The 44,176-nt window shown below is 46.6% G+C and carries 36 protein-coding genes and 1 pseudogene; 8 read left to right on the top strand and 29 right to left on the bottom strand.

The genetic code is table 11. The features are described from left to right. The 7 genes from AZ66_RS03655 to AZ66_RS03685 all read right to left on the bottom strand — a co-directional run. A partial coding sequence (locus AZ66_RS03655; RefSeq protein WP_044353627.1) for a PP2C family protein-serine/threonine phosphatase occupies positions 1–1,350 on the bottom strand: 1,350 nt, incomplete at its 3' end. 155 nt (positions 1,351–1,505) lie between these two features. Further along, positions 1,506–2,357 carry a PP2C family protein-serine/threonine phosphatase gene (locus AZ66_RS03660; protein WP_197081648.1) on the bottom strand — a complete coding sequence of 284 codons (852 nt, stop codon included), beginning with the start codon at positions 2,355–2,357 and terminating at the stop codon, positions 1,506–1,508. 14 nt (positions 2,358–2,371) lie between these two features. Next, complete coding sequence (locus AZ66_RS03665; RefSeq protein ID WP_036620547.1) at positions 2,372–2,893, bottom strand: FHA domain-containing protein; 522 nt, start codon at positions 2,891–2,893, stop codon at positions 2,372–2,374. 64 nt (positions 2,894–2,957) lie between these two features. Next, positions 2,958–3,536, bottom strand: a complete 579-nt coding sequence (locus tag AZ66_RS03670; RefSeq protein WP_044353629.1) for an FHA domain-containing protein — start codon at positions 3,534–3,536, stop codon at positions 2,958–2,960. 212 nt (positions 3,537–3,748) lie between these two features. Then, positions 3,749–4,204, bottom strand: a complete 456-nt coding sequence (locus tag AZ66_RS03675; protein ID WP_044353630.1) for a J domain-containing protein — start codon at positions 4,202–4,204, stop codon at positions 3,749–3,751. Positions 4,205–4,355: 151 nt separating this feature from the next. Beyond that, positions 4,356–4,781, bottom strand: coding sequence for a hypothetical protein (locus AZ66_RS03680; RefSeq protein ID WP_021255435.1), 426 nt, complete (start codon positions 4,779–4,781; stop codon positions 4,356–4,358). Between the two features lie 131 nt (positions 4,782–4,912). Further along, positions 4,913–7,081, bottom strand: coding sequence for a hypothetical protein (locus tag AZ66_RS03685; protein ID WP_044353631.1), 2,169 nt, complete (start codon positions 7,079–7,081; stop codon positions 4,913–4,915). Positions 7,082–7,549: 468 nt separating this feature from the next. Here AZ66_RS03685 and AZ66_RS03690 point away from each other — a divergent pair, with 468 nt between their 5' ends. Next, complete coding sequence (locus AZ66_RS03690; protein WP_044353632.1) at positions 7,550–9,607, top strand: VWA domain-containing protein; 2,058 nt, start codon at positions 7,550–7,552, stop codon at positions 9,605–9,607. Between the two features lie 257 nt (positions 9,608–9,864). Here the strand turns inward: AZ66_RS03690 and AZ66_RS03695 are convergent, their stop codons facing one another. Then, positions 9,865–10,812, bottom strand: a complete 948-nt coding sequence (locus AZ66_RS03695; protein WP_044353633.1) for a serine/threonine protein kinase — start codon at positions 10,810–10,812, stop codon at positions 9,865–9,867. A gap of 438 nt (positions 10,813–11,250) precedes the next feature. Between AZ66_RS03695 and AZ66_RS03700 the strand changes: the two genes are divergently transcribed. Continuing rightward, positions 11,251–12,003: a class I SAM-dependent methyltransferase gene (locus AZ66_RS03700; RefSeq protein ID WP_044353635.1), complete on the top strand. Its 753-nt coding sequence runs from the start codon at positions 11,251–11,253 to the stop codon at positions 12,001–12,003. A 213-nt stretch (positions 12,004–12,216) separates the two neighbouring features. Here AZ66_RS03700 and AZ66_RS03705 read toward each other — a convergent pair whose 3' ends face one another. The 10 genes from AZ66_RS03705 to AZ66_RS03750 all read right to left on the bottom strand — a co-directional run bounded on the left by AZ66_RS03705 (position 12,217) and on the right by AZ66_RS03750 (position 25,803). After that, positions 12,217–13,167, bottom strand: coding sequence for a VanZ family protein (locus AZ66_RS03705; protein WP_044353636.1), 951 nt, complete (start codon positions 13,165–13,167; stop codon positions 12,217–12,219). A gap of 226 nt (positions 13,168–13,393) precedes the next feature. Further along, positions 13,394–14,098, bottom strand: a complete 705-nt coding sequence (locus AZ66_RS03710) for a hypothetical protein (RefSeq protein ID WP_044353637.1) — start codon at positions 14,096–14,098, stop codon at positions 13,394–13,396. 361 nt (positions 14,099–14,459) lie between these two features. Then, positions 14,460–16,196 carry a response regulator transcription factor gene (locus AZ66_RS03715; RefSeq protein ID WP_044353638.1) on the bottom strand — a complete coding sequence of 579 codons (1,737 nt, stop codon included), beginning with the start codon at positions 16,194–16,196 and terminating at the stop codon, positions 14,460–14,462. A 14-nt stretch (positions 16,197–16,210) separates the two neighbouring features. After that, positions 16,211–17,941 (bottom strand): sensor histidine kinase, encoded by a 1,731-nt coding sequence (locus AZ66_RS03720; protein ID WP_044353639.1) that lies wholly within the window; start codon positions 17,939–17,941, stop codon positions 16,211–16,213. A 37-nt stretch (positions 17,942–17,978) separates the two neighbouring features. Continuing rightward, positions 17,979–18,857: a carbohydrate ABC transporter permease gene (locus AZ66_RS03725; RefSeq protein WP_021261094.1), complete on the bottom strand. Its 879-nt coding sequence runs from the start codon at positions 18,855–18,857 to the stop codon at positions 17,979–17,981. Positions 18,858–18,878: 21 nt separating this feature from the next. After that, complete coding sequence (locus AZ66_RS03730) at positions 18,879–19,784, bottom strand: ABC transporter permease (RefSeq protein WP_021261095.1); 906 nt, start codon at positions 19,782–19,784, stop codon at positions 18,879–18,881. 263 nt (positions 19,785–20,047) lie between these two features. After that, the gene (locus AZ66_RS03735) at positions 20,048–21,718 is read right to left on the bottom strand and encodes an extracellular solute-binding protein (protein WP_442950269.1); all 1,671 of its coding nucleotides are present in this window, start codon (positions 21,716–21,718) and stop codon (positions 20,048–20,050) included. 161 nt (positions 21,719–21,879) lie between these two features. Further along, positions 21,880–22,341 (bottom strand): GNAT family N-acetyltransferase, encoded by a 462-nt coding sequence (locus AZ66_RS03740; protein WP_231586716.1) that lies wholly within the window; start codon positions 22,339–22,341, stop codon positions 21,880–21,882. Positions 22,342–22,526: 185 nt separating this feature from the next. Beyond that, complete coding sequence (locus AZ66_RS03745) at positions 22,527–23,909, bottom strand: S41 family peptidase (protein WP_044353641.1); 1,383 nt, start codon at positions 23,907–23,909, stop codon at positions 22,527–22,529. Between the two features lie 250 nt (positions 23,910–24,159). Continuing rightward, positions 24,160–25,803, bottom strand: a complete 1,644-nt coding sequence (locus AZ66_RS03750) for a glycoside hydrolase family 19 protein (protein ID WP_044353643.1) — start codon at positions 25,801–25,803, stop codon at positions 24,160–24,162. Between the two features lie 221 nt (positions 25,804–26,024). On the opposite strand from AZ66_RS03750, the gene AZ66_RS03755 reads away from it, so the two are divergent. Together AZ66_RS03755 and AZ66_RS03760 are read left to right on the top strand one after the other, a co-directional pair. Continuing rightward, positions 26,025–27,299, top strand: coding sequence for a hypothetical protein (locus AZ66_RS03755; RefSeq protein ID WP_044353644.1), 1,275 nt, complete (start codon positions 26,025–26,027; stop codon positions 27,297–27,299). Positions 27,300–27,455: 156 nt separating this feature from the next. Further along, a complete protein-coding gene (locus AZ66_RS03760; RefSeq protein ID WP_044353645.1) occupies positions 27,456–28,850 on the top strand; it encodes a tryptophanase in 1,395 nt (464 codons plus the stop codon). Between the two features lie 213 nt (positions 28,851–29,063). Here AZ66_RS03760 and AZ66_RS03765 read toward each other — a convergent pair whose 3' ends face one another. The 6 genes and pseudogenes from AZ66_RS03765 to AZ66_RS30385 all read right to left on the bottom strand — a co-directional run bounded on the left by AZ66_RS03765 (position 29,064) and on the right by AZ66_RS30385 (position 37,694). Next, entirely contained in the window at positions 29,064–30,446 is a 1,383-nt protein-coding gene (locus tag AZ66_RS03765) for an amino acid permease (RefSeq protein WP_044353647.1), read from the bottom strand. A gap of 480 nt (positions 30,447–30,926) precedes the next feature. Then, positions 30,927–31,085: an S-layer homology domain-containing protein gene (locus AZ66_RS33695; RefSeq protein WP_442950270.1), complete on the bottom strand. Its 159-nt coding sequence runs from the start codon at positions 31,083–31,085 to the stop codon at positions 30,927–30,929. A 1-nt stretch (position 31,086) separates the two neighbouring features. Then, positions 31,087–35,649, bottom strand: a pseudogene (locus tag AZ66_RS33700) (alpha-1,3-galactosidase-related protein). Between the two features lie 291 nt (positions 35,650–35,940). Beyond that, a complete protein-coding gene (locus AZ66_RS03785; protein ID WP_044353659.1) occupies positions 35,941–36,519 on the bottom strand; it encodes a GNAT family N-acetyltransferase in 579 nt (192 codons plus the stop codon). 92 nt (positions 36,520–36,611) lie between these two features. After that, complete coding sequence (locus AZ66_RS03790) at positions 36,612–37,505, bottom strand: aminoglycoside phosphotransferase family protein (protein WP_231586717.1); 894 nt, start codon at positions 37,503–37,505, stop codon at positions 36,612–36,614. Positions 37,506–37,535: 30 nt separating this feature from the next. Further along, complete coding sequence (locus AZ66_RS30385; protein WP_269433053.1) at positions 37,536–37,694, bottom strand: GyrI-like domain-containing protein; 159 nt, start codon at positions 37,692–37,694, stop codon at positions 37,536–37,538. A gap of 322 nt (positions 37,695–38,016) precedes the next feature. Between AZ66_RS30385 and AZ66_RS03795 the strand changes: the two genes are divergently transcribed. Both AZ66_RS03795 and AZ66_RS03800 read left to right on the top strand, forming a co-directional pair. Further along, entirely contained in the window at positions 38,017–38,760 is a 744-nt protein-coding gene (locus AZ66_RS03795; protein WP_044353649.1) for a hypothetical protein, read from the top strand. Between the two features lie 54 nt (positions 38,761–38,814). Then, a complete protein-coding gene (locus AZ66_RS03800; protein ID WP_044353650.1) occupies positions 38,815–39,306 on the top strand; it encodes a hypothetical protein in 492 nt (163 codons plus the stop codon). A gap of 51 nt (positions 39,307–39,357) precedes the next feature. On the opposite strand, the gene AZ66_RS03805 is transcribed toward AZ66_RS03800, so the two are convergent. Together AZ66_RS03805 and AZ66_RS03810 are read right to left on the bottom strand one after the other, a co-directional pair. Continuing rightward, positions 39,358–40,296: an AraC family transcriptional regulator gene (locus tag AZ66_RS03805; RefSeq protein ID WP_044353651.1), complete on the bottom strand. Its 939-nt coding sequence runs from the start codon at positions 40,294–40,296 to the stop codon at positions 39,358–39,360. Positions 40,297–40,608: 312 nt separating this feature from the next. After that, complete coding sequence (locus tag AZ66_RS03810) at positions 40,609–40,884, bottom strand: hypothetical protein (protein WP_044353652.1); 276 nt, start codon at positions 40,882–40,884, stop codon at positions 40,609–40,611. A gap of 258 nt (positions 40,885–41,142) precedes the next feature. Between AZ66_RS03810 and AZ66_RS03815 the strand changes: the two genes are divergently transcribed. Together AZ66_RS03815 and AZ66_RS29605 are read left to right on the top strand one after the other, a co-directional pair. Beyond that, positions 41,143–42,399, top strand: coding sequence for a helix-turn-helix domain-containing protein (locus AZ66_RS03815; protein WP_052648369.1), 1,257 nt, complete (start codon positions 41,143–41,145; stop codon positions 42,397–42,399). 15 nt (positions 42,400–42,414) lie between these two features. Then, the gene (locus tag AZ66_RS29605) at positions 42,415–42,639 is read left to right on the top strand and encodes a hypothetical protein (protein ID WP_052648370.1); all 225 of its coding nucleotides are present in this window, start codon (positions 42,415–42,417) and stop codon (positions 42,637–42,639) included. A gap of 189 nt (positions 42,640–42,828) precedes the next feature. Here the strand turns inward: AZ66_RS29605 and AZ66_RS03820 are convergent, their stop codons facing one another. From AZ66_RS03820 to AZ66_RS03830, 3 genes are all read right to left on the bottom strand, one after another. Then, on the bottom strand, positions 42,829–43,437 hold the full coding sequence (locus tag AZ66_RS03820) for a CPBP family intramembrane glutamic endopeptidase (protein ID WP_044353653.1): 609 nt from the start codon (positions 43,435–43,437) through the stop codon (positions 42,829–42,831). 6 nt (positions 43,438–43,443) lie between these two features. After that, positions 43,444–43,653 carry a helix-turn-helix domain-containing protein gene (locus AZ66_RS03825; RefSeq protein WP_044353654.1) on the bottom strand — a complete coding sequence of 70 codons (210 nt, stop codon included), beginning with the start codon at positions 43,651–43,653 and terminating at the stop codon, positions 43,444–43,446. A 13-nt stretch (positions 43,654–43,666) separates the two neighbouring features. Beyond that, positions 43,667–44,176, bottom strand: a 510-nt coding sequence (locus AZ66_RS03830) for a DUF2975 domain-containing protein (protein WP_156159888.1), incomplete at its 5' end; no start/stop codon positions are given.

A 44,176-nucleotide genomic window follows, 5' to 3' on the forward strand; every position in this document is an offset into this window, starting at 1 on the left:
CTTCCGCAAACCAGTAAGCTTCTCCTCCGCTGAATCGAGCTTGGCTCGGATATCCTTCTCACCGTCGGTGTACCCTTCCTCAAGCGCGGATTTCCGTGCCTTCTGGTAAGAGCTGCGCGCCCCAACATAATCCTGGGCCTCGAACTTCTTGTCCCCTTCCTGCACCCAGCTCATAATCTGCATGTACGTGCGTGAACGGTCTATTTTCTCCTCCAGCTGCTTATGATTGAACTCTTTGTATGGCTTTGCTTCCTCCTGCGCCTTCCCGTATTTGTCCAGCGCCTTCGCGAAGTCCTGTCCCTTGAAAGCTTCATCTCCATCCACCATAAGCTGCATCACGCGCTGCTTCTTCGCGAAAAAGTCCCGGTGGAACTTGTCCTTCAACCGAATCGCCATATTGCGCGCCTCACTGTAATCCTTAATGGCCTTCGGATAATCGCTATCCTTCATATACATGTCTGCACTTTTCTGATATTCGAGCATGTTCTCCAGATTCTCCGCTTTGATCGCCGCCTGCTTTACGAAGTAGAAAGTCGCGCCTCCGCCAACCAGCAGCAGCACGATCAGGGCCAACAGCCACTTCTTCAGCAAACGCCATTTACGCTTCGGATCCTCCTTGAACACCTTGTTCGCATATACAGCAACAGCCGTGTAATTGCTCACGGTTTGCCGCTGCTTGCTGAGCAGCACGTCTTCAAGCGTATCCGTGAAATCCTCTGGCTCCTTCGCATCCGTTAATCCGTCGACCATTTCCGTTGCGTTGACATCCTCCCACAAGCCAGGGGTGCACAGCAGCAGAACATCTCCTTCAGACAAAGGAACCTTTTTCGACACGTACGGCTCCAAACGCTCCGGCTGCCCCATATACTGAAGAAGATTGTGGCGTTCTTCATGAACCTCCATCGCTTCTTCCGAGATTTCTCCGGCATCCTTCATGGACTGTGCCAAGCTCTGATCCCTGCTGCGACCGAATAAGCGTCCGCCGCGAAAATGATACAGGCGGGCATTCCCCGCTGCCACCCAGCGAATCTTCGCATAATCTGTCACGACCAGAATCAGGCTTGCCTTAAGGCGCACGCGCTTGCTCTCCGTTCGCAGCCATTCATGCGCTTCCTGCATGTAATGCTTCAACCGCAGCGAAGACATCGTCGGCTTCTCCGTAAATCGACCAAGAATGCTCTTGACGACCATCTCGGCACTGTCCACTTCCATGTCCGAATCCAAGCCGTCCGCGATGACCCAGCAGGCCATATCATCCAGCTCCACATAGGCGAAATAGTCTTTATTATGTAGAAAAGAACCGGCCTCCGTCACGAAGCTGGTCTTAAAGTCGCTGTTCTCCTTTCTCATCCTTACCCCCGCTTCTCCTGTCCCATGATTCGCATACCTATCACGGAGCTCGTGTTCAAAAAGGAAATTCTCGCCTTCACACAATCAAAAGCGAGTAAAGTGGTCGATTCGATCTGTCTCTCTCAGAAATCTACCGAAGCCAGGAACAGCAGGCTTCATGCGTTATCCACGATGACAATGGTCGCATTGTCTTGATTGATCAATCTCTTCTGTTCGATCGCTTCGATGATCTCCTCGGCTGCATCGTGAGGTGAAATCGGCTTAGACAGAATCTGCTCCAATTCCACTTCCGTCATCGTGTTGTACACCCCATCGCTGCAGAGAAGGATCCGGTCTCCCGGCTGCAGCTTGAACGGCTCGCTGCCAATCTCGATGCTCTTGAAATTCTCATACCCCAAGTAATTGATGAGCCGCCTCTTCATCGGGTGCTCCATTGCTTCTTCCCTAGTGATCTGCCCCGTTAAGAAGCGTTCCTGCAGCACCGACTCCAAAATATGACGTTCATTCATGCGGATGAAATTGTCTTCCCGGAACACCATGATCATACTGTCACCCACAGCCCCCCAGTACAGGAGATCATCCGCAATGACGGCAGCTACCAGCGTCGTTCCTCCAGGAGCGCCCTTCAAATTCCGCAAAATTTCCGTATTGCTTATCTTGGCCGCCTTCGCGAAAAAGCTCTGGACTTCCCGAATATGCTCTAACTTGAGAAACTCTCGAATAAATACGGTCACCGCGAGCGTGCTCGCCATTCTGCCGTGCGCCAGGCCGCTTATGCCGTCCGCAAGTACGGCGGCCGTACCGTGTGCGGTCGTGACGCTGGCGAAATAATCGTCCTGCTCCTCACGGGCGCCAATCGTCTGCCCATTGCCGATCGGCATGCCGGACGCTGCTGGCTCAAGGTTCACTGTATCCAGCAGCAGCCGGCGCCGCACACCCAGCAGAAGCAGAATTGCAGCTGTACAAGTCAACACGATCAGATACGGTACCCAATTCTGTACATCCATTGTGGTCATCATCCCTAACCCATATTGTGATTCCACTCGAAATGTATGCCGCAGAGCGGAATGAAGATAAATTTGCTGCGACCAAGCTGAATAACGTCATACGCTGCCAACTCCACCGGCGAATAAACGGCTTCTTCGTTGTGATAAGCAAGTCCTGAGGCATCTCCTGGCAACAGGTAGAAATTGCGCTTCTTCGGATCATATACGATTACCGCATGATTTCTGCGCGAGATGGCATTGTCGCCCAAGATGCGAATATGCATCTCCTCTGCGCGCCCGATAAAATTCTTCTCCGCCATAATCCGATAGTCCTGACCAAGCTGAGGGCCCTCAATGCATACGAGCCAGCCGGTAACCGGCTCGATGCCGGTCGTTTCCCCTAGGTATGGCATCGTCTTCTCATTGTCCTCCACGCGCGGCGGCCTCTTCGCGTCCGCGTTTTGCGGCTGTTCCACCGATATGCTGCAATAAGGGCATATGCTTCCATGCTTCCTCGTACTGAACATGTGTCCGTTAGCGCATCTTGTCAGACTCATCTTTCTTCATTCCCCCGTCAATTTGAATAGTTCTCTTATGATCATGAAGTCAATATATCGTTCGTTATTTCGCCAGTAACCGCGTGTTGGCAATGCTGATGACATCTCCGGAATGAATCCGACATGGTTCCTCCGGCTCCAGTTGATTTGCCCTTTTTCCCCCAGCCGTTCGAATGCCAACCCCGCTGCGGGAATCAAGATCCTCGATGAACCATTGGCCCGAGGCATAATTGAGCACCGCATGATGCTTGCTAATAAGCGACGCATATTCCGAATCCGACAGATCTATGTCAACCTCGCCTTCTGCACCGGTTTTGCCGATAAGCAAGGATGTTTCGCCATGGATGTACCATTCCTTTACGCTCTCTCCCTCATCATTCAGGAGTACAAGCTTGGCAATGGTGTCGACTTCGTCCTGCCGGCCTGCTTCACGACTACCGGAACGTCGCGCCGCATACACGATTATCGAGATCGCCAGAAGGACTCCGACCGCCGCCTTCAGGACGGGATCGATGTTCCATATGTACACATATAACAGAGCAGCAACCACAATGGCTGCAACCCCTATATCAATGAGCGCGATCCACCCGCTCTTTCGATTGGCATGACGGTGAACTTGATCGCTGCTATTTTGCTTACTCACATCTCATTCCTCCGTTGCTTCGCTCAACTCATGTGCATCCCTTTTATCAAAAAAAAGCACCGTACCTAAAGCAAAACGATGGCTTTGCTAGCTTGTTCGGAGCTGTTCTCACATGTCACTCTGCCTCGTCATATTCGTCCGAAAATACCATACCGCGTGCGTATAGTCGCCGAAGCCGTACCCGAATTGCATAGGCAATCGGCAGAGCCACTCTATTTTTTCTTGTTCATACCGAAAAAGCGTTGGAACATCTCGGACGTATCTATCGGATTCCCCGCGTCCTTGCCGCCGTTCTGCATTGGCTTCTTCGTTTTCGGATCAAAGCCGAAAAATCGCGCGAAATTGGCTTCCACGTTCCGTGGATCAAAATCCGCCCGTTCTCCTGCCGCTTCTCCAGAAGCTGCATTTCTCCCTTTTGAATGGGTAGATTGATGATTTCGTCCGGAGTCTCGCTCCATGCCACCCAGCTTATCATCATAAGCCTTCCGTGCAGCCTCATCCTGAAGCACCGCGTAGGCTTCATGAATCTGCTTGAACCGTTGTTCCGCCTCGCTGCTTCCCCCATTCACGTCGGGATGATACTGCTTGGCGAGCCGCCGATATGCCTTCTTCAATTCTTCAGGCGATGCATGCCGCTGTACGCCCAGAAGTTCATAATAGTTCGTCATTCGCCTCGCCCCTGCCTTTCTAACGGTTTTCAACAAAATATTGCAATGGCTCTCACGAATTTCCCAGTGTACCGGATAAAAATATTAAGAGGCTGTAAGCCTCTTAATATTTGTTGTCCGCATTTCTGCCACCAGAACAGGCCGTACCTGCTTATACCGGGTAACCGCCATCGATTGTAGCCAGTTCGGTTTTGTCTTTCTTTTGTTTGATGTACAGCGTGAATGTACCTACGCCTTCCGTGTCCCCGTAAGTTTCGGAGTAGTCAACCACGAATGCGTTCGGGAAATACACTTTGCGCACCACTTGATCCGCAGCGACAACCTCAAGCGTCACCTTGCGGTAGCAGTCCGCCTTCTCGGCAGGAACGAGCGACCACAATGCCAGCTTCTTCGTGTCGTCAGCGTTGTCACCGTCAGTCGCCGTAATAATTTTGCCGGAAATGCGCAGCGTCGCGCCCACGTCCGTCGATCTTGCGTTGGAATCGTTCGGTGTGTCCGTGTCATACACAACTTTCTGAATGTTGTCCATGCCGAGCTCGATCGTTTCTGCGCCTTCTACTCTAAGTATGAATCCCATGAATTTTGCCTCCTTGAATGAAAATAATTTAGGTTCCGCAAGCATGGAATGCTTACGGGATTTATGTTGGAAGGCGCGCTTGAAGCACGCCTCTAACATACGCTTCCATATGCCAGCCAAGCTTCTAATCATTAGGCTTTAACTGGCGTAGTGCCCTTCGTGATCATGACTTCGAGATTCTTCACATTGCCGTTGAACACAAGATCGATATGGCATAGATTGCTCTTGTCGTCTATCACATAGGACATGTCATCCCCGTCTTGAATGATCGAGTTGACAAAGCCGCGCGTACCAAGCCACTTGCTCCTTTGGCTGCTCGGATTATTGCTGAAGAATTTCACGATGTTCTCATGCTTGAAGTCACCCGTCTGGAAGCGGAGAATCCGCTCGATATAGGTGCTGACAAGCGTTTTGTATATGGAATCAAAGCCATTCTCGGTCAACGCCATGCTTCTGGCCTTGTATACCGTGATTCGCTTGATGTCTTTATCCTGAAGCTGCGCATTCTCGGAAGAGAAGACGAAGCCAAAGTTTTTATAGTTGATCGCGTCTTTGATGTTGTTCGTAAATCCAGTAATCTCCTTCGCCATCGTCGTAACCGCGCGCAGCGCATGGTCGCTTACTTCAATATCGAAGCGTACGCCCGGATAGTCACGGCTGACGTTCTTGAACGATTCGCGCAAATATTCAGGACACTGATAGGCGGCAACGACCCCGGCAGCAACATAAGCGGCGCCTACGTACACGCCCTCGATCCACAGCTTCAAGATGTCTTCCTTATCTTGGGACAGCTTGACGCCGTCCTCCGTGTGGAGCATGCGGCTATCGATGACAACGCCGGACTTATCCTTCGGAATAATGGTGAAGTTCGGGATGCATGGAATGGCGAACTCGCTGTATTCCTTGCGAACCATGCTACTGCACTTGTCGATATACTTGTCGAGACCGGTGGTTGCCAGACTGTTGAAGGTCGTCTCTTCTCCAGATTCGAAGTTGAAGAATACCTGCACCTTATAGTCCTTCACGACTTGCAGAAGCATCGACAGCGATTCCATCGTGTTGCCTTCCTGCTTCACGGTCTTGCCGTTGCCGCGGAAGCGTTCACGGGACACTTTCACCTTGCCGGCCGATTCCAGCTCGACGGACGGCACGATCCCGAACCAGATCGTGTCAGAGAATTCATTCTTTGAGTTCACCGTGTTCAGATACGTCTCCAAGCGCGGAATATTGCTGCTCTTCACGGTCATATCCAGCTTCGCGTTCGTGATGAGCATGGACGGAAGCATTCCCTTGTTCTTGGTCGCATACTGATCGAAGAACATCCGTACGCCCAGTATCTTCTCCACGAGCGGCTTGACTGTTTTTACAAAGTCATCCTTCGCATTCTTGTAGAACTCCAAATACGTATTATAGTTTTGTACTTCCGTCTCCGTATCGACCTCGTTATGTACCGCTGGCAGCGGACAGAATGTACGCACTACCAAATCCTTCACGTAAGAAGACGGTGTCTCTGTAATGGATTCATAATCTTCGCCGAACACGTTCGAAAGCTCGGTACCGCTGTTGTCATCCAAGAGCATCAGCTCGGTATTGTCGCTCTTCGGCGCTTCAATGATCTTCAATTCGCCTGACTCACCGATCGTCAGCATGCCGATTTGGATCGCCTCGGCTTGATTCTCCTCCCGCGAGCCGCCCAGCAAGAGCCGTGTCTTGATATCTTCAATCGCGAGCGGCAGCATAGCCATCACGTTGTTGTAATTTTTGCTGGCGTCCTCGAACATCCCGTTCAGCTTATCGCCCAAATCAAGCTTCTTCGGATCCCCTTCATCCAGCTTGTCATACTGGCCGTACAAGTAATGGATTTCCTTGCGCACTTGGCGAATATCGTCCATCACCTTCTTCGGTGAAATCATGTCGAGCAAATTCTCGAACTTGAAATCGACGTTCGTAATTCCCTGACTGCGCTTCGTATCGATCAGGGTGAACAGCATTTTCAGGAAATCATTGTTCTGGTCGATCTTAATTTCCGAAATGCAGTCCTCGGCAATTCCTTCCGGCTTCTTCAGCGTATACATCACTTTCTGATTGGCTGCATTGTAGAACGAATACACGCTCGGAGAGAACTTGTCGAGGAACTCATCAAAGCTCCGAACAAGCAGGTGCTCGTTCACTTCCTTGATCTTGTCGTCACTGAGGCTGTCAATTCCTTTGACATCACCTACGATGGTCAGCAGATCCAGCATTTCCGGGTTAATCTCCTCGAAAAGCATGGCTCGGTTCGTTTGACTGATAATGTCCATAATGTCAGCACAAAAACGGCAACCAACTGAAACTTACGCTTGAACGCATAAGCTAGGACTGGTATGCACGGCTTCATGCTTCCTCCTCTCTATTTCGTTGCAATAGTCTTCTCGCACTAGATATGCAAGAGAAATCATACCTTCGCAAATACAGTTTCAATAATTTGGGTGATTAGTTCTATTTAAATCTTAGTGAGAACATCCCAAATTTGTCAATATTATTTATATATCGCTCAAATTCGCTATAAATCCCCTTGATTTACCCAAATCAAGAAAAAAATTTGTCGATAGCCCTTCACTTTTTGGTACTTATTTCCGATGATTTGAGATAGGATGACAGTACCAACTGCCCAGCACCACAGACACTGTTCCTCCTTTTCCCAAATATTTCGGTATAATCTAACAAATACTTTATATCACTGCAAAAAATATTTATATTTTTTGTTAAAAGGTGGGTATATAGCTTTTATGTATAGACGAAGTATTTTCAAATCTATGATTTTCCTGCTTACGACCTGCTTGTTATTTCTAACGTCATCATCCCTAATACCTATTCGCACTTCCCTAGCTCAGGCCGATTCGGCACAAGGAATCGATGCCGTATTCGTCATGGACGTCAGTTATTCCATGAACGAGACCGACAAGGAAGGCATTGCGTCGGAAGTCGTCAATATGTTCATGGACATGAGCGATTCGGAACGCACGCGTATTGGCTTCGTTGCCTATAACGACAGAATCGTGGCCTCGGAGCCGCTAACTTCTCTCGCTGAGCCCAGGCAGAAGGAGAAGCTGAAGCGTCAGATCAGCAGCTTGCGCCGCTATGGGTACACGGATCTAGGCCTCGGCTTGAAGAAGGGAGCCGAGATCGCGGGGAAAGGAACTGGACAAGGCCATAAGCCATTCATTATTCTGCTGTCCGACGGAGGCACCGACTTCGGCAATGCTTACACGGGCAGAACAATCGCCGACTCGAACCAAGACGTAGAGCGCGTCATTCAACAGGCGAACAAGCAGGGATACCGTATTTACACCATCGGCCTGAATCATGACGGCTCGGTGAATGAGAAGCAGCTGAAGACCATTGCCGCAAAGACCGGCGGCACTTCGTATGTCACGACAAGCGCAGAAGAGCTGCCTGATATATTCAACCGCATTTTCGCCGATCAAATCCAATCAGTTCTCGTACCGATCGCCGCGTTAACGGCCACTGGAGGCATGCAGGAAGTAAAGGTTCCTCTTCCGAACTCCAGCATGTCGGAAGCCAATCTCATTCTGCTGTCTCAGAGCCCTTTGCTGGAGTCTCAGCTCTATAACAGCACCAAGAATGCGCGATTCTATAAATCCAGCAAATATACGTTGATGAAGATTCCCGAGCCTCGCAGAGGCGAGCTGCTATTGAAGTTCAGGGGAGTGGCAGGCGATGTTGTAAAGGTGAACCTGCTTGGCAGCTATAACATGCGGGCAGGCGGGGAATTGACTTCCAAGGAAGCGACGAAAGGACTGCCGACAGCCTTCGCGGCTGGCTTGTATTCCCTATCAAACAAGCAGCCGTTGGAAGATAAGGATGTATACATGGACGTACAGGCAGAGCTTGTTATCACCAATCGTCAGACGAAGCAGAAAGAACGCGTGCAGATGACGAACAACGGGACAGGCTTCTCGGCGGAGCACCGCTTCCGGACATCAGGGAAATACGACTGGACTGTCGTCATGAATGGGCCTCATTTCTTCAGAGAAACCGCAGGCAGCATGCTCGAAATCGTCAATAAAGCGCCGGTATTGTCTGGACAGAATCAAATTGGCATCGTGAAGGAAGATGGCGAGGCGAAACTGAATTTCGGGGATTATTTCACCGATCCGAACGGTGATGAATTGACGTACAAGATTGTCTCCAGCGATCATAAAAATCGAATGGAGGCACGTGTAGACGGTGCGACGCTCTACCTGTCCCCGCTGCATTCCGGCTCTTCGGAAATAACCGTAACGGCAACCGACCCTGAGGGGGGAACGGTTACTGGAAAGCTGAACGTGCAGATTTCTTCGTTGTGGGAACGTTATTGGATTATCGGCGGCTCTGCTTTGGCTGCATTGATTGCTTTATTCGCACTATACATGCTGCTGCGTCCAAAGCCGACGTTCACTGGAAGGCTGGAAGGGTATTTCTTGAATACGGCAAGCGGCAACGAGGTTCCCGTTAAGTACTGGCCACTCACCTCTTTCGGCAAAACGCGAAAGGTGAGCCTCCAGCAGCTGTTTGCCCGCCTAGACGTGAATGAGCCATTGCCGGAAGCTGCCTATATCCTGTTCGAGGCTGGCAAGAACGGTACGCTCCGAATCAAGCACCGTACCAACTGTACGGTGGCCAAGGGACGTACGCCCGTTAAGCCGAACGATACGGAAACGCTTGAATACAATGATAAGCTGTACATTACGTTCGAGGATGGGATAACGGAGATCGAGCTGCGCTTCAAAGCTGTTAAGCAGGGCGCTGTATCGTATGCGGATTCGTCTGCAATGTCACGCTAAATGAAATCGACAACTGGCAGGGGCAATGGAAATAGATACAGATCAGTATCCCGGTTCAGTTTAGCAGAACCTAGATTTCAATAAGTAAATAAAGAGTCTGTCCCACATCGGACAGACTCTCATTATTTATAAATAAGGTATCGTTACGCCATGTTGCGCTTTATGCAGCAAATCTATAAATGCTACCTAACACACTATATTGATGTAAATCGTACAACATGACCTGTTGCGAACGTAGTTGCATCCATCTCCTACCTCTAAGCCTGCTTGCGATCATCCTGCTGCCGCGGCTTGTGCTTGCCGAGCAAGCACTCAACCATAGCCAGCAGAATTCGTTCCGCATGCAGTGCGGCCTTCATCTGCTTCATGGAAGCATGCCTCTTATCTGGGCGAACCGCTAGTCCCTTGCGAATAGTGCGCGCCATCAGTGGACTGACGCTGCGGTTTAGGCTTCTGACAGATTCCAGATTATCCTGGAACAAGCGCCTCGTCACATCATTCGGCGTGCGGCCGCTTAGGCAAAAATACATCGTAGCTGCAAAGCTGTATACGTCGGACGTGATTCCCTGCTGTGATTTTTCGGAATAGAATTCAAGCGGCGAATATCCCGTGCTCGTAAAAATCCGATGCCCCGTCTTCTCATAGTATATAGCAGAACCGAAATCGAGCAGCTTCGGCTGGCCGTCCTCTCCAATGATAATGTTCGCTGGCTTGATATCGCGATGAATGATGCCTTGCGCATGGACATATTCAAGCGCAGATGCGAGCGGCAGTATCGTATCGCGCAGGAAATCGGCCACGGAAACAAGCCTGCCTTCTTCAACAAACCGCTCAAGCGAGATGCCCTTGCAATACTCCATTATCATATAATGCGTCCCGTTCTCCTCAAAATAATCCACAAGACGAACGATGTTCGGGTGGCTCAATTGCTGCAGCATCTGTATTTCCATCAGGAAGGCCTCCCGCAGCTCATCATACTGCCGTTGAACAGAGGGTACACGGCACAGCACGGTTCGCTTGTCCAGATCGCGAAGAGCTACCTGCCTCGGGTAGAACTCTTTCACGATGACCGCTGTTCCGTCCTCCTGCTTCCGTCCCGCATATACATTGGCCATCTCGCTGCAAGCGATTACTTTCTTCACTTTATAGGAATGATGAAGCACAACATTTCGATTCAAACAAATGTCAGCATAATCCGGTTTCACGGTTTCCTCCAGAAGCTCTGGCCTGACTGGGACGAGGAAGTTGCAACGTCCGGCAGCAGACACGTAGTATCTATTATTGTAACACAATACCCAATATTTTCTATATTAGATTTATATGGTTTATCGAATTCTATGAGATAACGACCAAGAGAGATAATGCTTTGACCCTCAAACTTTTTCCATGATATAATCATGCCATTCTTTCCAATGAGGTGAAATGGATGTCATTCCGCAACGTTCGAGGTATGTAGGTTCCGGGCTGGGTCAAAACGCGTACCAGCTATCAAGGGGATAGTCTGCCCTTTTGACCTAACGGAACCAGAGAGCCGCGTAACGAAATGGAATCCATTCAGGAGGATATGCAGTTGTACAGTTCCTACCGATCTGACAACTCGTATGCCCCACCAATTTCACATACTATTGGAAGGCGGAATCAATATGAACTCTTTCGATTACAAACAATTTTATGATCAAGTAGGCAGGCTGAACGGTTGGGATTTCAGTCAAGTGAAATCAACTACAGAGGGGACGAATTGGGAGTTATTCCATGAGGCTGGCAAGCTGTGCGCCAAGTCGGACATCCTGCTCGACATCGGTACAGGTGGCGGTGAATCTGTGCTGCCGATCGCAGGTCAAGTGCTTCTGCTCGTTGGAATCGATGCTTCTGCAAGCATGGTCTGTACGGCACAAGCGAATCTGGCAGCAGCTCAGAAGCCCAATGTACGCTTTATGCAGATGAATGCAGAGCAGCTTATGTTCCCAGATCGACACTTCGACATCATCACATGTCGACATTCCGAATTCAATGCCGCAGAAGTTGCTAGGGTATTGACGGACGATGGCGTGTTCCTAACCCAACAAATCAGCGAAGGCAACAAGCTCAACCTGAAGCAGGCATTCAGCAGAGGACAAAGCTACGGTGTTCCTTCAGGCACCTTGCTGCGTCGATATCAGAAAGAGCTTGGCGAAGCTGGATTCATGAATATCCAATCCTATGAAATCAATCTGACACAGTATTATCAGACCGAAGAAGATCTGATGTTCATCCTTACACATACGCCAACGATACCGAACTTCGGGCAATTCGAGGACGATATGCGCATTTTCAAGCAATTCGTTGCCGACAATAGGACGGACAAAGGCATTCGTACGAATGAACAACGGTTCGCCATCGTTGCAAGAAAGCATTAATCCATCATACGAATTGAGCGATGACTCTTGTAGACCATCCTTGCGCATGTAGGATTATTTAATGGTAACTCTCGCACTTCATATACAATTCGTCATATAAATTAAAGCAGCCAAGGGCATTTATACCTTGGCTGCTTATTTAGTCGGCGAGCTTCTATCGATGTACAATCTAGACATGATTCACCTTATCTTGTACAGCATTCGGATTTCGCCTTATTGCTCGCGCTTTTCCCAACTCCAATAATATTTCATCTCTCTAAACGCAACATCCCACACCGTTTCATTTCCTTCAATGGTTATCGTTAGCTCATTTGCCTTTTCGAGATAAACTGTGAATATTTCCGGCTCATGGCGTTGATGTTCTGCAGACGCAGACAGGAACTCATGTCCATCAACGGACACACTTATTCTCCCCTGCAACTCCTTCTGATCGGGAACTCCATAATACAAGGAGAGATACAGCTCCTTATTTCCTAACGAATACGTGTATGTTTCCGTATTTTTGCCTTCAATACGATACACATTATATTTGGGTTCTACGGTTTGTCCGCCAATTTTGAAACTGTATGGTTTTGTGCCCATTGATGTATTTCCGGTGCTGTCTTTCAGTTCGTTCAACGCCACAAAGGGACCCAAATCATGGATGAACGCCTTGTCAACAATCCCGAAGCTCCCCCAAACCACAGTCATAAGGACAACAATGTAAATACTCGCGGCGGCTATATTTTTTCGGATATTTGCTGTACGAAAGCCAAGTTTGTACGCCCAGAATCCGACTGCTGCGCCTAATGAGTTTTCAATTACGTCATTAATATCGAAGGTGCCGAGCAATGTTAGTGCCTGAATCGTTTCAATCACGAGAATGGACAGGATGAACAATGCAATGAATCGAATAAAACTCGTTCGATATAACAACGGAATCAAAATGCCAAAAGGAATGAAAGCCGCGACGTTTCCAAAGCCCACCAAGTCCATCAGAGTAGGATGTAGAAGATCTGATACACTTGGCAGCCTAAAAAAACTGTCCGGTATAAGAATAAAGGTGTAACCATCCTTGTGATCTATGGTACCTACTCTACCGAAAGCTAGAAATATAAAATAAAGAATCAAAAATGTATAGCATATGGTTATGCCCAACATCATTTTACGCTGCTGTTTAGTCATGGTTTACTCCTTTATTAAAATATCCATTGTCAAACCTCCATAGCTATGGATATCATTTTATCTGTCTAAAATGACTTTCAAGTGACAGTGAAGGTGACAATCTAGTCACTTGCAGAGCCCGATTAAATCACTTTTTACTGCATATAAATCTCCTCAATTACTTGTATAAAATAAAAGCAGCCAAAGGAATTTATCCCCTGGCTGCTATCTTTACGTCATAATATGCTTACCGATAAGTCACCGTTGAACCGCAATACTCACAAGTTGAGGTGGAGCTAGGAGATACGCTCGTTTGTGCGCCGCAGCTAGAACATGCAATCATTTTCGGCAGCTGTGGTGCAGTCTGTGGTACAGTCGAACTAGCTGCTGCTTCCATTTCTGCACGACGAATCGGCTGCGCTGGAGGTTCCTCAACGATCTCCTCAATTGTTGGCGCATACGAAGGCATTGGCACAGGCTCCTGTTCGAAATAAGCTAGATGCTCTCTACTAAAGCGCTCCTGTGACCTTTTCTCCAATCCTGATGCTGCCCACCAGAGCAATACCCCCGGTGTGAAAAAGAGCAGCGCAAAAAGAGCAGCCAACCTGAACTTATCTCCTTGCGTCGACCAGTTCACGATCATACCAAACCATACGATCCCATATAAGAACATAAGAAATCCTCCTGCAAATCGCAGGAATGATTGGAAGGCCATGCTAGGCGGATTAAGCCCTAGCTGTCGCAATTGCTCGCGTTCATCTGCTTTTTTCTTCATACTGCCCCCTATTTTTCGGAGCACCAATCCAGGTAGAAGAAATACAAGCAGACATACCATTAGATAATCTTTCCGAAACATAGATCGATCCATAAGCATCCCAAGGATACTAAGTACAAGCGCAAATATGAGAAAACCGCCGCAAAATTTCAAAAAAGAACCGATCTTTCCCCTCATTCCGCTAAACCTCCTATCACCTATCACACCAAACCTTCACATTCCGTATAGTTCATATCCGCTAAAAACGGCATTCCGATTCATATGGCCCGCCATTTACAGGCATATAACACTCATTATAAATAACATCCAATGGAGAGGCCAACCTAATTGTGGAAAAAGAATTGCAGAACAAAAGAAATAGACCTCCAGCCAAGCTTGCCATGACTAAAGGTCTAGAGAACTTGCAAAAATGAACATGCATCCGATTGCGAATGCGCGGCCGAAAGCTGTATCCGGCCAACGATTTCCGAATTTACGAACATGCGAACTTTACTTGCCGCACTGCTGGGAAATCTCTACGCTCTAGGGCTCTAGAGCCTTAGGACATTCCCTCTCTGACGTTCTTCTCTTGCAGTTTCATCCGATATTCAAGCGGTGTCATCTGATTCTGCTTCTTGAAGAAGCGAATGAAGGCCAGTGCCGAATTATAACCAAGTGCGGACGCGATCTCATTGACCCTCTTCGAGGTGTTAAGCAGCCATTCCTTCGCCTGCAGATTGCGATAATCATTGATGTAATCGGATATACCGATGCCTGTCATTTGCTTATATAGTCTAGATAAGTAGGAAGGATTCAACCCTACCTCATTCGCAATCGCAATCAGCGAGATATCATGGGTTAAATTATTGGCAATGTACCGATGAACTCGCTTGATCAGCTCACCTGGAACTTGTTCTTCTCTTCCTTCTTGCCGCTCGAACAAATGATCAGCAAGTTCCCAGAAATATTTCTTCATATCAAGCCATGTGAATGACTCCTTCTTCTGGTACAAGAAACTAATATCCATCTTCGCGCCAACCTCTTGCTTCAACTTCGGATTCTCTCCTAAATGGGATAGGAACAGCGCCGACAAGGAATGATACAACGCCATCTTCCGAGCATAGCTGCTCTCCTCCTCATTGTTCCAATCCTTCGTAATGCGCAGGAACAATTCATAAAACTCCTTGCGATGATTGTTCTCCAGACATTTCAGCAGCAGTTGAATTCGGTTATGTTGAAAGTAATCTTGTGTATCCGTGCCGTCCCCGCATTCTTGCATTTGCAGAATATCGGAATCCGTCAAAATAACTTCGTTAGGCAGCCGCTCCCCTGACACGAAGCAATATTTCAGCATCTGGAATCGTTCCGCCACACTTGCCCATTCCGTCGATGTACTGCTGAGTGCGAAGGATACCGTTACTTGCAGAAGGCGCTGACAGGTCTGTTGAATCATGCCCATGACTCCGTTCAGGCGAGCCTGCGACGATTTCCATATTTCCGATTCAGACATCACATCCTCATGAGACTCATAACTGGAATAGGAATAACGATGATTGCCGACTTGCGTCATTCGCGGCTGCAGCAGCCATACAAGCTTGGAATGCTCGAATGGGCAGGAAAAGAATTCCATATACGGGGTGACATACTCCTCGACGATATTCTGAACGCCATACAGCAATAAGGATTTATCAAGTGAACTGAAGGAATTCTTCCAAGCATCTACCTTGCCAACCACCATCATGACAGGCAGATCGGCACGCAGCGGAATATCATATTCTTGAAAATGACGCTCAATCCCTCTCAGCATCTCCGCCTTGCCCTCTAGAAGCTCCCATACATATTCTCTCTGCAGCAGCGGCAGCGCTTGCCGCATCCGATAATGCGCCTGCTCCAGCCTACGCATCTGCTCACATTCCTTGTTAAGCTGAGCAATGGCCCGTTCAACGGCAGCAATAATCTTCTCATCGCTCTCAATTTTCAAGATATAGTCGAATCCGCCAAGAACCATAGCACTTTGCACATACTGGAAGTCATTATAGCCCGTCAAGAAAATCACTTTACAGTTCGGCCAACTCTGCTTAATATTTTGAAGCAGCTCAATCCCTTCCAGGCCAGGCATTTTAATATCAGAGATAACAATATCTATGGGCGAAGAGGACTTACGCATTATATCCAATGCCTCTTCACCCGAATACGTTTTCAAAATATCGAGTTCAAGATGTTCCATGCCCTGAAATAACTCCAGCAGACCATCCACGATAATAGGCAAGTCGTCCACGATTAGCATTCGTCGCATATCGATCTCCTCCTTTATTCAAGCCCCAGATGTATACGTACCTTCAGTCCGCCAAGTTCAGAACGCGACAATTCCAATCCATATGACTCTCCATAGCGAAGCTGTATCCGCCTGTGTACATTAATTAGCCCTGTCGTCTCATCGATGTGATTGGTACAATTGGCAAGGCGATTGCGAAGCTCATTCAGCTTCTCATCGTCTAAGTCAACTCCATTATCTTCGACACTGATCACAACTCCATCTTCAACCTGTTCGCTGTGCACCCACAACTCTCCTGCTCCACGCATATTGCCGAATGCATACTTATAGGCATTCTCAATGATCGGCTGCAGCACAAGACGCGGTACACGTATTGGCTGGCTCTCGATGTCGAGGAACACTTGAATCCGATCCCCATAGCAGATCGATTGCATCTCCACATAGGTCGAGGAATGCTTCACTTCCATCTCTAGCGGAATTTCATCTTCATCGTTCCGGGTAATGAAATGAAAATACTCGCCGATATACAAGCAGAATTGGTATGCCTTCTCTTTGTCCTCCGACTTAATAAGCCGGCACAGTACAAAGAAGCAATTGTACAAGAAATGGGGATTGATTTGCGATTGAAGCCGCTTCAGTTCCGAGCGCTGGCTTCGAATTTGCTGCTCGTAGTTCTGTTCAATGAGTGTTTTCAACGAGTGCACGGTATCATTGAACGCCTGATACAAATATCCGAACTCATCATGACCGCGATCAATCGGAACAGGCGTCAAGTTAAGCTGCTTCACCCGCCTGAACGCATGAATGAGCTTCATGAGCGGTCGATACATGAGCTTCATCAAGGAGTAAGAGAAAAACAGCGCTACCACAACAGCCAATCCACATGCCCACCAGAACCATTGCCGATACTTCTGAATCGGCCCCAGAACGGTTGATTCCGGTATGCAGGTTACAGAGTAAGAACTCCAAACGGCAGAATACTTGTAAACGGTCAAATATCGCTCTCCGTCATACTCTACGATGTCGTAGCCTTCGCGCTTCTCTTCCTTCCATTTCTGTTGAATAAACTCCTTCATTGAATCGTACAGTGTCGACTGTTCATTGCTGCGAATATCCCATCCGTGCTCTACATTCAGCAGCATCGTCTCTCCATTCAGAGAGCCCGCAATCTGATCGAGTGCTTCCTTGATCTTTCTAACAGACAGTTCTGCACCAACCATATAGATTGGCTCCTTGAATGTAGTGGTCGGGTATTGCAGGGTAATAAAAAGTCGATCGTTCCAGTATATGAACGGCTTGCTGTAGAAAGGACTCTCATGCTGCATGGCAGCAAATTCCTCTCGATTGAGCGTCGTGTCATATTGCTGACTGAGCAGCGTACGGTCAATTTTCGGTACGTATGCCTTGGCTTCGCGAATAAACGGACTTGAATTCTTCATGAGCTCCAAACGCTTCTGAATAAGCGTAATGTTGTTGGCCCGCTCATAGTCAGTCAGATCCATTCCTAACGCCGCCAACTCCAGCAAATCGTTGTCCGTTACATAGTTCGGCAAGTAACGGATAATTCGTTCAACTTCCTTATCGAGCGAGTCGAGGTAGAAGCTTGTGGTATTTAAGGTAGAACGCGATACTTCCCGCTGAATGCTATTAGCTCCCCGCTCATTGATGAATAACGTAATCATCATGAGGGGGAGCAATACGATTAGAAATACAGCCATGATCTTCATGAAGATGGAAGAGTCTTTTAAGCGGAATAATAGTTTCATCGTATTTTCTCCCTACATTTGGAGGTTTCGGCTACTATTATTCTTTGACACTTCCCATTACAATTCCTTTAATGAAGAATCGCTGTAAGAATGGATATATAATTAGAATTGGGAATGCAGCAACGAAGATCTGGGCTGCCTTACTTGTACGATCAGACAGCTTCTGCATCAATTCAATCTCTTCAGGCTTCAGGTAGCGCAAGTCCATCTTAATAATGATTGACTGCAGGAATGTCTGCAGTGGGTATTTGTCCGGATGGCTCATCAACAGCATACCGTCGAACCAGCTGTTCCAGTGCCACACGACTGTAAAGAGCCCCGTTGTTGCCAATGCCGGAATCGAAAGCGGCGCATAGATTTTCCACAACGTTGTGAAATGCCCTGCTCCATCAATCTTCGACGATTCCTCCAGCTCCTTCGGTAAGCCGCGATAGAAGTTAAGCAGGAGAATAATATTGAATACTTGAACCGCATTCGGTAGTATCAAAGCCCATATCGTATCTATAATACCGACTGCTTTAACAGTCATATACCATGGAATCAAGCCGCCGTTGAACAATATCGTGAATACGAATATCCATACATATACGGTTCGCATACGGAACTGTGATGTCTCTTTCGACAATGGATATGCGGTCATGATCGTCAAGAACATACTGAAGGCTGTACCCAATATTGCACGCTCAACTGTGATCCCGAAGGCGCGCAAATATTCCGGTTTGCCGAATACGTTCTGATATGCCGCAGTTGTGAATTCAACCGGCCATAACAGTACTTTACCAGCAGATGCCGCTGACCCCGAACTGAAGGACACGGCTAATATATGAACGAGCGGCAACAGGCATAATATCGAGATGATGGCAAGAAACAGAAAGTTGAACCCGAGAAAAATGCGTCGGCCTAACGACTTTTTCATAACGATGATCGTCCTCCTTGACTAGAATATGCGGTAATTGGCGAAGCGATAGGCCATGAAATACGATACGGTAATGAGAACAAAGGAAACAACCGACTTCAGCAGTCCAACCGCTGTGGCAAAGCCATACTGTGATTCCACGACACCCATTCGATAGACGAAGGTATCAATAATATCTCCACTCTCGTATACTTGTGGATTGTACAAGTTGAATATCTGATCGAATCCAGCATTCAATACATTACCGATGCTGAGCGTAAGCATGAGTACGATAATCGGCAGCATGCCCGGTAAGGTAACATATAAGGTCTGCTTCCACCGTCCAGCCCCATCAATTTCCGCAGCCTCATACAACGCAGGATTAATCCCTGTAAGCGCCGCCAAATAAATGATTGTCCCGAAGCCAAATTCCTTCCACACGTCTGTAACGACCATGACATAAGGGAACCAGTTATTATCTCCCAAGAAGAAGATTGGCTTGATCCCGAACAAACCGAGAAATTGATTCACAACCCCTGTAGATGGGGAAAGAACATCAATGACAATACCGCTAAGCAAGACCCAAGATAAGAAGTGCGGCAAGTATACTAACGTCTGGAACGTCCGCTTCACCCATTCTTTGCGGAGTTCATTCAAGAGAATGGCGATCGTGATCGGCACGACCAAGCCAGCGGTAATCTTCATGACAGCGATATAAATGGTATTGAAGAAGATGCGTCCGATATCTGGATAATCCAGCAGGAACTTAAAGTTCTTCCATCCCACGAATGGCGATCCCAGCAGCCCCTTTGTCGGGATATACTTCTGGAATGCCATCAAAATGCCCATCATGGGGATGTAGCTAAACACAATGATGAAAATCAGCGCGGGAATGAGCATCATATGCAACGGCCATTCTCGCTTCCACATCCGAGATAATTGTTTCATTCTGCTCCACCTACTTGTAGTTATAATTTATAAAGAAGAGATTGCCTCATATCTAATGAAGAACTATCTTAATTGTAGTTGCAGCACAAACCCCATACCATATACTGGTCTTTACTTCTATATACAACTGTTGCGTTTCCACATGCTCCTGTATGCTTTAAGCCAATGGAACCACATCCGATCTGCGTATTTACAATGCTTTGCGGCGGTGACTAGCACAATAAAAAAAAGAGAGCGGAACATGCTCCGCTCTCCCCATGAAATTATTTATTTGCTGCGTACCACTCGTTTACTTCCTTCGTCATGTCATCGCCGCCAAGCTTCTTCCAGTCCTCAACAAATTTATCGAACTCGTCGACAGGAGCTTGGTTCATGATGATCTTCATGAAGATTTCATCACGCTTGCGAAGCAAGAGCTCTTGCTTCTCAACCATTGTAGGTGTTGGAGCGCCGTAGAATTTGTTGCGGTGGAACAGGTTGTGCTCCTTCAAATATGGCGTGTTGGATACCGCACCATTTGGACCGGAAATCAATATCTCCCACCACATGCTAATATCTTCACCGTTTACATACTTCATTGCACGAGCATAGCGCCCTTTTTGGTCTTTCGTTTGCAGCAAGCTTTCATCCTTCGTCTCGATTGCCTTCGGCAAGATTTCACCGTTGTTGTTCCCTTGGTTGAACGCCATAACTGGGCTCAATTGCCAGTAGTTATTGCCGCTCTCCTTCATGCTCTTTCCGAACTCGTATACCTTTTGCGCTTCTGTCGGATGGTTATCAATTTCGATCCAATTGTTCAACAGTTTAATCATTGCCTCTGGATTCTTCGCTTTCTTCGATACAACGTTATATTTATCTGTACCTAATTCACTCTGTGTGGACGCTTCCGTACCATCGATGGATGGTAGACGGTATACTTTCCAATCTTGAACAACCTTGCCGTCCTTGACTGCACCTTGAGCCAAATGAGCCGGAGTCCACTCCGCGCCATAGAGAACGCCAATTTGGTTGTTGAAGATCATTTCAGAAGCCTTCATCATGTCTTTAACTGCAAACTCTGGATCAATCAGACCCTTCTTGAACAAATCTTGCAGGGAGCGAAGGGCTTCCTTCATTTCAGGCTGGATATCACTATACATCAATCCGCCCTTGCCATCATCCATCCACTGCTTCAAGTAAGCATGGTAGCCGTTCAAGAAGCCGATTAGACCAAGCGCACCATCATCAAATTTCTTATTCAACGCAAGACCGTAGGATTTGCCAGTACCTCCTGGATCCTTAGTCGCAAACGCTTCCATAATTTTAATCAAGTCTTGCATCGTCTTCGGTTCAGGCAGATTCAGCTTCTTCATCCAGTCCGCACGAACCCAGACGAATTGAGGCGTGAACGCAGTACCCGACTCCGGAATACCCATCAGCTTGCCGTCGAATGTAGCGGATTTCATCTGAAGGCCACCATCGCGCGTCAAAAATTCCTTGGTTTCGTCTGTCGCGTATTTGTCATACACTTCAGTCAAATCTTGAATCATGTCTGCTTCGATGAGCTGCTGCAGTTGAGCTGCTGTAGCTGGGAAGAAGTCTGGCAAGTCATCAGTTGCAATCGCCATCTTCAGCTTCTCTTGGAACTGAGGTCCACTTACAACCCCATCCACGATCCATTTATTCGTGACTTTGACGCCAATATCTTTTTCAAGTGCATCATACACGGCGTTCTTGTCGTACGTTTCACCTGCATCAAATTTCAAATACGGATCCTTCGCACGAACCGTAGATGCTTCAATTACTGTATTTTCTGGTTTTTCAGCTGGTTTCTCTGCTGTTGTATTTTCTGCTGGTTTATCTGATGTTGGCTGAGATGTTTCAGCTGTCTTGCTTGTGCAAGCTGTTGCGACGAGACTCAAGATAAGCGTAAGTGCTAGTAACATATTCCGCATTCTTTTCACGTCTGACCCTCCTAATATGTGTATTGAAGACCCACTTCTAATTGTAGATACAGTTCGAAGGGCATTCCATATACTGGTCTTTACTTCTATATACAACTGTTGTGGTGCACATGATTTGTCGCCCGTTGTTCCGCATCCATCTAAATGGAATCTTAGACTATGGTTTCTAGTACAGGCAGATGCCTGTCAGGGAATACCGTCGAAGCGATTTCCCCAATTCGTCTAGCCCCCATTCGTACGTAAAAAGGCTCCGCATGGGGATCGCTATGTACGAGCACCGCGCGTATTCCCAGATCCCTAGCAGCGTCGATCATGCGATTCCATAACGCTTGTCCATATCCGCGACCGATGGCCTTCGGATGAATGAACAAATAGGTTACTAAACCCCTGTCCCTCTGAGAAAGATCCTGTTCGAGCGCAATGAATCCTTGAATCAGCTGATTCTCCTCGGCAACAAATATTTGAGCGGCTGTAAGATGCGCCTCGGTAATCGTCAAGTCCTCTAGGCAAGCTTCCATAAATGTTCCATCATAACCCCAGTATGCCTTGGATGCATAAGCAAGCTCACTAAGTATACGAACATCCTGCACTACGGCTTGGCGTATATACACCATCCCTTGTCTCCCCTTTTATGAATGGTAATTGTTGTGAAGTGCTGCTGCATTTATTGTACCTGACAAGATCTATGGGTGGAAGCTTCGAATCACCTATTCACTTATGTTCAGACTCCACCTTTCTTGCCCATTGCAATGAAAATCCCCAGACGCATGGAAGCGCTGGGGACAGGTGTACGCATTATTTATTTCTTGTTCACGAGTTGTTCGACAAAGGCGAGCTGCTCATCCACATGTTTTGTTTTGTTGTAGGTTGACGGCACCACATAATCAGGGACAAGCGCTGCTCCTTTGGAAGCATCCGGTCTTTCGAGTTGTCTACTTGACAAATACATGGAAAATTTACTGTTTGGCAGATCGAATTTTACGGAAGCAACGTATGCATTCACATTTCCTCCAGGCGTTTCGCCAATCACCTGCCCAATCTTATTATCTTGCAAGATCGCCGCCATCAATGATGCTCCGCCATATGTATTTTTGGAGGTAAGTACATACAGTTTCCCTTCAAATACAAGCTCTTTATGAACATTATTGTTCTGTGTTGAACGCATTATTTCTGCCATTCCTTCTATGTTCCCTCCACTGTTCGCCACTTGTGAATTATGCGTTACTCCAAAGGATTGATAGTGCTGCACATTCACATATTGGAGCAGTTTCACAATAGCATTCGGATTCCCAACGAATTTATGATCACGGAGGTCTAGCACGACATTGTCGATTTGATTGTGCTTAACAGAAGAGAAGAACTTTTTTAATTCAGCATCATACACATCATCTGATTTCAGCATATTCATTTTTAATAGAGCTATGTTTTTGTCTTTATCTATATTTTGAGAATAATTCGAAGGATATCCCACCGAAACAGGCTTCACCTGCAACCTAACCGGCTGCCGCAGCTTTTTCCCATCCCTCATGATGGTATAGACAACATAATCTTTATTTTCAATCAAACCTAACTTCTCCAAATACACCTCTTCAGCCAATAAGGGTGATATCTCCAACGAAGCGAGCAAAAACATCTCATTATCACTAGGGATATATTTGCTAAGTTCTTGGGCCAACTCTTCGACTGTTCTGTCGCCAATGGCAATGATTTCATCTCCAACCTTCAAATCTTCCTCATTACTGTGGTAGATATACACCCCATTCTCATACCATTTATATAGAATGGGAATGTTGCGCTTTCGAAAGCTTAAACTGGTTACAAAACCTGAATTGGCATCATGCAGTTGAGCAATAACGGAATGTCCCCAGAAGTAAATATCTTTGCGATATATCTGATCTTTCTTTTCTTTAATTTCCTTTAATACTTGTTCGTATTGGGCCTTCAGTTCCTCTGGTATTCCATTCGCGGTGGCAGGATGGATATCTGCAATTTTGTTATACAAAAATTCGATGTCTTTGATCGCTTTTTGCTGCTCCTTCGTTAGAACCGCAGGTTCGTGAAGCTGCTTTTCTTTCTTGCTAATCGCCTTTTCCGTAACGCTATCATTCCACGTTAGTGCCGTAACAATGACAATCCCGATAATGGCGATAAATAATAGAAACCCTACTAATCGCATTTTCATATGATATCGACCCTCTTCCCTAAGTTTCCTATATACCTGAGCTATTTATTTTTATATAAGGAAGGTACAAACAACAATATATCATACAATCGAACGTTTCCATTTGAATAAATTGGTAATACACCCGTGCTATAAGTCATTTCTACATCACATGGATTTCATTACCTGCAAAACATACAAAAAGCTGCCCAACAAGTAGAAATCTCCACCCGTCAGACAGCTACTTAAATTGTGACTCGCTATTTCCTAATTAAAAGGGCTGCATGCCCGCTGTATCCAGCTTCTCGCCATCAATGTTCGCGCCCATGCGAGTCGTCAGATCACGATAGTGCGCAACGCGGCGGCGTACTGGATCAGCCGTCTCCGGCAGATTCGCTTCTTGACCGCCGTTAATTACCATAATAGTAGCTCCGAATCCCGGCACAAGCCCCTTCGCCGACTGTTCTGCCGTAGGCGTCCACTGCCCTGTCATAATGTCATGGTTGGAAGGCTTCGGTTCCTGCGGGGTCATCCAGAAGAGCAGCCCCGTGATGAAGCCAAGCTTCCCGTCAGCCGTAATCTTATCCGGATCGTTCAATAGAACACTAGGATCACGGTATACGATGGAACTAATCAAGCCATAGTTATAGTTCCAGCTGAGCTGAATCGGACCGCGCCCATGATAGGACTTGCCCGGTACCGGCTTCCAGAACAGGTTGTCCTCATCTACATAGCCGATTTTGTCCGTATTGACAAAGTCCAGCTCTTCATTGAAGAACAATGCCCAGCGCAGCTCACCACCCGGTGCCGTAGACCAACCACCGCCTGTCTCATGAGCGATGTTCGCTAGGAACCCAGCAAGCTCACGCTTGCGATCATTACTGCTCCCCTCACTCAGGAAGCTGCCGAAGTCCACGATCCGCGTCAGCTTCGGCAAGCTGGAATGGCTGGCATCATTGAAGTCTGGCGCTTGGAAGAGCAAGGTTTCAGTCTTCGCCTGCTTGTCCAACCGATAGATTTGCTTCACGTTCGGATATCCCTCGCGGACAACCTCCTTATACTTAATATTTGCAATCTCTCGCACAGCAGATACGAGATTGTCATAGGAATAATAGTCGGTCTGGTTCGGCTTGTAATAGTAGTTGCCCTTCGCTTTTGCATCCCATTCCGGTGTGCCGTAGCGCAGTGGGAATGTGGTCTCATATTCCGCCTTAGGAATGGCCGCTTGTACCTCGGCTGCTGCTGCATCTGGCAGGAAGGCAGGATTAATGCCGTTCCACAGCTGACTGATCTGGGCGTCGGTCAGAACGCGGCTCTCCCCTACGCCAATGTCAACGACCGCACCGCCCTTCGTTGCTGCGCTTATGGCTGAACTATCGGTATAGTTGCCTGATGTATCCACAGCACGAATGACGTATTGATATCCTGTATCCGCTTCCAATTCGTAGTCTGTAAATGTCTTGGCAATCGTGCTGCCTACTTTGGCTCCGTTTCGGAGAACATCATAATGAGAAATGGCTACATTGTCCGTTGAAGCTGTCCAAGTGAGTGTAACAAAGGTGGAGGATTGCTCGGTCGATACGAGATTGGTTGGAGCGGTAGGAGGTGTAGTATCTTCGTTGTTGTCCTTCAATAACTTCCATGAGGTGTCCCATTCGTTCGTTACTTTTGCATCAGGTCTGCTATTGTAGGACCACCACTTCGCTTCATAAATCTTGCCTTGATGGGAAACAATATCACCTTCAGAGTAAGCCTTATTGGTCTGCCAAGCTTGTACCTGAGACGAATTCGTGCTGCTTGCAGCATAAGCTGTAGAGGATAATTCTAGTGGCGCAGCTGTGAGAATTGTCGCACCAAGAACAGCGCTTAAACTTTTGAGCAAAAGCTTGTGCGAGAACGGAAAGTTGCGATTCATTACACGCCTCCTATTCAGTTTGATATTGGTAACGACTCTAGTATAGGAAATTGCGTCTACTTCGCTCAATAGGTACAGCGAACCATTCCTTTGTCGAATCTTGCTTCTGGTACTATCTTATTAGCGCTATAACTTTCCCACTTTCGGTTATGTTGCATTCACCTACTTTTATATTGAAAATGATATGATAGCAGCAACAATATTTAGAGGAGTTAACATGAATGACTATTCATATACAAGAAATCATCCATGCCACACAGCATAAATTTGGATTAGAGAATTACCGCTTGCACACGCAAGAATTGTACAGGGAAGTGAATCTATTCAATGAGACGACCTACTATCTCAGCATGGAGTGGTATCCGCCCTATGTGAAGGAGTCCGTGGATGAAGATAGTAATCCCGAAGGGACAGCCGTAATATCCTATGACCTGACTACTGGTCAATATACGAGTGTTATTTTTGTACAAGGGAAATCGTATGCGAACAGCCTCTCTTATCCGAATATCGGCTTAGAAGAAATCATTGCGTGGATCGAGAGAGATACCGAACTCGTCTATGGCAAGCAGTTTCAGCTCTCTCGCCACCAGAATGGCCAATATGTCTTCCATGAATGCGTCGGTGGAACTCCTGTATCTCCTGGCGGACATATCGAGATCCACTTCGATGAAGCTGGCAAGCTCGTGCAGTATTCCAACTATGGATTCTATGCTTCCAAGTCATTGATTCAAAAAGAAGCGTTTACCCTCTCCCTTGAACAAGTCGAGCCGCTCGCAAAGCAGCAGCTGAAACTACTCGAATATCCGGTGTACGAGGAACAACGCCTTCTTCCGATCTATGGGATCACGGAGGTTTATGTGACGAATGACGGAGCTTCCGTCATTCCGTTCGAATTCATTATCCATTCGGGTTCGCGGCTGATTATTGATAAGGTCATCGAATGGGAACAGACAAGCGCGCATCCTTATGAAAAAGCGGACATCGAGTGGCAGGAGACGGTCACCCTTGAACAAGCGATTGCGCGTGAGCCGCATCCCGACTCCTTCCCGATTACCGAGGCAGAGCAAGAGAAGGCGGTTGCAGCGGTTGTTGAAGGTATGAGCCAACTTTATCCGAACGACGCCGGACAATGGGTGTTGAAGACTTTGCATCGTCATCAGGGATATATGGAAGCGGTATTGCGGGAGCAGACGCCAAGCAAGCGCGTATTCCAGCGCAAGCTGGTTCTGTTCATTGATATGCAGCGCTTTGTGACTGTAAATGCAATGGACAACCTGCCATTTATCGAAATGTTCGATGATTTTCAGGCAGCAGATGAGGTTGTCATCAGTCAGGATGAAGCATATGTAAGGCTGAAGGAAAAGGGATTCATCGAGCTTACGCCGGTCTACGTGTATCATCCTGAACAGAAGAAGTATGTATTATGCGGAAAATTAGACTGTGCTTATGCGGTGAATGCTGCAAATGGCGAGATTATGGAGTTGAACAACATATAAACAGCGAACACTCTGCCCGAATCGTGCCGGGATCCTCTGATTGAAAGCGTTATATTTTCCCAGTATAATAAAATTGATTTCAAAATATTGGATATATGTGAGAGGACTTCCAAGCTGTACGTTGAATAAAAACTTTTCAATGACGGAGGTGTTGGAATGGCGCGATTCGCAGAGCCTTTTAAAATCAAAATGGTAGAGCCGTTGAACATGATCTCACGGGAAGAACGGGAAAAGGCGCTTGAACGGGCGGGATATAATCCATTCCTGCTGCGCGGGGACGAAGTGTATATCGATCTGTTGACCGATAGCGGTACGACCGCGATGAGCGACAACCAATGGGCAGGCCTGATGCTGGGCGACGAATCATACGCAGGCAGCCGCAACTATTATCATCTGTGCGAAGCGGTGCAACAGATTACAGGCTATCAGCATGTAATTCCCATGCATCAGGGGCGGGGCGCCGAGAAGGTGCTGTTTCCGCTGCTTATTCAAAAAGGGCAGTATGTCCTGAGCAATTGGCATTTCGATACAACGCGTGCGCATGTCGATCTGGCTGGCGGGATTGCGGTTGATCTTGTTACCGAACAAGCCTATGATACGACGACGCCTTACCCGTTCAAAGGAAACTTTGATGTGGATAAGCTGCACCATGCGCTCACTGAAAAAGGAACAGAAAATATCGCATTTATTCTTATTACCGTTACGAACAACAGTGCCGGCGGCCAGCCCGTATCCATGGAAAATATCCGTGAGGTATCCGCCATTGCGAAGCAGAACGGGATTCGCGTTTTCTTTGATGCCGCGCGCTATGCCGAGAATGCGTACTTTATCAAGAAGCGCGAGCAAGGCTATGAAGATAAAGAGATTATTGATATCGTCCGTGAAATGTTCTCTTATGGCGAAGGATTCACGATGAGCGCTAAAAAGGATGGGCTTGTCAATATTGGCGGCTTGCTAGCCTTTAAAGAGGATGAAACCTTATTTACGCAAGCGCGTTCGATGACGGTGCCGATGGAGGGCTTTCCGACCTACGGCGGCTTGACCGGCCGTGATATGGAAGCTCTTGCCCGCGGGCTGCGCGAAGGCATCGACGAGCAGTATCTTGCTTATCGCATCGGCCAGATCGAATATCTCGGCAGACGCCTCGAGGAAGGCGGAATCCCGTTCCAGACGCCAACGGGCGGCCATGCCGTCTTCGTAGACGCGAAGAAGATGCTGCCGCATATTTCCGCGGCCCAATTCCCGGCCCAGGTGCTGGCGAATGAGCTATATCTTGAAGCAGGGATACGGGGGGTCGAGATCGGTTCCTTTCTCCTGGGACGTGACGCTACGACTGGCGAGCAATTGGAGAGCAAGCTTGAATTGCTGCGCTTGACGATTCCGCGCCGTGTCTATACGAATAACCATATGGATGTCATTGCGGATGCCTTGATTGCAATCAAGGATCGGGCAGGAACACTAACAGGATTAGAATTCACGTACGAACCGCCGATATTGCGGCATTTCACTGCGCACCTTCGACCAGTCAAGACAGGAGCCCCGTCCCACTGACATATGCCGTCCAGCCTGAACAGGGATGGGTCAAAATTCCACCATTTGTCAAACGGCCGTCTTCCCTACGGCATGTACGCTGGTGAGGAAGGAGGAGGAAAAGGCGAACCTTCTCGCCTAGAGGGAGCGGCAGCTACTACATGAAAATTGGATAATGAAGAAGCAGCTTTCTGGATAGAAGGCTGCTTCTTTTGTAGAACAATATATTATTTACTAATTCAAATTACTATGTTTACGCGAATACATAAAGTATACAATCGCGCCAATGCTGATCCATATCACAAATGAGATCCACGTCATGTAAGGCAAGCTGGATGCAAGGTACAGGCAAAGCAGCGCACTAATGATAGGGAGCACGGGTACGAACGGAACGCGGAATGAAGCCTTCAATTCAGGAAACTTCTTGCGCAAGACAATGATAGCGACCGAGATTAATGTAAACGCAGCCAATGTCCCCATATTTACCAAATGCGCAAGCGTGGTTAGATCAACAAAACCTGCAATGCCTGCCGCAACGAACCCGGTTAACCATGTGTTGCCGATTGGAGTTTTGGTCTTGGCATTCACTCGCGAGAACATTTTCGGCAACAAGCCGTCACGACTCATGGCGAAAGATAAGCGGACTTGTGCATAAATCATGGCAAGGATTACGGTCGTAATGCCAAATACCGCTCCGATTGATATGATCCCCGCTATCGAGTTCTGCCCGACGGATTCCAATGCTAATGCAACCGGCGCACCGACATTAAGCTTGGTAAATGGAATCATCCCGGTCAACACCCCGGATACCGTAATATATAAAATCGTACAAATGAGCAGCGATGCAATGATTCCGATTGGCAATGCTTTTTTTGGGTTTTCCACTTCTTCTGATGCCGTAGCGATGATATCGAACCCAATATAGGCGAAAAACACAGTAGCCGCCCCCGTCATCACACCACTAAATCCAAAAGGCATGAACGGCGTCCAGTTATCAGGCTTTACATACCATATCCCGACTGCGATAAACAGCAAGATAATAGCTAATTTCACGAACACCATGACCGTGTTGAACTTAATGCTTTCCTTAACTCCTTTACTGACGAGCGCTGTGATTGCCAAAATGATGAGAACCGCCGGCAAATCAATAAGGCCACCTTTCCCCATACTGGGAGCAGAGGATATAATGTCTGGAATCGGCAGGTTAAAGCCCGCAAGCAGAGATTGAAAGTACGCGGACCATCCTGTAGCGACTGCGGAAACCGCGATTACATACTCGAGCATGAGATCCCAACCAATAAGGAAAGCAAGCAATTCTCCCAATGTTGCATACGTAAATGTATATACGCTTCCCGAGACGGGCACTGCCGAGGAGAACTCTGCATAGCAAAATGCAGCAAGCGCGCAGGCAATACCGGCTACAACGAATGATAGCATGATCGCTGGCCCAGAGGATTCTGCCGCTACAACGCCCGTAACGACGAAAATCCCCGTCCCAATCACGCAACCTACACCAAGAAAAATCAAATCGATCAAAGACATCGCCCGTGCCAATTCTTTTTTCTCGCTCTGCGCAAGCATGAGGCTCAATGATTTCTTTCGGAAAAGCTTATTCAATATTATTCCCCCTATGCTCTGGTACGCAAAAGCAAACACAATCAGTAATTATTGAAAACATTTACATCCCATACCAATTTTTATGCTATCTTTGTTTAGGTTAAGAACGATTTTAACATGTCTATCGAATCCTGAGATATAGGTAATTATTGCTAAGCAAACCGTTCTTCCTTTCCCTGAGAATCGACGGCGAGGTTTGTACTGTAGGAGAAGAAATTAAGCATTCATGTATTCCAAAGCAGAACAAACTTATTTATCTTTATCCAATATTACCAATTTTTATGCATATGATCCAGAACAAATTTTTTCTGAAAAAATGCCTGATAGATATGCTGAAAATGCTAGCAATGGGAGATGTAGCGTCGTTGATTCGCGTATATTAAAAAAAAAGGAGCAGCCTTCTAAGATTAAAAGGCTGCTTCTTCATCTATTAACAATACTATTTAAAAGAGATCCGGCTTGCATGCAATACGCGAACAGCTAGTGTTTACTTGATATAGCCTTAACAAGTAAAGTTACCGCTTCCGCTCTCGTTGCCGGGTTATTCGGAGCCAGCTTGTTGCCCTGCTGACCGCGAATAAAACCTGCCGCATATGCTGCGGATACATGCTCCCTGGCCCACAGAGGTATCTGATCCACATCAGCGAATGGAAGCTGGGCTTGCGAATCTGCCTTCAGTCCTAATGCACGAACGATCATCACGATCATCTCCGTACGGCTGATCGGATGGCTTGCACGGAAGGTATGATCCGGATATCCCGTAATAATGTCCGCAGTGACCGTACTCGCCACGTAAGGCCGAGCCCAGACCGGAATCTTGCCGAGGTCGGCGAAATCCAGCTGCTTCGAACCATCTCCATCCAACTTCAAGGCACGACTAAGCATTGCCGCGAACTCGACCCGAGTGACCCGCTCATTCGGACGGAAGGCACTGTCTACATATCCGGTAACGATCCCCTGTGCAACAGCCTGCTCAATCGCAGCTTGGGCCCAGTGCCCGGAAATATCCTTGAGGGCGATCTTCTTCGTCCCTGTCGAACCACTGGCAGACCCTTCACCTGTACCCGTTTGATTGCCTGAACCGTTATTCGAGCCGCTGCTGCCAGAGGGCGTTCCATTAGATCCACTGGAAGATGAACCTCCAGACGATCCTCCGGATGGGGAACCCGGTTCGGGAACCTGCGCCACCTTGAAATGGAGCGAGTAACTGCGCAGTAATTTGAAATCTGCATTCATGACTCTTATGATCGCTGTTCCCGGCAGCTCCAAGGCTTGAATGACGCTTACCCGCAAGCGTGGATCATTGGCCTCCGCGCTGACAATAGGCACTTCTGCCGTCCCTACAGGCAATTCGATATGATAGGATGTCTTGTCTGGCGCAAAGTCCGCAAGGAGTTGGTCGTTCATGCGAATTGCTATAATCTCCCCCGGAATGACGCCGCTATGAAATGTATCTAGCGCCTCCATCAAGGTTACGGCCTCTCTGTTCACTTCTTGCTGCGTTTCTCCTCCATCATGGGCAACCTTAGCGGCTGCTTCAATAGCAGCTCGCAGCTCATCAATCACCTTCTGTGGATATTGCCCCGGTTCAGTTCCAGCCTTCGCTGCTTGATAGATCGTGTTCGCTAGCGTGATCGCATCGTTCAACGAAGTCGGATCAACGACGTAACCTGTGAACGGTACAATGCTATCGTTCAGTCGGATGTCTTGGAATTTAGCAGTATCTCCATACTCACCCGGGCTTCCGCCTGCATGATTGGCGAACAATCCCACATGGAGATTCGCAATCGTTGCATTTTCATATGCACCACCTACTTGCGTCCATGTCGTAAGATCCGTGCTATAGTAGCCCGCATACCGATTGTCTTCCTTTGTTACTTTTAGATATACCGTATCGCTCTGAATCTGATCTGCCGTTACCTGCTCTTGCGGAGCTCCATTCGACTCAGAAATAACGGAAAATATCGCTCCTCCATAGCCCGGATGGTTCTTTCTGGCTACATAGAAGTAGTTATCATCATCGCCGTAGATCAGCAGCCCTCCCTCGGCATACGCCTTCGTCGGCTTGAAGGTCAGCTGTGTGATCAACGTAACATCTTCGGTAGATGGTGCATAAAGAAGTATATTCTTGTTCGAATTAGCGTTTCTCCATAGATTCCCTTTCTCTGTCTTGATCTCCATGCTGTTGTGCTCGGCATCAAGCGCCCAAGCCTCTTTATTTTCCCTGATCCATGTCCATGCGGAATCAAGTGTCATTTGGCCGCTTACTGCAATGAGCGCCTTGCCATACACATCTGATCCATCGGTTGCTACAGCACGAACCTCAACAATCCCGTTAGCTTTCGCTGTTAACAGGCCATTGCTGTCAATCGCGGCTACTTTCGATGCTTGTGTCGTGCCTGGATTGTACGCCTTCCATTCAACCGCCTGCTTATCAGCATGCTGCGGTTCAAGCTTTGCCTGCATGAGCAGCGTACCGAATGGAGCCGTAATCTCTTGCATGCCATTGTGACCGGTTACGATAATCCGCTCTACAGGAGTTCCCTGCTGCGGCTTGAACGTCACGGGAATCGTCTGTTCCGCCACATTTCCACGTAAATTTACGGTCGCTGTAAGGTTAGCCGTTCCGGCTTGCAAGCCTGTCACAACACCGTTGTTATCGATTCGGGCAATGGCCTGGTTGTCGCTCGAGTAGGTAATGACCGCCTTCGTCAGATCTGCGGCGTATCCGCCGACCGTCGTGCCTTTTACCCCTAATTGAAAGCTCTGCCCAACCGTATAATCCCGCTCCACTCGGCTCTCTAAGTGAACCTCCGCTGCCGATGCGAAGCCGCCGACGCCTTCAGTAGCCTCCAGCTTGATGAACGAAGCTGTCACAGGAGGGAATGCCACCGATTTCTCCGAAGAATCGGACGACCAGCTGCCGCTCGAGATTTCAGTAAACTGCGCTCCATCTGTACTTGCATATATTTTATAAGCGAGTGATGTTCCCGTTATACCCTTCCTGTCTCGGAAGATAGCTTAATCCGCTAACGACTGATTTCATACTGAGCTCAAGCGTAATCGATTGCGGAAGTGGTGCGTAAGGAATCCATTGGCTGTGCCAGAACGTCGATGGATTGCCGTCGATCGCGTATTTGGCATCACCATTATACTGCGTCGCCTCGCTTGAAGCCGTCGCCTTCACTGTCGTCTGGTCGTTGCCCGCTGCAATCGAAATACTCTTCAGCACTCCCTTATCATTCACATGCAACTGCTGCTCTGGGGAGATCGTGACCTCATCCGCAGGCGTCCTGTCCAGTAGAACGGTTCGATTTACACCTTCGCCTTCGAATTCATTGCCTTCAATTGAAATATGATTGCTCTCTAAGAGGTGGAATGCGACTTGCTCATTGGGGTTCGTATTGGGGTGCGTTCTCGTAATCTTGTTGTTGGAGAAACGAATGCCGTCCGTGCTCTTGGCGAACAGCACCGTATTGTCTAGCATCTGGAACGTATTGCCTTCAATGTTGATATTGCGATGAACAGGCCCTGCATACTTCGTATTCTCCGGATGAATCTGAATCACCGGATTCCCGTTCTCGATGAACGTATTATTGCGAATCGTTACATCTTGAACCATCCCGGATTCATACCAGGTTTGCGCATCGCTGGCGATAAGGATTCCGCTCATCTGCATGCGCTCGAATACATTGTCTTCAATGATGGATTTGCCGCGCGTCGATAGAAGAATTCCCCGCGTCGGAATGCGCGAGAAGTGATTTCCTTTAATTTCGACTTCTGGCGCCCATGTGGCATTCTCAATTACGACGCCCGTCCCGATCGTTGGGGGAACATCCTCCTCTAAGGTGAGGGTTATTTCACGGTCATTCATTCGTGTTGCCTGAACGACCTTGCCGCTGCCTACAGATGTAAGGGTACTGTTATCGATGAACTCGATCGCATCACCAGGGAAGAACGCCTCGAATCCGTACGTCTGATGATGCATGAAGCGAACGACGATCTGATTCGGTGCCGGCTTGCGCACCACTTCAAGATGAGTCCCATGTACATTAATGACATCATCATGGGCACCACGGAAAGTACTGTTCATTATTTTGAGCTTGCCCTTCACTCCTGATGCCTGGATGAAGTCAGCGAATCCGGTTGCGGTACGTCCCGTTTCCTCGCGCGGTGCGAACGTCATGTCCTCGAATGTCAGGTTCTCACTGAATTGTCCAATGATACCTAGTCCATGCGTATAGTGCATCGTGACATGCTTCCACGTGACATTTTTGCTCTTATGAATGAAGGAGCCCACCTGACTGCGAACCCCGTCTCGAATTTGAAATACATGCCCTACCGCTGTATTCGGAGCCTGATTATAATTTAGCCGCAGTGTATTGGCCTTCAACTCCTGCACGCTTGTCGCGCTGGATACGGGATTGCCTGTTCTCCATGTGATATTTTGGTCTGGATCATACTCTTGGGCGATTCCGTCCTTGAACTCCCAATAACGCGCTCCAGCCTTATTCGGTTCGCTCACCCAATAGACTTGACCACCGCGAATCTCATATAGGGAATCCTGATTGACTTCAACATCCATATAGTTACTGCTGATCTCCAGCACCTTCACTTCCGACATCGTCGGTCGCTCATAATCAACGCGTACATTGCGAATCTCAATATCTTCGCTTTGATCGATGACAAAGGTCGTCATTTTCCCGTGCAGCATGAACAACGACCCGTTGCCTTCAACCGTTACCTGCTTCATATCCTTTAGCAGCAAACCAATCGTCTTTGTTACATCTGGATTCTCGCTCTCGGAAGCTGTATTGGAAATGTAATAGGGCCGCTTCTCCGCATCTTCCGCATAAAAATCATATCTGCCTTCCGGGAAGTTAAGAATCACAGGGCCATCCACAGCCGCCGCAGCAGCAATCGCTCGCTGGACGGGAACTGCCGAATCCTCCTGCGTATTCGGCTTTGCTCCATAGTAAGTAACGTCAATGACAGTAGGCATAGATGCAGATTTGGGCTGTTCTCCACCATATGTGGCGTCAACAACCGAAGGCGTATCTTGTTGGATCCAACTCCCCTCCTGTACAACATCGTGCATGATAGCATTGCTAGCATCGTCGTAAGCCATTGCATAATAGGGTGTCAGCATCCAAGTTGCTAGCACGAATAGCATGAAAACTACAATTTTTCTTGACTGCTTCATCTCATTCCTCCCAACAAAAGATTGTTGTTCATCGTTACGCGTTACGTTTGTCCTCCTTTGCTTATGTAGTCGTCTTATCTGATTGCAAATATGGTAACCGCTTACAATGCTGATTGTACTATAGCCTATGCTTTCTAAATCTAGTAGTTTCCATCATTTTTTTATGAGAATCGTACTTATTTATTAGAGAAAGCAGTGTCTAGATTGATCCCTAACAAAGCAAAAAAGCCCGAGAAGCTGAAGCCTCTCGGACCTTTCTATCAGGAAATCACAACACAAAGGGAGGATTGCTCATTTAACCTCGATCTTGTACTCTTCCTGTAGTAATCCATATATCTCTAAGTCTACGATGCCTTTGCCTGACCAGAGCGATGCTTGCCGCAGCGTCCCTTCCTTGATGAAGCCATTCTTCAGCAGCACCCGCTTCGAGCGTTCATTGGCTGGCATGACCTCGGCTTGAATTCGGTTTACACCCACGTCCTCGAACAGGAACTTCACAACGATGCGCGTCGCTTCCGCAGCAATGCCTTTCCCCCACTCCGTTTCTGCCAAGAAGTACCCGATCGTCGCCATATTCACCTTCTGATTGAAGTCGAACGCTTCCATGATGCCTACCACTCTCTCGCTGTCCTCATTGGTGAATATCCCCCATTTGATGCGCGACCTCTTATTGAAGTCTCTCTCAAAATGTCCGATCATGTTCTTGACGGTCGCCTTTTTATACTTCGGAATAATGCCGCAATATTCAAAAACGGTATCGTTGCTGTAAATGTCATAGACCTCTTCCAGATGATGTTCTTCGACTTTCTTCAACGTAAGTGTGTCTGACTTCAATATCGGAAATTGCCCAAACACGGCGTCCAGATTCATCATATCACCGCTCCATATTTTCAGCTTAATCGTATTCGTCGTATGATCGCAACATCACTGCCTTGACCGTCTTGTTCCACCTTTTAAGCCTTTTAGCATGTAACCCCATGTAGATGTGGATTGCTTGTCAGCAACCGCTGCACCCTGTCTAGGGTATCTGGCCCCATTGGAATGCCCCCATTGCGATACAGAAGTATCCATCTGAGACAGGCCAGCGCTTGGAACACATCAAGCTCCTCTTGCGGAATTTCATTTATAGCTAAATACGTATCACGAAACACTTCGGCAAAGTGCTCCGGTATATAGATCTGCTGCAGCGTGAGCGACCAAGCGAAATCATATCTTGCATCTCCCAATTGCACATTGGTCCAGTCGATGACCGTTAATTGTCCCGCCTTCTCAACGAGATTGCCAAGATGATAATCCCCGTGGATGATTCGCTCATGCTTCGGTGCTGCCAGCTCGACCAATTGCTCTAGGAGAGGATGCAGATCCGAATGCGCCTGCTTACCTGGGAAGAAATATTTGCTAAAATCATGGCGCGGCAGTTGTATCTGCGTACGGAATTCTTCTGGAGAAATGCGGTGTACGCGGTCTAATAGATTCGCAATCTCCTTCATAGTCTGATTATTGCCATCACGCAGCGGCTCGCCATCGAAGGTAGTCAGCAGCACACTGTCACCGTTCGCATTTATCCCCCAACCGATGGGCTTCGATACGGATACTCCCTGCGCATACAGCAGATTGAGCGCCTGGTATTGCAGACGAATATCCGGTTTGGAATCTCTGCTCCATATTTTCAGCACATAGCTGTCCGTATCGGTTACCACCTTAACTGTCTCTGCTTCCATGCCTTGCATCAAGGGAGTTATCGTAATCGTGCCCGCTTGCCGCAAGATGCGATCAAGATGCTTATGCTTGTCCTGCCACTCTATTGCTGCCAGATCATGCTCATGCTGCTTGTGCTTATGTTCATGTTCCATCATACCTTCATACCGCCCCTCTGTTTATGCTTCTCATGCTCTTTGACGAATTGGAATATGTAAATCCACTCTGCACTTGCCCTCTTTATCCTGCTTGGGATCGTTCAGGCAAAGTTCAAGACATGGTCGATCATCAGCCTCATAGCCGCTGCTTGGCAGCCACAGCCTGAACATCGTCTCGTATGCGAGCACTAGCTTCTAACCATGATCATAATATTTCACGCTTTCATCAGCAATAGATGGCAGTGCTTTCTATTAATTATAAACAGGAAAAAGGAATAAGCTCTTCTTGCTTCTTGCTATGTTCTACCGATAAATTGCGATTATTGCAAAGCTAGCCTCTCAACTACAAAATATGGATTGACAACATACAAATAATTATATACTCTATAATTATAGTAAATATTATCCAATTATGGTAAGGTGATGGTTTTAAGTTTTATTACGGAAATTTTAAGCAACTAGAAAATACATAAGCATTTATCTCTTTGAAAAAACTTTGGGAGGGTGTAGAATGCTTAAAAAGAAAATTATTTTGATGTTTTTTGCTTTTGTGTGCGTAATTGCTATTCCTACCACTACTGACGCTAATACGAATACGTATGATGTATTGAAGGATATTGGGTTTTCTGAGTATCAAATTTCTAAGATGGATTACATCGAGAAAGACATTTATACAAAAATCTATCACAAAACAAATGGGACAGCTCGATTGATTAATGGAAATACTACACATTCCTCGTTCAACGAATTTTTGTCGGTTAGTGATATTGACGTGAATATAGTTGCAGGTAATTCTCCTACTTGTCAAAATGGGTATAAATGTGCAGGTATTTATGTTGTTGGAACAGTCGACACTGAAAAATTTAATTTAAAGCAGATTGCTACGGGTGCTGCTTGGTCTGATAATTGGAATAATATGAGCTCCAAAGCTGAGGTTTCATACGGCGACTTTTGGGGAAACACTGAAACAAAAAGTATGTATCTTATAGACGCCACCCCAAAAAAGGGACTGGCATATGGATACGACAATCTCCCTTTCCATTTAAGTACTGCACATACAACTCTTGAAATTGATTTACGACGAACGTCAGGTGACAGCGGTACGACAGATGTTGTAGGTAAAGTCGGATTTACAAAAGAAGAAACTGTCTTAGGAGTGTCTATAAGCGGCAATATACCAGGCATATCTATTACACCTCAAGATAAAGTTTTTCAAAGAGCTGCAACTGGAAGTTTCATCTTCAAAAGCAAATAATATCGTACCAGGCTGCATAAATTATTGCAGCCTGTTTACCTTAGGAGCTGATTAATGATGAGAAAAATCATTATCTTACTTGTCATTTCGACAATCATTACTTCCTGTGGAAATAAGACCTATACTAATGTGAATTCTATGATTCAAACTGAATTAAAACTGAATGCCAGTGCCATAGTTACAACAGTAGAAGTTGAAGGTGGTTTCATATCTTTTTTTGAACGTGATCCTCACAATGACATTGGAGTGGTTTTGTACTCAGGTACTGAAGGACACATCAAGTTCCAAGGGAATGGGGGATTTCTTGATATAACGGATAACTGGCATTTTACTGCGGGAAAGATTGCAGAAAAGCCATACTCTATCTACTACGGCATCCTTCCGAATTCATCAAACAAGAATGTTAACTTAGTTCTTCAAAAGAGCAATCTATCCAAAAAAGTTACTCTAATCAATTTACCAAGCTCAAAAACAATGTGGTTTGCTATATTTGATGGTAGGGTCGAGGACACTAACGTAAGTTTAAAAAATTCTAAATCAATATGAATTGATTTTTATTTAGCACAGGATAATGCTTGAGGACATCATCCCCACTGCTCATGCTCTGTTTCGAATCGGAATATGTAAATCCACTCTGCACTTGCCTTCCTTATCCTGCTTGGGATCGTTCAGGCACAGTTCAAGGCATGGCCGATCATCAGCCTCATAACCACTGCTTGGCAGCCACAGCCTGAACATCGTCTCGTATGCGAGCACGAAATTCGGGATGGTATCGTAATACGAATAGACCGCAAACCTACCACCGGGCAGGGTTCCATATGAGATGTCCTTGTGTTCCTGCTTGGTGAATCCCGGCGGCAGCGTGACACAAGCATCGTAACGGCAGGCATACTCCTCGACTTCATTTCCATCGTCTAACGAAACGCCAATGAATGACAGTTCTCTTGCGGCAAGCCCCTGCTCTCGCATCCAGTTGCTTAACTTGTCCCATGCACTGCGGGTATCCAAATAACTCCCGACATGCCGTACATACGCCACTTCGACTTCCGGAATCTCCTTGATCACAATCATGTTCTCCCACGCTCTCTGCAGCAATGGATTTCTGCGACTTCTATTGTAGTCTGGAGAGAAAAATAACTCTTCTTGCTTATTGCTATGATTTGCTGACAAATTGCGATCTTCCCGATTTGTATGCTGAATGGTATCTCGCAGCTTGCTCCTGACCGCGCTCGGTGTATTTTCATAGTGCTTCTTGAAGACAGCATTGAAGGTGGATATGGACTCGAAACCGCACAGACTTGAAATGTCCAGTATGGTGTGATCCGTTTGCTCCAACAAGTGAATTGCCTTCTGCAAGCGCTCTTGATTCACAAATGCCATAGGCGTCATGCCGACATGCGCCGCAAAGACTCTCGTAAAATGATATTTGGAAAAGTTCGCAATGCTGGCAAGCTGATCGAGACTGAGCCTCTGATGGCTGTTTTCTTTAATATAGGAAATGATCTTATCGATTCTGGATTGATAGTCATTGTTCATTGGAATGAGCTCCCCAAAATATTAATCACGCTAGAAATAATATGATTGTACGTCATCTTGTTCTTGAAATAAACAAAAAGCCGCTATCATTGGCGGTTCCGAATTCACCGTCAATTCAAGTGGCTGATGACGCCTTAAGTTCCTATAAGTTACGGAAAACGAGTTTATGCTACCATTTTATCGCACCAGTTCGTGTTAGCCTACAAATCAATTTATCACTAGCTCAGGAATCGAAAATGAACCGGGGGCCGCTGTATAAGCCAATGACTGGCCGTCAGATATCGGTAGCTTCCAGACATAATCCGGATTTTATTACACTCCAAAAAGCAATGTTCCAAAAAACATATACATAAAAAAGGATAGAAAGATGAGCAAATTCAATACGATGAGTGCAATATCTTTATTTGAGGCTGTTTGCTGAAATGAAATCGCAGCGAAAATAATGCCGAGTGGAGGTAACACAAAGGTAGATACAATACCGAATCCATCCAAAGACGGATCATGAATGACGAGCATGTCTAAAACAACCAAAAACACCGATAGCATGATGCTTACTATAGGTACCCAGCGGTAAATGGTTAAGACCATCGTGTATCCTCCATTCTTTGAAGATCATTACATGTTTTCATTATATGATCTGGAACTCCGCTTTTCGAAACAAGCATTGTAAAACCACATGTTGCTCTCCATTTTTCGACAAAAATAGTATAGAAATTCAACCAGATGTCAATTTGCCATTTACTTCATCTTCATTTATACTAAAAACCAACAGAAACTTAAATAAATTGTCAATTCAGGAAGGATTTCGAATTGTTATGCTGAATTACTAGATAAGGAGGATTCGACATGACAAGCAATCTTCATGTAGCTCCGATGGAACTCCGCCACAGGTTACAAGATGAATTGAGCATAAGGGGGTGGAAGCAGAAAGAGTTAGCAGAGGCATCCGGCATCGACAGTTCATCCATTAGTTACATTTTCAACAACAAGCAATCACTTATGCTGCCTCAGCTCCACGCGATCAATCACGCATTCGGATTACCAATAGAAACCTTCTATGAAGAATTCATAGGGGAATGCTGCAATGAACTGGGCCGATTGCGGCCTGATAAGACAAGCGATTTTATTCTCCATTGTATTGAAGTAGAAAAGTATGACCTGGTCAAACAACTAGTACAACTCCTCTATGAAGAAACCAATCGTTCCAAACTGATCGACACCGCCTTCAAAATCGCCGAACGCATCTTCCAGTCACCGAAACGCAACTACTCACTCCCGTTCTACGACATCATTATCCGCAATGGATACAGCCGCAGCGAGAAAATAGCCATCTCCTACTACAGAAGATTTCTCATCTTGAGAGACTTGGATACGAGCGGAGCCGGCAACGAAGCCTTATGCCAGCTGATTGAATATTTGCCTATACTGCCTGATTCACTAAGGCTCGACGCCTACTATCGTATTCTTACATACTACAATGTCGTAGAGAACTGGGCAAAGCTGCTCCAGTATGCCAAGGAATTGCGTGCTGTTGCGTTTGAGGAAGGGCAAGATGATTATATAGCAGAGAGCTGGTTGTACGAGTCTGTGGCTTTGAAAGGCATGAAAAACTATGAAGGTGCATTAAATTCTACTCGTCAATATGCCGTTTATGGTGACCATTACGCATTTCTTTCTAAATGCAACGAGCTTTACATTTCCATCGAGATGAAGAAGACAGAACCAATTGAGGAACTTATGGGGCTTTTGAATAGTGATCAAAAACTCTTGGTACTCCCTGTCGCATTGGATAGCTATGTTAGTAATGAAGCGTTTCAAGACGCTGCTGTGTATTTGGAAAAACATAAAACCTACATAGACATTCTATTGTCTATGGAAGACCCCTTCCACGTAAAGCACAAGTTACGTCTTACACAAGCGTTGGCACAGTATATTTCAAAACAGCTCAGCATGAATTGGGTTTTAACTTTAACGCCCTATCATTGGAATTGGCACTTAAACTCAAAAATATGCAGTATGTTGGTATGTCTGTTCTTCTCTTTCAAGAGTATGAGATACATGCTTCTGAAGAACACAAAGGTCGTTTCACACACATTCTATTAAATGAGGTGGATTCAAATGAAGAAAGTACTAGTCACGATCTCCATGGCTCTTTTCTTGTTCGGTTCTACAGGGTTATCTTTGGAAGTGAGCGCGGATAATATCGGGTCAGGATGGTCTCCTGTTGACAGTAATACCGGGACAAGCCTGCTTGTAAGTGACATCGGGACAGGATGGTCGCCAATGAATAGTGATGATCCTGAGTGGTCTATGTCATTCAGTGACATTGGAACAGGGTGGTAAGCAGCATCGGCTCGGGATGGAGCCCGTTGGGCAGTGACGCGGGGATTAGAGAAAAGGTATAGGTTCAAAACATACAGATAGCGACTCTTGAGTTCAAGGGTCGCTTTCTTAATTAGGATAAAATCCAAAATATCAAGAGAATCTAGGCAGAATCCATCAAACGGAAGAGCCGCATGGCATATCATCTTATTACACCAATTGGAACATCATCGTCAGCGCCGAGAGCGAATTGGCCAATCCATGCATCATCCAGCTTGGAATAATGGATCCTCCTGCTAATTTCTCATTTATGTACCCCATAAACCAACCTATTAAAGCAGTAAATAACGTTATGATAACAGCATTGATAATTCCAGTTTTCGAAAAAAACATAGCCCCGTGCAAACACCCGAACAATATCCCCTGAACCGTGTTCCCTGTTACAAACCCAAACGCAGAAATTAACCTTTTCCCGATAAAACCTCTAAATAATATTTCTTCAGATAAACCGGTTTGTACGAAAGCATACAACAAAGCCGCAGCTATACCTGAAACGCCTACTCCATAAAATTGCGAAGCAGCAACATCGGTGTCATTAGTGAAAAACAAAATAATTATCCACCCAAGAGATACGAACAAGAGAAGCGCTAAAAAGAACAGGATGAAAAAGCTGTTTCTTTTCTCGATAACAGGAAGTTTACATCCAATCCATTCAAAAAAAGACTGCTTCTTTCTGGCGAATATGAACCAACATACCAGAGGAATTACACTAAATAGGATCACTTGTACAAGTGAACCAACCAACACGGAAACAGTCATCTTCTACTACTCCTCTCCCTTGTACTCTAAAATGTCGCCAGGCTGGCAATCAAGGACTTTACAAATCGCATCAAGTGTAGAGAAACGAATCGCACTTATTTTCCCCGTTTTTATATTTGAGAGATTAACATTTGATATTCCTACCTTAGCCGCAAGCTCGTTCAGAGATATCTTACGGTCTGCCATCACACGATCCAGCCTCAAAACAATAGCCATAATACACACATCCTTACAAAGTTTCATCGGATTGCTGTTGCAGCATTCTGCCATAATCGAATATTTGAGCTAGGCAAAAGAATACGACCGCAACCAAAATATAAAACAGCTCAAACGACACATTAACCTTGGCCGCTGGGGTGACCATTTGAATCATTGCTATTTCAACAAACCCAGGAATAATGGCCATCCCAGCTATGAGCAAGGAGATCCGCTTCAAACGCTTCATATGCTTGGCAACAAACGGTGTATAGTCCTTACTAATATCTTTAAAAATCCCCCCGGCAATAAATAGTATCACCATGATTAGACATAGCCTCACTACATCCCCACTGAATGTAATCATCAGATCGGATTTGGCGTAATCACTATGGTCGATATGTAACAATATAGAGCTCATAGTATTTATTGCTGCTGGAATTTCATCCCCTGACACCTGAGCAAGCCACAGAATTGCAGCAATCTCCGCCATAGTTACTAGCAACAGCATGATACACAGCATTCGCAAACAAACAGCCAATAT

Source organism: Paenibacillus sp. E194 (assembly GCF_000935845.1).
Classification (GTDB): domain Bacteria; phylum Bacillota; class Bacilli; order Paenibacillales; family Paenibacillaceae; genus Paenibacillus_B; species Paenibacillus_B alvei_B.

Excerpts from the sequence above, each read along its gene's own strand:
- AZ66_RS03660 (WP_197081648.1), bottom strand. The coding sequence starts at position 2,357 with ATGGATGTACAGAATTGGGTACCGTATCTGATCGTGTTGACTTGTACA.
- AZ66_RS03665 (WP_036620547.1), bottom strand. The coding sequence starts at position 2,893 with ATGAGTCTGACAAGATGCGCTAACGGACACATGTTCAGTACGAGGAAG.
- AZ66_RS03675 (WP_044353630.1), bottom strand. The coding sequence starts at position 4,204 with ATGACGAACTATTATGAACTTCTGGGCGTACAGCGGCATGCATCGCCT.
- AZ66_RS03680 (WP_021255435.1), bottom strand. The coding sequence starts at position 4,781 with ATGGGATTCATACTTAGAGTAGAAGGCGCAGAAACGATCGAGCTCGGC.
- AZ66_RS03685 (WP_044353631.1), bottom strand. The coding sequence starts at position 7,081 with ATGGACATTATCAGTCAAACGAACCGAGCCATGCTTTTCGAGGAGATT.
- AZ66_RS03690 (WP_044353632.1), top strand. The coding sequence starts at position 7,550 with ATGTATAGACGAAGTATTTTCAAATCTATGATTTTCCTGCTTACGACC.
- AZ66_RS03700 (WP_044353635.1), top strand. The coding sequence starts at position 11,251 with ATGAACTCTTTCGATTACAAACAATTTTATGATCAAGTAGGCAGGCTG.
- AZ66_RS03705 (WP_044353636.1), bottom strand. The coding sequence starts at position 13,167 with ATGACTAAACAGCAGCGTAAAATGATGTTGGGCATAACCATATGCTAT.
- AZ66_RS03710 (WP_044353637.1), bottom strand. The coding sequence starts at position 14,098 with ATGAGGGGAAAGATCGGTTCTTTTTTGAAATTTTGCGGCGGTTTTCTC.
- AZ66_RS03715 (WP_044353638.1), bottom strand. The coding sequence starts at position 16,196 with ATGCGACGAATGCTAATCGTGGACGACTTGCCTATTATCGTGGATGGT.
- AZ66_RS03720 (WP_044353639.1), bottom strand. The coding sequence starts at position 17,941 with ATGAAACTATTATTCCGCTTAAAAGACTCTTCCATCTTCATGAAGATC.
- AZ66_RS03725 (WP_021261094.1), bottom strand. The coding sequence starts at position 18,857 with ATGAAAAAGTCGTTAGGCCGACGCATTTTTCTCGGGTTCAACTTTCTG.
- AZ66_RS03730 (WP_021261095.1), bottom strand. The coding sequence starts at position 19,784 with ATGAAACAATTATCTCGGATGTGGAAGCGAGAATGGCCGTTGCATATG.
- AZ66_RS03735 (WP_442950269.1), bottom strand. The coding sequence starts at position 21,718 with ATGCGGAATATGTTACTAGCACTTACGCTTATCTTGAGTCTCGTCGCA.
- AZ66_RS03740 (WP_231586716.1), bottom strand. The coding sequence starts at position 22,341 with ATGGTGTATATACGCCAAGCCGTAGTGCAGGATGTTCGTATACTTAGT.
- AZ66_RS03745 (WP_044353641.1), bottom strand. The coding sequence starts at position 23,909 with ATGAAAATGCGATTAGTAGGGTTTCTATTATTTATCGCCATTATCGGG.
- AZ66_RS03750 (WP_044353643.1), bottom strand. The coding sequence starts at position 25,803 with ATGAATCGCAACTTTCCGTTCTCGCACAAGCTTTTGCTCAAAAGTTTA.
- AZ66_RS03755 (WP_044353644.1), top strand. The coding sequence starts at position 26,025 with ATGACTATTCATATACAAGAAATCATCCATGCCACACAGCATAAATTT.
- AZ66_RS03760 (WP_044353645.1), top strand. The coding sequence starts at position 27,456 with ATGGCGCGATTCGCAGAGCCTTTTAAAATCAAAATGGTAGAGCCGTTG.
- AZ66_RS03785 (WP_044353659.1), bottom strand. The coding sequence starts at position 36,519 with ATGAATCTGGACGCCGTGTTTGGGCAATTTCCGATATTGAAGTCAGAC.
- AZ66_RS03790 (WP_231586717.1), bottom strand. The coding sequence starts at position 37,505 with ATGATGGAACATGAACATAAGCACAAGCAGCATGAGCATGATCTGGCA.
- AZ66_RS03795 (WP_044353649.1), top strand. The coding sequence starts at position 38,017 with ATGCTTAAAAAGAAAATTATTTTGATGTTTTTTGCTTTTGTGTGCGTA.
- AZ66_RS03800 (WP_044353650.1), top strand. The coding sequence starts at position 38,815 with ATGATGAGAAAAATCATTATCTTACTTGTCATTTCGACAATCATTACT.
- AZ66_RS03805 (WP_044353651.1), bottom strand. The coding sequence starts at position 40,296 with ATGAACAATGACTATCAATCCAGAATCGATAAGATCATTTCCTATATT.
- AZ66_RS03810 (WP_044353652.1), bottom strand. The coding sequence starts at position 40,884 with ATGGTCTTAACCATTTACCGCTGGGTACCTATAGTAAGCATCATGCTA.
- AZ66_RS03815 (WP_052648369.1), top strand. The coding sequence starts at position 41,143 with ATGACAAGCAATCTTCATGTAGCTCCGATGGAACTCCGCCACAGGTTA.
- AZ66_RS29605 (WP_052648370.1), top strand. The coding sequence starts at position 42,415 with ATGAAGAAAGTACTAGTCACGATCTCCATGGCTCTTTTCTTGTTCGGT.
- AZ66_RS03820 (WP_044353653.1), bottom strand. The coding sequence starts at position 43,437 with ATGACTGTTTCCGTGTTGGTTGGTTCACTTGTACAAGTGATCCTATTT.
- AZ66_RS03825 (WP_044353654.1), bottom strand. The coding sequence starts at position 43,653 with ATGGCTATTGTTTTGAGGCTGGATCGTGTGATGGCAGACCGTAAGATA.